The following is a 42,676-nucleotide window of genomic DNA, read 5'->3' as shown; positions in this document are numbered from 1 at the left end:
GCGGCAATGCAAGTATAAGTTCAAGCCGTGGTTTCCCTACCGATTTGTCTATGGTAGGCTGGACGTCTCGGCGGCATTGGCGGCTCTATCGCCGTGGTTTCCCTACCGATTTGTCTATGGTAGGCTTCTGATCCGCAGGTATCTGATACTTCTTCAGCCGTGGTTTCCCTACCGATTTGTCTATGGTAGGCTAGCTAGAACGTAACAGATTGATGTTGCATGATTTTTCGCTGTTTTTATGGCCGAAAATCATAGCAACACCATCTGTTTCGTTCCTACTTTCTCGGTTTTTTTGGCGAGGCCGAGCATAACTTCCATCCGTCCATATTGTTTATCAGTCACTTGCAAAGCCCTTATGCTGCCTTCTCTTGGCAAAGCTGTGCGAACACGGCGTATATGTTTATCAATACTATCTTGCCCACGCCCAACACGAACATAGACGGAGTAAAGCCATCATCACGCAAAAAATTGCGGAATTGCGTCGCTTGCCGTCGTTGGAGCTTGGTGCGGACGGGGAGGTCAAAAAAAATCATGAGCCACAAGAATCGAGTCTCCTCAGCTTTCATGGGTGTTTCCCTAAAGGGGTTGGGAGGCGCAGCAGGGCCGCACTATTATGTTCAAGGGCTTTAACCAAATCCGTTGCGATGGTTTCAGTGGCGGCGAGGATGGTCATGTTGTCTTGCCCAATACGTACGGTTTGGGTGAGTATCCCTGCCATAAAGCGGCGGTCTTCTAGGGTGGCAGTGGCAGTGTCGCCCTCAGGGAGGTAATGGACGACCATATGGTCCACGCTGGGGCGGAAAGGTTCGATGAGGTCATCCACTAAGTTGAAGGCATTGGTGCGGGAGGCATGGTGAAGCCCTAATGAAGGGATAAGCCCTGCGGCAACACAGGCGCGAGCGAGAGCCGCGCGGAGGATGGCATAACCGTAATTAAGTAAGCCGTTGCGTTTATCTGTGCTATCAGCGCGGAGGAAGGTCTGGAATAAGCGGGACCAGTAAAAGCGGGCAGCTTGAGCCTCTATATTCTCTTTATCCCCCGATGTGACCAAGCCAGCCATGCTTTGTAGCTTTTTGGCATCCTTATGAGCGCGGGCAGCTAAGATAGCCGCTTGGTTATTGATTTTTGCCGTTACTAGAGCTTGCCACAGGCGTTTACGGAGCGGTTGGGAGGCCCCAATCTGTAACTGGATGATATCCGCTTGGGCATAATGGCGATGGAATGGAAGCAGCATGCCAGCAGGGTGATGTTTCTCATCAGGGATGATGCAGGCGACCCCCATGGTAGCAAAAACGGAGAGAAGCGCGCCGGAGATCGTGACTTGTGGTGTATCGAGGACGCAGCAGGCAATATCCTCTAGCGGCAGGATGATTGTATCATCATCCTGCATGATAAGGAGCTGTTGGTCCTTGAGCTTTAGTCGGGCTGGGCGGGAGATGTGCACGCAACGCCATGCCATGTCCTAGTCTCCTGCTTAATGGGGGATAGCTCGCCAAAGCGGTTGATGGCGTATTTTTGGATGAGGTCCAGCGTTTTAATGCCGATTCCTGTTTGGCAGTCGGTTTTATCGTTAGCATCACATACAGCGATAGAGGCGGTAGAGCGGTTACTCCCTGCAAAATAGCCTTCTATCACCACGCCTTTTTTAAAGAGGCGGATATAGCTGCGTGGGTATAGGCTGAATTGGAATGTGTACTCAGGGCCCATTTCAGGCCATTGCTCCTCTGGTTTACGGATGACTGCGGCATTAGGTGGGGTAGGCCATTGGGTGCGGTTCATAATTTGATGAGGGTAGATGGGGACCATGAACCATTCCGTCTTCCCCTTTTTATTGCGGCGGGTGAAGATGTCTGTGCGCACCATATCGCCACGGTCGGCAATGCCCCCACGGACGGGGACAGCCGGTTTTTTGTTAGTGGCAAGGCGCACTTTGCGTATCTCATGGCCAGCACCGGCTATGTTGCAGGGGGTGCGTGGTGGGGCATCAGCGGGTTTACCAGCCTCAATCCAATGGCGAAGTGCGGTGATAAGCCCCTCATTGCGCTCTGGATCTTTAATTTTGGCAAGGTCAGTTAGTTTGAGGGCTTCAATAGCTTTGCGCTCGTAAATGACAGGGCCGCTTTCCTCCTGCCGGAGTTGCCGGATGGTAGCGGCGTGGCCTTCACCGCGTGCGCGTTGACGCTCCGGCCGTGCAACGCGGATGGTGTGATAGGCTGCCTTTACATCCTCACGGAATGTCTCCCATGGTGGGGGAACATGGCGCAATGGGCGTGGGAGGCCCTGTTGCTCGCACTTTTGGAAGGATTTGGTCAGTTTTTGGATTTCGCCTTCACTCACGGCGGCTACAACGACAGCATCAAGGGCGTGGTGACGGTCATCAGGGAGGCGTTCGCCGTCTATTTTCTTGAGCGATTCAACGCCCCATGCGTGGCGTAGGGCTGCTGTTAAGGCTCCCGGGCGGGTGAAGACACGCCGTTTACCGCCCTTCTCGCCGCGATGGCCAGCGGGGTAGAGCAAGCGAGCGGCTTCTGCCATTAAGCGGGCGGCATAGCGCGTGTCATTAAGGTTACGGCTGCGGAAGCGTTCTTCTGTTTCCTTTCCGCCTTTAAGGAGGAAGTTGCGTTTTTTGATGCCTTTTGTTTCTTTCCGGTTCTCCACAGACGCGGTGAATCTATCCCATTCGTCTTGGCCTTTTATGCCGTGGAGCCATTCATAAGGCGTGCGGTTTTGTTTTTCTTGATTCGCTTTGGCAGAGCATAAGCTTTTATTGCTGTAGCTATCATCCCCAAAGCGTGACCATGGCAGGATGTGATCTATCTGTACGCTATTATCGTCAGAGATAAGCTGGTGGGGGGATATAGGTTCATCCGTATAGCAGCATCGGCCGCCTTGCTCTTTCCACAGACGGTAGCGGAGCAATGTCTCAGAGGGGACGTCTTTGATGGAAAGGAGTTCGCGTATTTCCTCGCGCTCTTTTTCGCGTTTCTTGGTCGTGGCCTCAATATTTTTTTCAATCTCGCGGCGTTTTTCAAGGCTGTTGCCAACATCACGCGCAAGTTCAATGCAGATGGCACCGGGTAAGCCCCAGCGGTTACGCATCGCCCAAAGTTGCTTCATGCCTTCTGTGACGGCCTTTTTGGCAATAGGATTGGTGATGTTGTCCCGTACTTCCTCCATCAAGGCTTTAAACTTGGCTTTTGTATCGATTGTATCATGCTGGCGCAAAGCGGTGGCGGTATGATCATAGCCGACTTTTGTGCAGGCTTTATCGTAGGTTAGCCCTTGCTCCAGATAGGGGATGAGCGCGCGGGCTGCTTTGTCGGAGAGAGATGAGGCCTCTTTAAATTGCGCGAATTTTCCATCCTCCACTGCTTTGCAGAGAAGCGTGTAGGCCTCTTGAGGAAGGCCCTCGATCGTTTTTAATTTTTCGGCGATTGTTTTTGCAAGTTCATGGAAGCTAATGATCCAAGCCGCTTGGTCGAGTATGGCCGGGTAGGGCCGTAACTGTTCCCAAAGAGAATCCCCTAAAACGGAGCGAAACGCCTTTGTACCAGTCAAGCTGCCCCCCGTGCGGCAGGCGATATCCTCTGTCTCATTTGTGGGTAAAATGGTTGTAAAGCGTTGGTCATCGCGTAAAGAGAGAAGTTCACGAAGTCTTGTCACGCTCAATTTGGCTGTTGTCCCAGCTTTCTCATAAGCAAGGCGGAGTTCTTCTGTTGTTAAGCGGCGTTCCTCTGGGCCGTCTGTGAGGCGGAGATTAACAAGGCGACTGAGGAGGCGAAAACGCTCAAAAGAGGGTGAGAAGCGGGAGGAGCGTTTTTCACCGGGTTCAAAAGGGCAATCGCCCACAAGGGTACTGCTATCCTGCATAGGTTTTTGGCGGAAGGCGATGTCTATAAACGCCTTTTCTAGCTCTGGTGTGGCGAAGTGGTTACCGCGGCGTTGTTGTTCTTTAAAGAGGACGGTGACTTCATGGAGGAGATCATCACGGCTCATAGTGCGGTCAAAGAAGCCATCTCGGTTGCGGCGTCTTTGGGTATAGTCTGGGTCGCGGGCGAACATTTGGCCAATAGTGCGATATTGGGCAGAGCGTTCTTTGGTTTTCTCAATCGCGGCAAGCATTTTGCCATCTTCGGCCGAAGCATTGCTTTTGGCGCGTTTAGCGGCGGATTTAAAGCCGCGCCGTTTGGCAATATGGCCTAAAGCAGTGGCGAACTCCTCTGCGGTGAGGGGACGTTCAAGCCCTTGGGCACGCATCTCCCATGGGTCGACTCCGGTGCGGCGTAGCGCATCGGGATGGGCATCGTTGAGTAAGTGATGCTCTGCAAAGAGACGGCGTATCTCGGCCATGCGATTGCGGCGGCGGCGGATGACACGGCGTAACAGGCGGTTTGTGCGTCTAATTTGGTTGGTGGGGGTGCGCTCTTTATCGGTTTCTGGGACGTCGAAGCACCAGCTGCCGAGGGCTTCAATGTAGTTTATTTGTGGCTGTTGATTTAAGACAGCCCACCCGCAAGAGCCAATGCCGAGGTCAATACCAAAGAGGAGGGAGTCTTTAATGGGGGGTGTCATGTAATATCTTCCTTTCATTATTATTGACAGAGTTCAGCATGTTTGTAAAAGGAATCTAGACAAATCGGTTGGGAAACCACGGTAACATGGTTTTTCATGTGTAGGATTACCTCTCCCTATGTATTTAGGGGGAGGGATTCCTTTTTTTATGTCTGGCTACTAGGTAGCAATTACATTCCATTACAAAATAGGTCGGTAGAGGACGATGCCCCGTCTTTCCTTTAGGTAGTCCGCTAGAGGTGTATCGACAACATAGCGATGCTCCGGTAGGGAGGAGGCATTACGAAAGAGTAGTTCGTGTCCTCGCCAAATGGCTAACCCAATATGGAAGACATCTAACCCGGGTAAGGGGCTGTAAATACCAATAACATCACCGCTTTTTATATGCGTTTTTATGGTATGGTGATGTAAATTATCTAATAATGGCTTTGTTGGTAGATAGGTAATTAACCGTTTTTTAAGTGGAATCCCCGGTAGGTAACGGTCTTCTGGTGCCGTATTGGCAGGAGAAGTAGGTGGGAGCTTGAGGTTGAGTGTCTTGGAGATATGCTGGGCATAGGGAAAATGCGGGCTGAGGTCGCGACACAGAATAGGCGTGCCATATAGCCAATCACTATAAAAATGCCGGCGTTCGGTAAAGGTAACATGATGATGGCGGTAGCGCGTAGCGATGAGAGCATGGATGAATTGCTCCACTGTGAAGCTGCGGCTAGCGGCGAGGATGATTTCCACAAAGGTCATGCAATTCACCCCTCGCCATGAGAGGATGAGCTCTTCCTGCGTGGTGGCTGAGCCAATGAGTGGCTGGGCGAGATAGGGCGTCCCTTTCATAAATTGGGACATCAGAACGATGCGCTCTTGGCGGGAGCGATGGGGGGCAATAGCAATTAATTGGCTAATTTGTTGGCGGGTTGCTTCCGAGAGGGCTGTAAGGGGTGGCGCATCTGAGGGGGGAATATGGTGGTGGGGCTGAGCGTGATGATGCCTTTGTTTGGCAGATGCTGTCTGGCATAGCCCCAAGCCTCCCGCACCTATAGTGGTGAGGAAGGCTCGTCTTTTTATAAGAATGGTACGCGCTTTGTTGTTAGACAAGATAACGCGCGCTTTGTTCTGCCATAAGGAAGTGAATCCCAATATCGTTACCTTCTTGGAGGTCGCGATAAATCTGCTGCGTGGGGCATTCCCCATCGTGGAAGGTTTCTTTCACATGGGTGATGATGACACGCAACCCACGGATATGATGGCGGCCACCGCAAATATGGCCTAACTCACGCAGTGATGCGAGGAGGTCTTTAGGGCGTAATTGGCCACAAAGTGCATCATCAGGCTGACTATCGGGATAGGTCGCGCCCATAATGATGGTGTTGAGTGTGTTGTTCTGCACTAAGGGGGCGATAGCCTCCCATAATTTATGGAGGTTACGCGGGCCATCAGCTTGGTCGGCTTGTGTATCGCCGAGATAGAGAATTGCCTGCCCTTCATGCTGGATGAGGAAGGCTGTGGATGTTGTGCTGGCATGGCTAAGGGGCCATGCTGTGATGGTTAGGCCTGTTCCTTGTACAATTTGTGCCTGCCCCGGCTCCATATTATGGTAACTATATTTCCCAATGCGGGGTTCTGGCCCTTTATCGCCCATGGCCCCCCATACGCGATTATTAAAAAGATGCTCCGCTAAAATCGCGTTTGTTTGGGAGAGCGCATAAAGCGGCTTTGCCGTATCTTCTGGTGAGGTGAAGACTAACCCGGCGACATGGTCTAAATGGCTATGGCTGATGAGATAAGCCCGCACTGTTTGCTTCAGGACATGGCCAGCCCGGCTAAGGGCAGAGTTGGGCATGATGGGGATGTCATTTAGTACCCCTTTTGCCTCGGCCCGTTTTAGCCCGTTCCCGAGCGTACCAGCATCACATAACACGGCCTCATTCGTCCCAAGAGGGCGGATGAGGTAGGATGAAAGGTTGCCATCAGCAACGCCACTACGAACCCCCAGCGCGATGACCTCAAAAGTAGGGCAAGCCCCTGCGAAGGTAACAGGCGTACCTTGTGAGGCGGGCTGGTTCTTTTGTAGCCGTGTACGAAGGGTCTTTAAATGGTGCAAAGGCATGGTCTTCTCCCTCTTATCAGCAAGGTGCGTGATGGCGTTATAGTCAGCTAGCCCTTATGGTTATCGTAACGGGAAAGTCCCCGTAATGATGAAATCTCCCTTACGATACTCCTGCTATGGCGATGGGGAAAGAGGGGAGGAAAGGAGAGATGATGCGCTTTTCATGGTCAATGATGGTACGAGCAGGCTTATTGGGGCTTTTGGCCAGTGGGGTGGGGTTAGTCCCTGCAAGAGCTGAGACGGCGATAGAGGCTACGATGCCCGCGCAATGTGATAATCAGCGTTTTGTGCAGGATCAGGCCCATTATAATCAGCAATTTGCCCATAAGCAGATTCCTTACGGGCAGCATTTGGACATGCCAGAGCATATTTGTGGGACGGTCGTGCATGTTTATCGAGCGCGCCAAAGCCGCAGCGGGCAGCATGGTTATTTTCTGATGTCTGTAGCGGGGGGGACTCCTTTGCGCATCGTCTCAAATCTTGATGAAATGCGCGCCCCTGCATGGCCATGGGTGAAAGTGGGGGATCATGTCGAGGTTCAAGGGCGGTATTATTATGATGGGCCCAGTCGGCAAGGGTTGGACTGGACCCACCATGGCACAAGCCGCCAGTGGCCATGGCCGGGGTTTGTAAGTGTAAATGGCCAGCGTTACCAATAACGCTTTCCCGTGCCCCGGCAGGCTTTTAGAGCCTAAGCCGGGGTGAGGGTTTTTGTTGGAGTGCCTTTGGCTGATTGGCCTTTTGTTGGGGCGTTAGTAGGAGGTGTAGATGATGTGGCGGCAGAAAGGGTGAAGGTAAGCTCTCCCTCACGCGCACCGATTTTGACACTCCCGCCATTGGCTAAGGTGCCAAAGAGGATTTCTTCCGATAGAGGTTTTTTGATTTTCTCTTGTATTAAGCGGCTAAGTGGGCGAGCCCCATTTGTACGGTCATATCCATGCTCAACAAGCCACGCCTTTGCTGCTGGGGTGAGTTGGAGGGTAATATTTTTAGCCGCTAATAGGTTGCTAAGCTGCTGAACAAACTTCTCTACTACATGGGTGACAACATCCGGGCTGAGCGGTGCAAAGGGGATGATGGCATCTAAGCGGTTGCGGAACTCTGGCGAGAAGAGTCGTTTTATAGCGTCTTCATCATCGCCTGTACGCGCTGTGCGGGCAAAGCCGATAGCCTCTTTGGAGAGGTCACTCGCCCCAGCATTACTGGTCATGATGAGGATAACATTACGGAAATCGACCGTTTTGCCCGTGTTGTCGGTTAATTTCCCATGGTCCATGACCTGCAAGAGAAGGTTAAAGAGGTCTGGATGGGCCTTCTCAATTTCATCAAGCAGTAAGACAGCATGGGGGTTTTGGTCGATGGCACTTGTTAAAAGCCCGCCTTGTTCAAAGCCGACATAACCGGGTGGGGTACCAATTAGCCGGGAAATGGAGTGTGCCTCCATATATTCCGACATATCAAAGCGAATCAGCTTAATATCGAGCGATTTTGCTAATTGCCGTGCGGCTTCTGTTTTGCCGACCCCTGTCGGGCCGGAGAAAAGATAGCTGCCGATGGTTTTTTCCGTATCGCGCAAGCCTGCACGAGACAGCATGACCGCTGAGGAGAGAGCCTCCAGAGCAGGCTCTTGCCCATAAACGGCACGGCGTAGCTCCTCTGGTAAATGGCGCAAGACGGTACGATCATCAGTGGAGAGATGACGGGGAGGGATATGGGCAATACGGGCAATCGTAGCCTCAATATCCTTCACTCCGATTGTACGGCGTTTGCGGCTATTGGGAAGCAGGCGGCAGGCCGCCCCGGCTTCATCAAGGACATCAATGGCTTTGTCGGGGAGCTTACGGTCGTGAATGTACCGCGCAGAGAGTGTTACAGCACTGCGAATGGCGGGGTCGGTAAAGCGGATATCGTGATGGTCCTCATAACGGTCCTTTAATCCACGGAGGATGCGGATTGTATCGGCTTGAGAAGGCTCGGCAACATCAATCTTTTGGAAACGCCGGGTTAAGGCGTGGTCTTTCTCAAAATGCTGGCGATATTCTTGGTAAGTGGTGGAGCCAATGCAATGCAATTTCCCTGCTGCTAAAGCGGGTTTGAGTAGATTAGACGCATCCATAGAGCCATTTGTGGTAGCTCCCGCCCCAACAAGCATGTGGATTTCATCAATAAAGAGCAGATTATTAGGATTTTCCTCTAGCTCATTAATAATAGCTTTGAGGCGTTCTTCAAAATCACCGCGATAGCGTGTCCCAGCGAGTAAGGCTCCGAGGTCTAGGCTATAGAGGCGTGCTTCGGCGAGGATGGCGGGTACTTGTCCGCGTATGATTTTTTGAGCCAAACCCTCGGCAATAGCCGTTTTACCTACACCCGGATCCCCAACCAGGAGGGGGTTATTCTTGGTACGGCGGCAGAGGATTTGGATGACGCGATTAACCTCCTCCTCACGCCCAATAAGAGGGTCGATTTTATTATGGTAGGCGCGCTCATTGAGGTTAGTGCAATATGTGCGCAGGGCTTCTTTGGTGTCCCCTTCTGTGCCGTTTTCAGCAGAGGCGGCGTTGTTTTTGCGTGAGTGCCGTGCCTTTTTGTGGTGATGCTCCTCGTGTTGTGATGAGGCTTGGTTCTCTTGTTGGAGGGCACGAATAGCGTCCAGCCGGGTAAGACCTTGCTGTTGGAGGAAGAAGATGGCATGGCTTTCTTTCTCCGCAAACATAGCGATTAAGATATGTCCGCCTGTCATGGTGGGGTAGCCTGAACTTTGGATATAAACCGCTGCGCGTTGAATCACACGCTGAAATGCTGTTGTCGGTTGGGGGGCGTCCTCTAGGTCGGGGCGAATAACAGCGCGTTGTTCACTAAGGAGGAATCGCTCTAACGCCTGGCGGAGATGGGTGATGTCTGTCTGACATGCTAAGAAGATTATTTCTGCATCAGGATCATCACAAAGAGCGAGGAGGAGATGTTCCAGCGTGATGAATTCATGCTGGTTCTGCCCGGCAATGATGAGGGCGCGCTGAAGCGTCTGTTCGAGTGTGGTTGACAACATAATGCGCTCCTTGTGACACATATCCATGTCAGAATGATGAATTGCGGGACAGAAAGTTATCGAACATCAACCGCAATTAGAGGTGGCAATGCGTTTACGCTTTCTCAAGGGTGCATTGCAGAGGATGTTGGTTTTGCTGGGCTAGGTCCATGACTTGCCCGATTTTGGTTTCAGCAATCTCATAGGTGAAGATGCCACAAACCCCACTACCACGATTATGAACCTCCAGCATAATATGGCGGGCTTCATCAGGTGATTTGGCAAAATAACGCTCTAAGATAAATATAACGAAGTCCATTGGCGTATAATCATCGTTAAGGAGCAGAACTTTATACATAGAGGGATAAGTAAGTTCTGTTTTTTGGTTGGTAAGTGCATCTTCTTGCACTGCACAAACAGGCACGTCTGGGTTGGCATCGTCTATAGGAGGGTGCGATGTTGCTCCGTAGGGCCTGCGCTGCATGGGGTGTCTCCTAATAATTCGCGAGGGCTGGCTATTACTTTAGCAGGAAAAAGTAAGAATCCTATGGGATGATAGCGTACAGCACAGCTGCATTGCATTGGCGCGATTCGTCACAAGGGGCTGTTTGCTAGGTCTTTTAGCGGAGAGAGAGGGGAGATCCTTTATAAGAACGTAACATAGATGTGATGAAGTGCTGGTCAATGATTAAAGAATCTTTAAATGTTGAACATCTGTGTGGAAATTAGCTAGACAGGCTACAAAAGAAGGTTCTAAAAAATGCCTTATTCTGCGTCTTCTGCCCTGTTTCTGTAAGGATAATTTGTCCTGATGCACTCGCTCTTTCGCCGTACTTTGTTATCGTTTGCTGTGGGCTTGGTAACGTTCGCTGGTACAGCGCGAGCGCAGTTTGCAGGCCATGTGTCTTCCATTGTCCTAAATGCGCGGACAGGAGCTGTGCTTTCGGAGGAAGATGCGGATCTTCAGCGTTATCCCGCATCTCTTACAAAAATGATGACATTATATCTCACCTTCCAAGCGTTGGAGCGTGGGACCATTACGTTGGATGATGAGATGCCTGTCTCCATCCATGCCTCTGTACAAGCACCTTCCAAATTAGGGCTAAGGCCGGGTACGCATCTTACAGTGGAGCAAGCGATTCTCGCTTTGGTGACAAAGTCCGCTAATGATGCCGCTTGTGTGCTGGGCGAGTATCTTGGTAGTGGGGATGAAACACGCTTTGCGGCGCATATGACCTTCCAAGCGCGTCGTTTGGGGATGGCCCATACGACCTTCCGCAATGCGTCTGGTTTGCCAGACCCTGATCAAGTGACGACAGCACGGGATTTAGGCGTGCTTGCTCGCTCTCTGTTGCGGGATTATCCGCAATATTATCATTATTTCGGTGTGCGGCAATTTGCTTTCCGCCGTCATATGATTCCAAATCATGACCCGCTTTTGGGTGTGTATCAGGGGGCGGATGGTTTCAAGACAGGCTATACCGATCTTGCTGGCCATAATCTTGTAAGCTCCGCCCAACAAGGGGAGACGCGTTTAATCGCTGTTGAGATGGGGGCTTCTAGCAATACTAGCCGTAATGAGACGATGATTTCTTTGTTGAATGATGGCTTCTCCAAAGCGGGTCAGACGCCGTTGCCTCTCCTCCAGAAGCCGGGGGCTTATGCTGTGGCATGGCGTGGGGAGCATCGTGCTGTGCGCGGTCGGCATTTGCATCGTGATGTTATGTTAGTAAGTTATCATGCTCATGCAGCCTCGCGCGGGTTGCATCATGCGTGGGCCTCCCATCGTGGGCATCATCGCTCCTAATCTCGTGGTGATGAGGATGATTGCCAGAGGGGTGCATGGGTAAGGGGCTTTTTAAGTAAGTATAAGGACTATCAAACGGTATGGCTTCTCAAGATGGGCGTAATATCCAGCATTATACGGCAGAGGATTTTAAGCACCTCAAAGCGGCGGGGCAGTTAGCCGCGGCAACGCTGGATATGATTACCGAGCATGTCCGCCCCGGTATTACAACGGGTGAGTTGGATAAAATCATCCATGATTATACGTTAGCTCATGGGGCCACACCGGCTCCTTTGAATTATCATGGCTTTCCTAAGTCATGCTGTATTTCGCTGAACCATGTTGTCTGTCATGGCATCCCTGGTGAGCGGCGTTTGCAGGAAGGTGATGTACTTAATATTGATGTCACTTCCATCTTAAACGGGTGGTATGGTGATACATCGCGCATGTATGTGGTGGGCAAGCCCCCGCGCAAAGCAGAGAAATTGATCGACTTGACCTATCAAGCCCTTATGCTGGGGATAGAGCAGGTCCGCCCCGGTGCAACGCTGGGGGATATTGGTTATGCCATTCAAAGCTTTGCGGAGAAGCATCGCCTTGGTGTCGTGCGGGATTTTTGTGGGCATGGCATTGGGCGTAGTTTCCATGAAGCCCCGAGTGTTCTCCATTACGGGCGGCCCGGTCAGGGCACGGTTTTGGAGGCAGGTATGGTCTTCACCATTGAGCCTATGTTGAATCTCGGTAAGCCGGATGTGAAAGTCCTCGCTGATGAATGGACAGCTGTGACGCGGGATCGCTCTTTGTCCGCTCAATTTGAGCATCAGCTTGGTGTGACAGAAGATGGGTACGAGATTTTTACTCTCTCACCGCGTGGTTACACAAAGCCGCCTTACGCTGTTTAAGGGGGTAGAGGGGGTATGATGGCGTGGCGTAAGAGAGCAATGCGGCTGGTTATCGGGGCATTGTGCGTTGGCATGGTGCCTTTTTGCCAAGCAGAGCCGCTTAGTGCCGACCATGACCCCCTTGCTTATGGGCCAGATACAACCCGCCCCGGCCTTTTGGTTAGAGGGGAGCGGGGGATGGTGGTCTCCGCTCAGCATTTAGCCTCAGAGGCAGGAGCGCGTATTTTGCGTGAAGGCGGTAATGCAGCAGATGCGGCGGTGGCTGTTGGTTATGCGTTAGCCGTCGTTTATCCCGCAGCGGGAAATCTGGGTGGGGGTGGGTTTATGACCCTTCGCCCCTCGCATGGCCCAGCTGTGTTTATCGACTTCCGCGAACATGCCCCTTTGCGGGCACAGCCTGATATGTATGTAGATGCTGCAGGGCATGTGAAGCCGGGCCTCTCTACCATTGGTTGGCAAGCTGTGGCGGTACCGGGGACGGTTGCCGGGTTGGAGGCTGTGCGTAAACGCTGGGGGCGGTTAAGCCGTGCGCAGGATATGGCCCCAGCCATTGCTCTCGCACGAGATGGCTTTGTGCTGGAGGAAGGCGATGTGGAGCTTTTGCATACATCGACAGATTATTTCCGCCAAGATGAGTATGCGCGCAGTATTTTCCTTCGCCCTGATGGGTCAGAGCTTGCTGTAGGGGACCGGCTTATCCAGCCCGGTTTAGCGCGCTCTTTAGCGTTAATTGCTCAACAAGGTGACCGCGCATTTTATCACGGACCGATTGCGGCGGAGATTTTGCGTGTGGCTCGCTTAGGGGGTGGCTTGCTTACAGAGGCGGACTTCCACGCCTATAAGCCGCGTTTTATGGAGCCCATACGGTGTGCTTATCGGGGCTATCAGATTGAGACTGCCCCGCCCCCAAGTGGGGGTGGTGTTGCGCTATGTGAGATTCTGAACATCCTCTCTGGCTATAATATGACCCAGTTGGGGTTACATAGCGCGCAAGCTGTGCGTTACGAGATTGAGGCGATGCGCCATGCTTATTCTGACAGGCGTGACCTTGGCGACCCCGCTTTTGTGCAAAATCCGGTCTCTTATTTAACAGACCCCGCCTATGCGGCACAGATTCGCGCAGCTTTACCAGCGCATCATGCTATTTCATCCGATGCTTTGTTTGTCGGTCAGCCCGGCCCTAGCCATGTGGCCCATGCTGGGGTGGAGCCAGCGGAGGAGAAGCATGAGACAACGCATTTCTCCACTATTGATGCCCAAGGTATGGCGGTCTCCACAACCTATACGCTCAATGGTTGGTTTGGGGCTGGCGTTATGGGCGGGCGGACCGGCATTTGGATGAATGATGAGATGGATGATTTTTCCATCAAGCCTGGTGAGCCGAATATGTTTGGCCTTGTTGGGTCTGCGGCTAATGCGATTGCCCCGGGTAAGACGCCTCTTTCCTCCATGTCGCCTACGATTATTAGCCGTGAGGGCAAGGTGGTTATGGTCACTGGTAGCCCCGGCGGGTCGCGTATTCCGACCATTGTGCTTTCAAGCTTATTGGGGGTGGTGGATTACGGGTTGGATTTGGCCCAAGCGGTTGATCTCCCACGCCTGCATGAGCAATGGAAGCCAGATAGTGTGGAGATGGAGAGCGGCGCGCTTAGCCCCGAGGTGCAAAAGACGTTGGAGCATATGGGGTATCATTTCATCGCGCATCGCCCATGGGGGATTACAGAGGCAATTCTGGTGGGTGGGCCACGTTTGGGTATGCAGCCTTCTGCTAAGGCGGTCGGGCCGTTTTACGGGGTGGCGGACCCGCGCCATCCCGGTGGTGGGGCTGTCGCTCCGTAAAGGGCTTGCCATCCCCCCCACCTTTCATGCTAGAAGCCGCGTGGGAGATCGGCCCTGGGCGGTTGACTTGCGAACCCGGTCAGGCCCGGAAGGGAGCAGCCGTAGTGAGATCGTATCGGGTCGGGTGTCCGGTCTTCCACCTGTTAGGCTTTGGAGGTACAAAGTCTGCAGGCTTAGAGAAATGCCCTCCGCGTGGTCTTTTCCAGAACATGAGAGCTGTGGGAGGCCAGAACAGCCGTGACGGATGATGATGCTTTGCCCCTTCCCCCGGAAGAAGGTGGTGCAGGCTTTTTTGGTGATGCTGCCCCGCTGGAGGCTGCTCCCTCGGCAGGGGAGGGTACGCCTTATCGTGTTTTAGCGCGTAAATATCGCCCCCAAACATTTGATGACCTCATCGGCCAAGAGAGTTTAGTCCGTATTTTACGGCGGGCTTTTGCTGTGGGGCGTGTGGCACATGCCTTTATGCTGACAGGGGTGCGCGGTGTGGGTAAGACCACAACCGCTCGGATTATTGCCCGCGCGCTTAATTGTGTCGGGCCAGATGGTAAAGGCGGCCCAACAGCGGAGCCATGCGGAGTTTGCCCTAATTGTAAGGCTATTTTGGCGGACCGTCACCCCGATGTGCTGGAGATGGACGCAGCCTCTCGCACAGGTGTGGATGATGTGCGCGAGATTATTGAGGCCTCCCGCTTCCGCCCTATGCAAGCGCGGACGAAGGTCTTTGTTATTGACGAAGTGCATATGCTCTCGCGCAATGCGTTTAACGCGTTGCTTAAAACGCTAGAGGAACCTCCCGCGCAGGTAACGTTCATTTTCGCTACGACAGAATTGCGGAAGGTTCCTGTCACGGTCTTATCGCGCTGTCAGCGTTTTGACCTCCAACGTGTACCGCAAGCTATGTTGGCTGAGCATTTTGCGCGCATTGCCCAAAAAGAAGGGGCAACGCTGGAGGAAGGGGCTTTATCGCTCATCGCGCGTGCAGCTGATGGCTCGGTGCGTGATGGGTTGTCATTGCTTGACCAAGCGATTGCCCAAGGGGCGTCCGATACTGCTGCGGTAGCGGATATGCTTGGTCTAGCAGACCGTGGCTTGGTGTTCGACCTCTTAGAGGCGGCTTTGCGTGGGCAGGTGGCTGAGGTCCTCACCATGGCAGGGCAAGCCTATGCCCGGGGGGCAGACCTTGGCGTGTTGCTGACCGATGTGCTGGATGTGCTGCATCTGCTCTCGCGCCTTAAGGCCCTGCCTAGCCTGCGCGAAGGGAACGAGCTGCCAGAGATGGAGCGTGTTCGTGGTGGGGTGATTATTGAGCATGTCGGGGCGAGCGTTTTAGGTCGTGCATGGCAATTAGTGCTGAAAGGTCTGGCAGAGGTCGATATGGCCCCCGACCGCCGTCAAGCGGCCGAAATGGTTTTGATTCGCCTCTGCCATGCAAGTTTACTGCCAACCCCTGCACATTTGGTGCGTCAGTTGCAGGAGGTTCCCGCAGCAGAGCTTCATAAAACGGCGGGAGGAGCGCACCCAAACGGGCCATCTGGTGGGGCGTCACCTCGTGGGGCGGCAGGGCCAGCGGAGCATATGGGGCAACAGCAGCTTCCCTCAAGCCGTGCCGTGGCAACGCCTTCTTCTACAGCGTCTCATCAGGGGCAGAATGTACCTTCTGGCCCCGTAGTGCGGGGGAGTGCGATGGCGCAGCCACAGTCTGCTATGGAGGCAGAGGCGCAAACCAGCCCCGCCCCGCAGCCTTTGCGCTTAGCAACCGAGAATGGGAGCACCGTTGCTGCACCAATCATGCCTCAACCGACCTTAGGTGAGGCGGAAGGGAGTATTCCCCCCATGCCGCGTAGCTGGCGGGAAATGGTGGCGTTGGTAGGCCAGCAAAAAGAGGCGCATCTTCATGGTGTGTTGCGTCATTTGGGGCATTTGGTAGAGTTTGCCCCGCCCCGCGTTGTGTTGCGCATTGCTGATGAGGATAAGGAGCGTAAAAGGCAGGCTTTTCGGACGCTTATCGCGCTGTTAGAGCGGCTTTATCCCGGCCGGTGGGAGGTTCTGCCCTCCGAGGCGGCGGGGGAGCCGACATTAGATGAGCAGGGGGCGGAGATTATTGCTTTGCATAAGGATAAAGCAAAGCAACATCCGCTTGTTAAAGCGATTTTACAGCGTTTTCCCAAAGCAGAAATTGGCGAGGTGCGAGATCATACGTTGGATGATTATGGCCTCCCACCAGAGATGATTGTTCCATTAGGGGAGGATGTCCCCCCTGGTTTTGAGTTCGCCCCACCGGATGCCGATTATGCCGATGAGGATGAGTTTGAATAAGCAGCCCTTTTTTGGAGGAGTGATGTTATGAAGAATCTGGCTGGTATGATGAAGCAGGCCACCCAAATGCAAGCCCGCATGAAGGAAGCCCAAGCGAAGTTGGAACGCTTGGAGATCGAGGGTACGGCAGGTAATGGCCTTGTTCGTTTGAGCATGACGGGGAAAGGCGTGTTGAAAGCCATTACTATCGACCCCAAATTGGCAGACCCAGAGGATATGGAAACATTGCAGGATTTAATCCTGGCCGCTTTTGCTGATGCACGCACAAAGGTTGAAGCTACCAGTGCTGAGGAGATGAAGCAGGTGACAGGTGGGTTGCAGTTACCACCGGGCATGGACTTGCCCTTCTAAAAAGTGAGGACCATCATAGACCGTGCGTATAAGCCCTGAGATTGACGCTCTTATCACTCGTCTTGCCCGCTTACCCGGCCTTGGCCCACGCTCGGCACGGCGGGCGGCCTTAGCCCTTTTGCAAGCCCCAGAGACACGTTTACAGCCCTTGATGGGGGCGATGCAGCAGGCCGCGCAGACGATTCAAACCTGCCCAGAATGTGGCAATTTGGATAGCTGTAGCCCCTGCTCTCTTTGTGCGGACCCGCAGCGTGATGGGTCTGTCATTTGTGTGGTGGAGAGTGTGGGTGATTTATGGGCGTTGGAGCGTGCAGGGATGCATCGCGGGCGGTATCAGGTGTTAGGTGGGGTTCTTTCTGCTCTTTCAGGCTGCGGGCCGGAGGATTTAAACCTTGAGGGCTTGATGAAGCATGTGGAGCAAGGCGCGGTGAAGGAGGTTATCCTTGCCCTAGGGGCCACGGTGGAAGGGGCAACAACGGCTCATTGGCTGCAAGAAAAGCTCGCCCCTTACCCGGTGATTGTGAGCCGGTTGGGTCATGGCGTCCCGATGGGCGGGGCGTTAGATGTGTTAGATGAAGGCACATTGGCTGCGGCTATGTCCTCACGCAAGGCGTTATAGGATGGTGGGTCTCTCGCCCCACATGCCGCGTGTGGCGTTAGTGACGGGTGGAGCGCGGCGTCTTGGCCGGGCAATGGTGGAGATGCTGGCAGCGGAAGGATTTGCCGTTGCTATCCATTATCGTAACAGCCGGGATGAGGCCGAAGGCCTATTGCGCCAGATTGGCGGGCGGGGCTGTGTGGTGCAGGCAGACCTTGCCGATGAGGCCGCCTTATTGCCGATGATGGAGCATGTTATCGCCCAGCTTGGCACGCTGGGGGTGCTCATCAATAATGCATCAGTGTTTGAGCGGGATGAGTTTGGCAGTGTGACGCGTCAGAGTTGGGATGCACATATGGAGCCAAATCTCCGTGCGCCTTTTGTGCTCTCCCAAGCCATGGCGGAGGCCCTGCCAGAGGGGGCTGAAGGTCTGATTGTGAATATGTTGGACCAACGCGTATGGAATCTCACGCCGCATTTTGTCAGCTATACAGTAGCGCGCTCTGCTTTATGGAGCTTGACGCGTACGATGGCTTTGGGGTTGGCCCCACGCGTGCGGGTAAATGCGATTGGCCCCGGCCCGGTCTTGCCGGCTGCTGGGCAGTCTTTGGAGCATTTTGAGGCGATGTGCCAGCGTACACCGCTGCATCGTGGGGCAGATGTTGAGGAAATTGCGGCGATTGCCCGCATGTTCCTCATGCTGCCATCTGTTACGGGGCAGATGCTCGCCCCTGATGGGGGACAACATTTAAACTGGTCGCCCCCGGCGTTGTAACAGGCGTTAGAGCCGCGCGGTTATAGCGTTCTATCAGATACGCCAAAGGCTTGCCGTCTGCTTTGCGGCGAAGAATGGCGCGATTTTCTATGATGATAAGCGGCGGGAGGCTCCCCATAGGGCGACTCAGACGTTGGCGATAGAAATGCCCTTCCCCCACAGCGCGGCCAAAGGGTGTATGACCATCGGCTAAAAGTGTGCGTGCTTGTGGGGTGAGGCGGTCTGGTAGGTAAAGATTCCACGCTTCGGAAAGTGCCGTACCTTCACAGAGGAGGAGTACATGGCGGGTGGTTAAGTGGCCATCAGAAGGGGCGTTGAGGGCATGACGTGCCTCATTATGGAGGGAAGCCGGAGCGTCTGCGCCTAATAAGCGTGCCGTTATGGGGATAGGGCAGCGTTGTTGTAACACAGCCGTGGCACTATCGCGTTGGTTTAGCTCTTGGGTGAGGGTGGCTATTGCGGTGGGCTGTGCCATGATGGGGAGCGGAATGGCAGCGCAGCCTAGAAAATGGGCAATAGAAAAAAGCCGCACCCAAGGGAGGATACGGCTTTTGCCGGGGAGGTGCGCAAGGGCCTCCCCTTTAGGGGGGCATGACCCCGGATGAGCATGAGAGCGTGATTTAGGAGTCGTCACGCTCATCTTTATCGGTTGAGACCTCAATATCTTTGCTGATGTCATCGTCATCATCCAAATCATCATCCTCGCCTGTATCGAGGTCCACATCATCCTCGTGGTCCTCTTGGGAGAGGTTTTTGTCTTTCTCGTCTGCGAGCTCGTCCTCTTTCTTCAAGCGGGAGAGGTGGCTTGGCTGGGTTGTGCCGCATTTAGGGCAGACAACTGGCATGTTGTTGAGGTCATAAAAGCGCGCATTACAATCGACGCAAGTTCGTTTCAGACCGAGTTCTGGTTTTGCCATAATCTTGGAAGCCCGTATTGCCACAAAAGAGAAGTGTTTGGCCCATGCCACCGAAATGCCCGCCTGTCAAATCATTCATGATAAGGAAGGGGACAGACTTTTCCCTTTAGATGCTGTAACCTCGCAGAATCAAACGCTCTAAACCGAGATAATGTGACGTAAAATTATGACAGCACAACGCCCTTTGATAGTTTCCTCTGCTCCTGCTGGCTTAGCGGGGCGGGTCCGTGTGCCGGGGGATAAATCCATCAGCCATCGTGCCTTGATGTTCGCAGCCCTTGCAGAAGGACGGACGCACATTACCGGCTTATTGGAGGGAGAAGATGTTCTCCGCACGGCTGAGGCTATGCGCGCTTTAGGGGCCAAGGTAACACGCAAGGACACGCAATGGGTTGTGGAGGGCTGTGGCGTAGCTGGGCTTAAAGAGCCTGCCGATGTGCTGGATATGGGTAATTCTGGTACAGCAGCGCGGCTTTTGAGCGGTGTGCTGGCAACGCATCCTTTTATGAGCATCATGACAGGTGATGCCTCATTGCGCAGTCGGCCTATGGGGCGTGTGAGCGTGCCTTTGGCCGAGACAGGGGCGCGATTCGTCACCCGTGCGGGGCAGAAGCTGCCTATGGCTGTGGAGGGGACTGGTAAAGGCAAGCCATTGCATTATCGCTTGCCAGTGGCCTCGGCCCAAGTGAAGTCCGCTATCCTGCTCGCAGGGTTGAATTGCGAAGGAGAAACCGTGGTGGAGGAGCCCGCCCCGACGCGCGATCATACCGAGAATATGCTCCGTCATTTCGGCACAGAGGTGAAGGTGGAGGAGCTACCAGAGGCAGGGCGGCGCATCACGCTAAAAGGTCCAGCGCGTTTGGTGGCTCAGGATGTGTTGGTACCGGGGGATCCATCATCAGCGGCTTTCCCCGTTGTGGCGGCGTTGCTTGTGCCGGGGTCGTCCATTGTTATAGAGGCTGTGGGGCAGAATCCGTTACGTACAGGCCTCTTTAAAACCCTCAAGGAGATGGGGGCCTCACTAGAGATACGCGATGAGCGCATTGAGGGCGGGGAAGTCATTGGGGACCTTCATGTGCGCGCTGGGCGGCTAAAGGGTGTTGATGTACCTGCCATACGCGTGCCCTCCATGATTGATGAATATCCGATTCTCGCTGTGGCCTGTGCTTTTGCGGAGGGGACATCACGCTTGCGCGGCCTTGCCGAATTGCGGGTGAAGGAGAGTGACCGCCTCGCTTCCACCGTAGCGTTGCTAGAGGCAAATGGCGCAAAGGTGCAGGTGGAAGGTGATGATGTGATTATTGAGGGCCAAGCCCGCCTCCCCGGTGGTGGGCATGTGCAAACCCATATGGACCATCGTTTAGCGATGAGTGCTACCGTGTTAGGGCTTGCGGCAGAAAAACCCGTCCATATTGATGATACAGCGTTTATCGAGACGAGCTTCCCCGGTTTTGTGGCCTTGATGAATCACCTTGGTGCGGGGCTTACGGCATGAGCAAGCATGGCATGAAATACCCTATCATCGCGATTGATGGGCCTGCGGCGGCGGGGAAGGGGACATTAGCGCGGCAATTAGCGGAGGTACTGGCTTTGCCTTACCTTGATACCGGGTTGCTATACCGCGCTGTGGCTCGCCGTGTGCTAAACCAAGGTGGTGACCCCGCCCATGACGGGCCAGAGCAAGCTCGCCAGCTTATGCCAGAGGATATGCGCCGCGATGATTTACGCACGCCAGAGGTGGATCGTGCAGCCTCTCTCGTGGCAAAGGAGCCAGAGGTCCGCGCAGCGTTGCTAGAGCGGCAACGTCTCTTTGCCCGTGCGCGTGGCGCGGTTGTGGATGGGCGGGATATTGGTACGGTCGTCTTCCCCCAAGCTACGGCGAAGTTTTTTATTACGGCCTCGCCAGAGGTCCGCGCCCAGCGGCGTTACATCCAGCGTTATGGCCAGTCTTGTACCGATTCGGCAGCGTTAGCGGCGGAAGTGGCCGCCATTAATGCGCGCGATGGGCAGGATGCCTCACGTCAAACGGCTCCGCTTCGTCCTGCGGAGGATGCTGTGCAGATTTTGACTGATGGGCTTGATGCCGCTGCCGTGTTAGAGAAAGTATGCCAGATTTTGCAGGAGAAAGGGATTATTCGGGTGTGATTTCACACTTCGTTATTGACAGTCCCCCCTCCAAGCGTGTTGTGGTGGTAGCGTAATATTACACAACCCGTAATGTTACGGCCTTATATGCCTAAAACGGGAATATAAGGTATTGTGATGATGATAACTTCCACTCCGGGTTGTGGGGTTGGGAGGAGACGCTGTTTCTTGAGGCTTCGATAGTCGGGGGAATAGCGCATAGCTGAGTGTCGGGCATAGGCTGCGACGCTCTGGAATGCTGGAAATACATGGCTTCTGCCACTCAGAATACACCGGAACACGGTAAAGAAGATTTTGCAGCCCTGTTGGAAGAGACATTGGGCAGCGACAGTGCGTTTGATGGCACTGTTGTCCGCGGTCGCGTTATCCGCCTGACGGATGACCATGTGATTGTGGATGTTGGCCTCAAGAGTGAAGGCCGCGTGGCTCTGCGTGAGTTTGGCCCGCCGGGTGCAACACCGGACATTAAGCCGGGCGATGAGTTTGAGCTGTTCATTGAACGCTACGAGGATCGCGATGGCTCCATCGTTCTTTCACGCGAGAAGGCTCGCCGTGAAGAAGCATGGACTGCACTAGAAGGCGCATTCGCTCATAATCAGCGTGTTAATGGCACGATTTATGGTCGCGTGAAGGGTGGTTTCACGGTGGATCTAGGCGGGGCGATGGCCTTCTTGCCGGGTAGCCAGGTGGATATCCGCCCCGTGCGTGATGTCGGGCCGTTGATGGGCCAGCCGCAGCCTTTCCAGATTCTGAAGATGGATCGTGCGCGTGGTAACATTGTCGTCTCCCGCCGCGCTGTGCTGGAGGAGACCCGTGCCGAGCAGCGTTCTGAGTTGATTCAGGGCCTGAAGGAAGGGATGATCCTTGATGGCGTGGTCAAGAACATCACCGATTACGGTGCGTTCGTTGATCTCGGCGGTGTGGATGGTCTGCTGCATGTGACAGATATTGCGTGGAAGCGCATTAATCATCCGTCCGAAGCGTTGCAGATTGGCCAGCCCGTTCGCGTGCAGGTGATCCGCTTTAACTCCGATACACAGCGTATCTCCTTGGGGATGAAGCAGCTTGAGGCTGACCCATGGGAGAATGTGGCTGTTAAGTATCCTGTCAATGCGCGCTTTACAGGCCGCGTGACCAACATCACCGATTACGGTGCATTTGTTGAGCTGGAGCCGGGCGTTGAAGGTCTGGTTCATGTCTCTGAGATGTCCTGGACGAAGAAGAACGTCCATCCGGGCAAGATCGTGGCTACCTCTCAGGAGGTTGAGGTCATGGTGCTGGATGTCGATAGCGCAAAACGCCGTATCTCTCTGGGGCTGAAGCAAGTTCAGCGCAATCCTTGGGAGCAGTTCGCTGAGGAGCATAAAGTTGGCTCCATCATCGAAGGTGAGATCCGCAACATCACAGAGTTCGGCCTGTTCATTGGTCTGTCTGCCGATATTGATGGCATGGTCCATATGTCCGACCTCTCTTGGGATGAGTCCGGCGAGGAGGTCATGAAGCGTTACGACAAGGGCCAAGTCGTTCAGGCTAAGGTTCTTGACGTTGATGCTGAGAAAGAGCGTATCTCTCTCGGTATTAAACAGCTTCAGGAAGACCCTGCTGCCGATGTGCTGGAGCGCATTAATAAAGGTGATGTCGTAACCTGTGTTGTGACTGCTGTGCAGAGCAACGGGATCGAGGTCAAGGTTGATGATGTGCTGACAGGCTTCATCCGCCGTGGTGAGCTGGCCCGCGATAAGAGCGAGCAGCGTCCAGAGCGTTTTGCCGTTGGTGAGAAGGTCGATGCCAAGGTTGTTGGCCTAGACCGTGCTTCTCGTAAGCTGGCATTGACGATTCGCGGTCGTGAGGTTGAGGAAGATAAACAAGCCATTGATGAGTATGGTTCTTCTGATTCCGGGGCGTCTTTGGGTGATATTCTGGGTGCGGCTATTCGTCGTCGTAGCTCAGAGGACTGAGGCGTCTAACCTAAAGCAGGGAGGGGGCTTGCGTCTTTCCCCTGTCTAAGGCGATAAGGGGGTGGCCGGTTGTGGTCACCCTCTTGTTGTTTCATCCTAATAAGAGTGATAAATCGCCGCTTAGTAATGAAATGAGATGGGCATTCGCTGCATGATGCAATATTTTTGGAGCGCGGAGTTATAAATGGCGGTTATCTACAATACGAATTATACACATAATCCGAATGCCTATTTGACCCTTGCTATTCAGCGTGCGGCAGAGGATCTGTTCGGCAAAGAGAATATCTTTGTTGCTGATAATATGAGCCTTGCTGGGGTTGCGGCCTCTGGTCAGCATGACACGTTGCTTTGTATTGATGGTCAGCGGCTTAATCAGGCTTTGATTCGCCGTGTGCGTCCTGCCTTTAAGACTGTAATTTTATGGACGTTTGAAGATCCCTTTATGAGGGAGTTTAACGCCCAAGCAGCTTCGTTATTTGATTATATCTTTACTAATGATCCTTCTTGCGTAGAGGCTTATCAGGGTAAGGGGCATTATCTCCCGCTTGCGGCAAGCCAGAGTCTGCATGAGCGCAAAGTGCGGGCATTGCCTGATTGCGATTATGATTTGTTTTTTGCTGGAACAATGTGGCCTAACCGCGTACGGACCTTGCGGCGTGTTTTGGCGAGCTTTCCGGATGTTCGGTTAAAGTTAGTATGTCCCGGTAACGAGTTTTTACCCCCTCTGCCAGAGGATATTGCAGCCCTTGCTTTGCAACGGCCTGTAAGTCATGAAGCGTTTATTGACTTTGCTAATGTAAGTGCTGTCGCGCTGACGATGTTCCGTGATTATGCAAGTCATGGTGATGTCAGCCAAGCGACAGCACCCGGCCCTCGTTATTTTGAGCTGGGATTAGCGGGTACGGCGCAAGTGGTCGAAGTTGCGCCGGGGATGGATGCTAATTGCTTTAAAAGTGTAGAAGGGGTTCATCTCGCTCATAATGATGATGAGGTTGTCGAGAACATCGCACGGCTCCTCAATAATGCGGCCTTGCGGAAACGCTCTGCCGTTAGTGCTCAGGAAGCTGTTTTAAAACAGCATCTTTATGAGCATCGCTTGCAAAAAATCCAAGAGATTACAAAGGCGGAGTTCAAGCGGACTTTTCCAGCGGATGTTCTGTCCAGCCCCCGGCGTAGCCGTTTGCGTGTGTTGATGTGTACGCATTCCACAATTCATGAGCAAGTGTGGGGTGGGGTAGAGGTTTATCAGCGGGAGTTGTGCGCAGCTCTTGGGCGTGAGGTTGAGTTTTATTTCTGGTTAAGGCGGGGGGCGTTTTGTCGTCTTCTCTCTGCTAATGGGCATGAGCTAGAACGCTTTGATATTGCTGAGCATGACTGGCAAGATATTGTGTGCGATGCGCAGGAGGAGACGGCGTTCTCCAGCGTGTTGAGTCAATATAACATTGATGTTGTTCATTTCCAGCATCTTGGCCACCATGCGTTGTCATTGCCGTTAATTGCAAAAGCCAATGGGACGGGGGTGCTATTCTCCGCGCATGATTTTTGGCTTGTTTCCTCGCGTTATAACTTACTGAATCAAGATATGCGCTATGTTGAGGGGGAGTTTTACTCCGTCCTTGCAATGGATGTAATGCTCAAAATAGCTGAGGGGGTGGAATATGGCGGGGAGCAAACGCGCCGCGCCTTTATCGACCGGATGTTGCATCATGTTGATGCCATCATATTTGGGACAAACCATTCGCGTGACTTCATGCACCGGGTTTATCCTGTGCTGGATAAGAAGATTAGCTTGGTAAATGGGATTCCCAGCCCAGATGTGACGGTTCCAGTTGTTCCGAATAAATATGAGCCATTAGACCGCCGCCCTCTCGGTGTGGCGATTGTGGGTAATTTTGTACGAACAAAAGGGGCTGATACTGTCCTTGCCCTTATTGAGGCTGCCCATCCAGAGCATTTCCATTTTCATATCTTAGGGTACATTCACCCTGATTATCAGCCTGTGTTGGATGCGATGGAACGGCCTAATGTGACCGTTCATGGCCGGTATGATGTAGGTAGTACGGATGTGATGAAGCAGGCTGACGTTGCTTTGTTCTTGTCCATATGGCCGGAGACTTATTGCATTTCCCTCTCTGAGGCTTGGCAATATGGGCTTGTGCCTATTGTTACTGACGTTGGTGCGTTGCATGACCGCGTAACTGATGGGGTGAATGGTTATAAAATCCCCATTAGTCGGCCTGATATTGCTTTGGAACGATTGGAGCTTTTACGGTCTTCGGAAGAGATTCGTCATAAGATGATGAAGGCTATTGGACCAGAGCTTTGGACGCATGAGGGTGATTATGCGGCGGGCTTGCTCAAGCTGTACCATGATCTTGCACCGCGGCGTGTCTTGGGTGTTTCGGAGTTAATGCTTGATGCAGGGCAGATCCATCTCTTGCCTATCCCATCATGGAAGCACCAAGCCCCGCCGCGGCATATTTTTGATCCACCACTTATTCGTGACCTCTCAGTAAGCTTGCCTGCACAGATTACGGATTGGTTCGCCATCCAAGGGGCGCAATGTTACTTGGATGATATTTGCCATCATGTGTTGGTTGAGGGTGCAGAGAAGACCTTTAAACCTGCTGATGAGTTTCATGTGCGTGGCTGGCTCTTCTTGCCTGATGTCAGTACCTCTGGGCAGGTCTATGTCGTGTTGATTAGTGAAGATGACCCTAGCTCGTTAATTTTCATGAAGGCAGAGCGCGAGATTCGGACGGATATTTCGGAGCTTTTCGGCAGCGAAGTGCCGCGGCGTTCTGGTTTTTCAGCGAAGGTAGCGTTGCGTGGGAAATGGTGTGAGGGACGTTACCGCATCGGCATTATCAATGTGATTAATGGTCGCGGAGCCTTCCAGCTTTTATCTTATGGGATAGAGGTGGAAGAAGGCCGGGTGCAGAAGATTCTCGCTGAAAAACCGGAGAATAGCGTCATTCTGGCTGATTTCTTCCGTGTGACAAATGGGGATACTGTGCTGCGTGGTGTGCCCTTAGCCCGCTTCCCACGGGGGCGGTTATTTGCTCAAGAACGTGGCGAGCAGCTTTATTTCTTAGATCGCTTCGAGGTCCTTGGCGTAGGGGATAAAGAGGCTGTAGCCGCCACGCCAGAGGAGGAGCGTGGGGCTTTAGCCTTGCGGGGTTGGAGCTTCCTTAATGGCTTTGGCCGTTCTGGCATGCTTTATGCAGCGATGGTGAGTGATGAGAGCGATAAAGTGGTTCTTTTCGCTTTGGAGCGGTTTGCGCGAGATGATGTGCGTATGGTTCACGGGGATGCACCGCTTTGCTCCGGTTTTGAGGGGATATTGCACCCTTGGAAAGGCCAATTACATGCGCTGACGGGGACATGGCGTTGTGCGTTGGTCAATATCATTGGGGAGGTGTTTAGCATGGTGGTGACGGACCACGTCGTGCATATGGCGGACGGGCGGTGTCAGTCTGTCCAACGTAAAGAGCCAAAGGTCCAGCATGTTGAGCGGGTGCGGGCTTTGGTGTCAGAGCTTGCTGACCAACAGCCGAGTTTATGACAGCTATGCTTCCGCCCCTAGAGACCATTCCCCAAGAGGGGCGTATCCCATGTTGGAGGAGGTTTGAGAGCGACTGGTATAGGTTACGCTACCCCGATGTGGCTGAGCTTATGGCTCAGCATGGCTATGATGATGTGCAGCGTTTTTATGAGGAAATAGGCTGCCATCGGGGCCATTCTCCTAATCGGTATTTTGATGAGATGTGGTACAGGCAGGCTTACCCGGAGGTTCGCCGTGGTCTGTTGGAGCGGCGTTGGCCATCCGGGTTTGCTCACTATTGTGCTGGTGGCTATAAGCAGTGCTCCCCACATTGGTTGTTTGATGAAGCTGCCTATCGCCGCCGTTATGTCGCGTTAACGGGTCATTACCTTGCCGAGCAGGGCTTTTATAACGGGTATGATCATTACCTCTCTTATGGGGAGCAGCATGGCTTTAAGGCGGGGCCGTTTTGTGATGTCCGTCTCTTGCGGGCTATGGCGCGCCGTTATGAGGCATGGTTTGGCCCAGAAGGGTTATTAGCCTCATGGCTGGTTTTACCCTCTCATATTGCTGATGCCGCTCCAGCTTCATGGTATTTTGATGCCCCTTGGTATCTACAAACCTACCCAGAGGTGCAAGAGGCGATTGCAGCGGGGGAGTATAGTAATGCGTTGCATCATTATCTCACAAACCCCACACCGGAAGCGTTTAATCCCTCCCCGTGGTTTGATGAGGCTTATTACCGCGAGACATCGCCCGATATTCTGCCCTCTTTAGGGGGGGATGGTTTGCGTAATGGCTACGAGCATTTTGTGCGTTTTGGCGCGCATGAGGGGCGCAGCCCTGCAAAAGGGGTGGACCTTCATCGCTATAAGCAATGCCCGCTTGTATGGTTTGATTGCGATGGTGGGGTCTTTGAGAGCCCCTTTGCTCGTTTTGTGGCGGAGAAACATGGTCATGCTACACCGGCGGGGATAGATGACCCCGCAGTGTTGGAGGACCAAACACGTCAGCTTTTTCGTGATGATGCTGCGCTAGCATTGCCTCTCCTAGCACGTCAGAAGTTGGATTTCCGTGTGTGGGGGATGCCGGAGGTCAGCGTCATCATGGTGGTGCATGACCAGATAGACCTTACACTTCAGGCTCTTGCCTCTTTGCGGGGGAATTATGATGGGGCGATAGAGCTTATCCTTGTGGATTCTGGCTCTTGTGATGAAACAACGGGCTTAGAGACGCTTGTGGAAGGGGCTATCATTCTGCGCCACAAGGTCAATATTGGGTATTTGTTGGGGTGTAATGAAGCCTTGGCTCATGTCACAGCCCCGGCGGTTTTATATCTTAATAATGATGTTCGTTTGTACCCAGATGCGTTGCATCACGCTCTGAGGCGGCTTTATCGTGCGGAGACAACGGGGGCTGTGGCAGCGCGGCTTGTGCGGACGAATATGCAGCTGCAAGAGGCAGGGTCTATCATTTGGCGGGATGGTGCGACATATGGGTACCGCAGGCAGGATGACCCGAATATCCCAGAGGCTAGCTTTACGCGGGATGTTGATTATGGCTCGGCAGCGTTTTTGCTGGTTAAGGCGGGGTTGCTGCGCCGTTTAGGGGGGTATGATACGCGCTATTGGCCTGCTTATTTTGAGGATACGGATTTATGCGTTCGTCTCCAAAAAATTGGGGCGCGGATTGTGTATGAGCCATTGGCGATGGTTGAGCATTTGGAGTTTGGGAGTTCTGGCCAGAGTGGGTCGCATAGTTTGATCCAACGGCATTGGAAGGTCTTTGCCCAGCAACATCTGGAGTTCTTGCGTCATCAACAGCCTCGGCATATTCGTAATGCTCTTTTAGGGCGGGAGCGGCGCAGGCCGGATCGGCAGCGTGTGCTTTTGATAGAGGATCGAATCCCCTTGCGGGGGCTTGGCTCAGGTTATGTGCGTTCTAATGATATCGTGCGTGCGTTAGTAGCGTTGGATTATCATGTGACGGTCTTCCCCGTAATGCGCGAGCAACTGCCCGCCTTTTTGCTTTATCGGGACTTCCCAGAGGAGGTAGAGCTAGCCTTTGATCATGATATGTCCACCTTGCCAGCTTTCTTGGAGGAGCGTGCGGGTTATTATGATTTGCTGTGGGTGGGGCGGACTCATAATATGGCGCGCCTATTGCCAGTATTAAATGAAGCGAGCCGGTTTTTACCTCATTGTGGCTCTGTGTTGGATACAGAGGTTGTAGCGGCCCCAAGAACATTGTTGCAACAGGCGGTGACGGGCCTTTTGCCTGATGGAACGCCTGCGGCACCTGTTAAGGGTGAGGAGTATGAGCGAGCTTTGGATGCTCTCTTAACGGAGGAATTGCAAAGTGCCCATTACTGCCAGCAAATTATTGCCGTTACAGAGCATGATGCGGAGCTGATTCGCCGTGCAGGTTATGGCAATGTGATGGTGCTTGGCCATAGCATGGAGGTTGCGCCAACGCCACGGCCCTATGCGGAGCGGCGGGATATTCTCTTTTTAGGGGCGTTCCATAGTGAGCAGTCGCCTAATTATGATAGTATGACGTGGTTTGTAGAGGAGGTTTTGCCGCATCTAAAGGCTTTGCCAGAGGATGTGTGTTTGCATATAGCAGGCTATGTTCACCCCTCTGTTGATATGACGGCGTTAGGGCAGCATCCGCGTGTGGAAATTATAGGCCCTGTGGAGGACTTAACTGCCCTTTTTGACACATACCGGGTTTTTGTTGCACCAACCCGCTTTGCGGGGGGGCTGCCGTTTAAAGTGCAGGAAGCGGCTGCACGGGGGTTGCCGATGGTAGTGACGGACTTGCTGCGGGAGGAGGTCGGCTGGCAAACGGAGGAAAGCCTTTTGAGTGTTCCTGCTGATGAGCCTATGGCCTTCGCAGTGGCGGTAGAACGGCTATATAATGATGAGGCATTATGGCAGCGGCTTCGTCATTCTGCTTTAAAGGCTGTTCAGAAGGATACAGACCCGGAGCATTTCCGGCAGGCGTTACAACATATTGTGCAAGCCTCCTTGGGCTAATAGGGCAGAGAGAGCGAGAAAGTAGGAATTGCAATGAGCGCAGCGAAGAAACGGACCACAAATAAGGCAGCTCAAGCATCTGGTTCTGCCGAGACGCAAGGGCGTAAAGTGTTGCTCTGTAGTGGCGGACGCTATGAAAGCCATGCGAATGCTCAGGTGCGCGCGACCATCATGGATGGGTTGGAGGATTGCTTTGGCAAGGGGAATGTTGTTGCGGTTAATGTCGTCACAGCAGCCTCGGCTATCCGCGCTTTGGAGCCTACGTTGGTGTTTGCGATGGGCTCTTACTTGCCGGAGAGTACCTATTATGGGGAGATTGCGCGGGAGGCACGCCATGTAGGGGCGGTAACGGCCTTTTGGGCAACAGAGGACCCATACGAGCAGGATGCGAGCTATCAAATCGGGTATGATTTTGACGTCATCTTCTCGTGCGACCGCTGGGGGCATAATTTTTATCAGCGTGATAGGGTCTTTCATTTGCCTTTAGGGGCGTGCCCTAAGCTGCATTATGTCCCGCTGGAGCGGAATACGGACAAGACGATTGATGTGCTATTTTGTGGTGTGGCGTTTAGCTCACGCAAAGAGGTGATTCGTAATTTGATGCCTCTACTGCAACAGTTGAATATCCGTATCATCGGGCCGGGCTGGGGCGAGATGGGGATTGGCTTTTCTGATGCACGAATTGAAAAGCAACAGCTTATTGAGCTTTATAGCCGCTCCCGCCTTGTGTTGAATCTAGGGCGGTCTCTGCATTTTGAGAATAAACGCTTCGTCATTGCCCCTTCCACACCAGGGCCGCGGACCTTTGAGGCTGCAGCGGCAGGGGCCTTCCAAGTCTTTCATGAGGAGACTTATGAATTACGCCGCTATTATGATGCAGATGAGATTCCCGTTTTCTCCAACCGGGATGATTTTGAACGGATTATAAGCCGGTATTTGCGTGATGATGATTTACGTTTTGAGATGGCTAAAAAAGCGCAGGAGCGCACGATGAAGGAGCATCTCTACGGCCATCGCATCCGCCAAGCGGTGGAATATCTTAAAGCGGAGAAGCTGCTTTAAGCTGTTTTGCGCTAAAGGGAGTAGCGATGGAAAGGGCACCCGCTGGGGGTGCCCTTTTTGTTATGGGGTTGTTATGGGGCTGCTTAGTGCTGCGGCTTTGTGTGTGGGGCTGGCCCCATGATGATACGCGCCATATCCGCCGGGCGGACCCATTTAGCAAAAGCTTTCTGCACATCTGCGGCACTGAGTTCATATACAGCTTTCGCAGCTTGGTCAGGGCTATCAAGTGGGAGGCCGAGGTCAATGAGGGAGAGCCATTGCCCAGCAAGGGAGCTAAAGCTGGCGCGGCTCATAGGGAAGCTACGCAGCAAGCTAGCCTTGGCGAGGTCTAGCACATCGGCCGAGACGGGTGTTGTCCGCAAGCTTTCAAGGTCTTTTAGTGCAAGAGCTTGGGCGGCGGAGACTTTAGCGGGGTCTGCTCCAAAGGTGATGGAGATGGTACTGCGCGTACGGCTATAATTAAGCTGGCTACCCACACTATAAACATACCCCGTGCGGACGCGGAGGTCCTGCATTAAGCGGGAGGAGAAGCCATCCCCAAGGATGGTATTGCCAACGGCAAGAGCGTGACGGTCTGGGTTGGTGATAGTCAGGCCCAATGTTTCAGTCAATGTAACATGGTCTTGGGAGCGACCCGGGTCCGCTACCACGGCTTGGCTTGCCCGGCTGAGGGGAACAGCTGGGAGGTCTAGCTTAGGGGTGGGGCCTTCGGCCTTCCAGTCCCCAAAAGCGGCCATGATTTTTTGGCGTGCTTCCTCTGGGGGGATGTCGCCAATAATGACGATGGTTGTAAGGTCTGGCCGGTAGGCTTGTTTATAGTAGGTTTTGACATCTTCAAGGCTAAGAGCGCGGATGCTCTCTGGTGTGGCCTCGCGGAGTGTGGGGTCCGTAGCGGGGACGAGGGCCTTACGCACCGCACGGCCAAAATGATAGGCCGGGGATTGGAGTGTCCCTTTCTGGCTACGGGCTTCTTGCTCCCGTGTGATGCGGAAGGCGTCCTCTGGGAAGGCAGGGTGAAGCTCATGTTCCGCAAGGAGGGATAGCCCTGCTGGGAAGGATTCCGTCAATGTGCTGAGGGTGAAGCTGCTCCCAGCATTTTCCTCAGCTGAGATGTCGTCCAACGCACGGGCAAGGGCCAAGCGGTCATGCTGTGTGCTGCCATAGAGGAAGAGTTGGTCGGTTAGAGAGGCAACGCCATCCTTCCCCTGCGGCTGTTGTAAGGAGGGTGTCTGGCGGATTGTGCCGTAAAGCTCAATGGTGTGGCTAACATGCTCAGGCTGAACAATCAGCCGCAGCCCATTTGGTAGGATTGTCGCATAAGGTTGGGGTGAGGCTGGGGGGAGGCTCAGCCGTGCGAGGGCTTGCTCGGCCCAATCAGGGAGGGTGACATGCTCTTTGGGAGGATTAGTGAAGGATTCTGCCCCGCCAAAGCCTTTATCGGCCAAGGGCTTGCCGGAATTGCTCGGGGTGAGTGTGGCACTAATAGCATGGTCAGGCTTTAGCCATTCCTGCGCGAGGGCATCAATCTCGGCCTTTGTAACGGTTTGGAAGGCGCGTATCATATCGCGTGGGTTGTGTAGATGTTGGATGGCAACAGCTTGTGACCAGCTTTCAGCCTGCCCGCTAATGCTGTTGGCATTAAACTCCAATGCGGCAATTTCGCGCCGCCGGGCAGCCTCGATGAGGTCTGCGGGGAGGCCCGTTGTGCGGTAATGCTCCATAATTGCGGCCATTTGGGCCCGGAGGGGGGCTGGGTCACCCCCTTGGGGGAAGGCGGCATAGACGGTGGCAATGCCGCCTTGGGCGTCTGGGTCGTATAAAAAGCCAGTCTCTAACGCTTTGCCTTGGGGAACGAGGGCAAAAAGGTCGCCTCGCTGGCTGGAGAGTACATCAGCCAGCAAGGTGGCAGCAGCAAAGCGCGGGTCACGCTGGCCGGGCATTTGCCAGGCGCGTGTGACTAACCCCACAGGGAGGTCGGTCGGCAAGGCAAGCTCATGCGGGGTGACGGGCTTGGGGGTAAATTGTGGGCGCGCAGGCAGAGGGCGCGCGGCCAAAGCCCCAAAGGCCTTCTCAACAAGGGCTAAGGTGTGGGTTGGTTCAACATCCCCCGTGATGATGAGGACGGCATTATTGGGAGCATACCAATCTTTATAAAATTGCCGTAATTGCTCAACCGTTGTGGCATCGAAGGAAGGACGGCTGCCAAGGGCATCAGCCTCATAAGGTGTGCCTTTATAGAGCAAGCCGCGCACTTGCGACATATAGCGATAAATGGGGCTGGAAAGGTCGCGTGAGACTTCTTGCTCAATCGCGCCGCGCTCATGGGCCCATTCATCTTTGCTGAGGGTGAGGCCTTCCATTCGCCCTGCCTCAATGCGGAGGAGAATGTCTAAATCACTTGCAGGGGCTGTGAAGTAATATTGGGTGACATCCGAGGTTGTATCGGCATTATCATTATTGCCTAACCGTGCGCTGAGGGTAGCAAGCTGGTCCCGGCTTAAGGTTTGGGAGCCATTGAACATCATATGCTCTAGCGCATGGGCCGTACCGGGGAAGCCAGCCGGCGCATTGACCGAGCCGACCTCATAATTCATCATGGTTTGCACGACAGGGGCGAGGTGGTTCTGGATGATGATAACCCGCAAGCCATTTTTGAGAGTCGCGCGGGTGACCCCGGCTTCATCCTGCTGTGTGGTCTGCGGTGCGGTGGGGGCCGGTTGCGCAAAGGCCGCATAAGCTGGGAGGCCGCCTGCTAGGAGAGAGGCTGCTAATAAAGCAGAGCGGAAGAGTGTAGGCCGGGGCATGAGGTATATATCCTTTGATGGCAAGGAGAGGCGGCTTATCGTTAAGAGGAGGGGTTTATTATCCTCCATCTCTATAAGGGATTATGCTAGGCAATGCTGGCATGGAATGGAAGAGGGCGGAATGAAAGCAGATTTTCTAAAAGCGATTGATGATTTTATTTTGGATAGGCTGTTTCAACCTCTGGTGGACCGTCTGCCAGAGGAAACATCCGCTTGGAATATCGGCATCAGTTTTGAGCTTGGGTCTGTTCTTTTACAAGTTGTCTGCCTTTTAGCTCCGTTACTCCTCTACGGGGCAACGCTGGGTGAAAGTGTGGAAGCTATTTTGGTGCTGCTTTGTAGCATCATGTTGTTTATTGGCTTCCAGCGGTTCCAGACCTTAGTAAGGCCGAATATGATGAACCCTCTAAGGCCGATGATGTATAGCTTGCGTGTGGTGTGTCTTGGGTTTTTGCTCTACGAGACCATCTCGCTATTTGTGGGGGCAGCCAAGCCACAAATGTGGTTATGGGACCGCTTGGGCTTATTATCGCAGCTGACTTTCGTTGTGGGGCTGTATTTTATGGCATGCCAAATGCCCCCGCCCGGTGCGCGTCAGGCGCGTAAACGCCGCACAGTGATAAAGGGAGTTGTGTCTGATGGGGTGCAGTAAGATGCTGAAACAGCAAAGTCGTTTATGGTTATGTGGGGTTGCGGCTTTCATGTGTGTAAGTTCTATGGCCATGGCAAAGCCTGCCCATAAGGGGGAGAATCATTTGCTCATCCCCCTCCCAGCGGATGAAACAGTCGGGCGGCAGGATGTGACCTATAATTGCACTGTGGATAATGAGAAGGCCGGGGATGATGTCCGCTCTTTACGGACTTCCCTGCCAGCAAAGCCGTTTACGGTCACATATTATAGTGCGGATATCATGGCCCTTGCCATATTGCCTGTGGATGGACGGGTGATGGTGTTTGCCAATGTTGTCGCTGGTGATGGCGCGAAATATGTCGCAGACCGCTATAGCTGGTGGTCCAAAGGCGATGAGGTCACGTTCGCTCGGGAGGATAAAGAGGGTACGGCTTTTACCTGCCATGTTGTGCCTTCTGGTAAAAGCGATAAGCCAACATCAAGCCATTAAGGCTATTATAGGATGGGTCCATTAAAAAAGGCTCTTTCCCATTAAAGGGAAGAGCCTTTTTGCTGTGGGGGAGGGTTGATGACACCCCTCCCTCAGCTTACTGCCTGCGTTAACCGCGCAGGATCTCGGCAGCTTTGACCATGTTAGCAATGGCCGGGCGGACCTCTGCCCAATTACGGGTCTTGAGGCCGCAATCAGGGTTCACCCAAAGTTGACGGCGGGAGACCTTCTTCTCCGCAGCACGGAGTAGCTCGACCATTTCCTCTACAGAGGGGACGCGGGGGGAGTGAATATCATACACACCCGGTCCAATCTCAGAGGGGTATTTATGGTGAGTAAAGGCCTCTAGCAGCTCCATTTTGGACCGTGCTGTCTCGATGGAGATAACGTCAGTATCCATAGCGGCGATGGCTTCGATAATGTCGTTAAACTCGGAGTAGCACATATGGGTGTGAATCTGCGTCTTATCCTGCACACCGCTGGCAGTGATGCGGAAGCTCTCCACAGCCCAATCCAGATAATGTTGCCAGTCTTTACGGCGGAGGGGGAGGCCTTCGCGCAGGGCGGCTTCGTCAATCTGGATGACGCCACAACCGGCTTTTTCTAGGTCTTGCACTTCATCACGGATGGCAAAGGCAATCTGACGGCATGTCTCAGAGCGTGGTTGGTCATCACGTACAAAGGACCAGTTGAGGATGGTGACAGGGCCCGTCAACATGCCCTTGACCGGCTTTTTGGAGCAAGATTGGGCATATTGCCACCAATCTAGCGTCATTGCGGCGGGGCGGGATACATCACCAAAGATGATGGGCGGGCGCACATAGCGGGAGCCGTAAGATTGTACCCATGCATGTTTGGTAAAGACAAAGCCGGAGAGCTTCTCACCAAAATATTGCACCATGTCGTTGCGCTCAAACTCACCATGAACGAGCACATCCAACCCAACCTCTTCCTGCCATTTGATGGCGGATTCTGTCTCCTTCTTGAGGAAGGCTACATAATCTTGTGTAGAGAGTTCCTTCTTCGCATGGCGGGCACGGGCTTGGCGTACCTCTTTGGTCTGCGGGAAGGAGCCGATGGTCGTTGTGGGGAAGAGAGGCAGCTTGAGGGCGTCTTCCTGCGCTTTTTGGCGTGTAGGGAAGGGGGATTGACGCTGGGTTAGCTTTGCATCTTTTTGAGCAGCACGTTTTTTGACTTCCTGATTATGGATGCGTGTGGAGGCCTTACGGCTCTGCACGGCAGCATCGGAGGCATCTAAGATGGCTTTTACGCTCTCATGCCCCTGATTAAGGGCTTTGGCAATCGTAGCCAGCTCGGCAATTTTCTGCACAGCAAAGGCGAGCCAGTTTTTAACCTCTGCATCCAGCTGTGTTTCACGCTCTAGGTCGATGGGCGTATGGAGCAAGGAGCAAGACGGTGCAACGATGATGTCCCGTTTCTCCGCAATCGGGGCAATTTGTGCGATAATTTTGGAGAGGTCTGCCTTCCAGATGTTACGGCCATCAATCACACCGAGGGAGAGCAGCAAGTCCGGCCGTGCTTTTGCGACAACGTCATTAAGTTGCTGTGGAGCGCGGACGAGGTCGATATGTAAGCCTTGGACAGGCAGGGAGAGGGCAGTCTCTAGGTTATCGCCTAACCCACCGAAATAGGTTGTGAGGAAGAGCTTGATGCCGGGTACTGCTTTATTCAGGCTCTGATAAGCATGAGCAAAGGCTTTACGGGCGGCATCATCAAGGTCCAGCACTAAAGTTGGCTCATCAATCTGGACCCATTCTGCCCCGGCTTGGTGCAATGCTTGGAGGACCTCATGATAAACAGGCAGCAAAGCTGGGAGTAAGTCTAGCTTATTAAAGGCAGCCCCATGCGCTTTACCGAGGAGCAAGAAGCTAACGGGGCCAAGCAGAACAGGGCGTGTCTCAATCCCTTGGGCCTTGGCCTCTTTATAATCATCAATAATTTTGGTGGAGGAGAGGCGGAAGCTTTGCCCCGCTTTAAACTCTGGCACCAGAAAATGATAATTAGTGTCGAACCATTTTGTCATTTCCGCCGCAGGAACATCGGTTGCGTGTTGATGCTGGCAGGAACAATCATGGGATTGGTCATGAGCGGGATGCTCGCCAGAGACCTGACGACCACGGGCCATGGCAAAATAGGTGGTGAGGTCCACCTTGCCGCCTTTATGGCCGTAAATCTCCGGTACAGCTCCAACAAGTGCGCTGGTATCTAATACATGGTCATAAAGGGAGAAGTCGTTAGAGGGGATAATATCCGCTCCTTGCTCCTTCTGGCGGGTCCAATTTTCTTTACGGAGGGCTGCGGCGGTTTCGAGCAGTTCAGCCTCGCTGCTGTTACCAGCCCAGAAGCTCTCAAGGGCTTTTTTTAGCTCACGGCGACCACCGATACGGGGAAAGCCCAATGTGGCGACACGTACGGTCATGACATACCTCCTGGCGTTTTGGTGGAGGGAAGCCCCACCAGTAAGAATGAGACTGCTCGTGTAAGACAGCCATGGAAGATTACGTCCAACCGCTTTTTTGCTTTCAACGCGGCGGGGTGATCTCTCTTCGGCCATTAGAAGTGGCAGGGCTTTTTTAATGTGTCAATATGTATTGCATATATAATGAAATCGTTATATATGCTCTCACATGGATCGTGCTCTTATCATCTTTCAGGCTCTTGCAGAGCCAACACGTTTGCGAATCTTACGTTTATTGCGTGAGATGGAGTTGTCTGTCGGTGAGCTGGCTCAAGTTTTGGGCCAGAGCCAGCCGCGTGTCTCTCGCCATGTTAAAGTACTGGCGGAGGCGGAGTTGGTGGAACGCCGTAAGGAAGGGAGCTGGGTTTTTCTCGCCTTAGGAGATGAGAATGACCTAGAGCCCATCTTTGCCGCGTTGGACCATTGGCGGCGTTATCATGAGGAAGAAGATGACGAGATAGGCCGGGCTGACCGTCAACGTCTCCAAGCTGTGCGGAATGTCCGTATGGGTGAGGCAGAAGATTGGTTTGAGGTCCATGCCGCGGAATGGGATGCGATTCGCTCCCTTCATGTCTCGGAAGATTCGGTCGAGTCGGCCATTATGGAGCTTGTCGGACCGGGGCCATTGGGGCGCGTGGTGGATATTGGGACAGGTACGGGGCGCATGTTGGAGCTTCTCGCCCCACGTTGTGAGAGTGCCATTGGGTTTGACCGTAGCCCTTCTATGCTCCGGCTAGCGCGTGTGAAATTGGAAGATGATCGCACGGCTGATGGTGAGGAGATTAAGTTACGGCAGGGGAATTTTTATGCTCTGCCGTTAGCCGCAGGCTCGGCTGACCTGACGATTTTGCATCAGGCCTTGCGTTATGCGCAGCATCCGGCGGCTGTGATTGCCGAATCGGCGCGGATTTTAAGCCCTGGTGGGCGTTTGCTGGTGGTGGATTTCGCCCTGCATGACCGTGAGGAGCTCCGTACGCGGGATGCGCATATGTATCTCGGTTTTAGTGATGAGCGCATGCAGCAATGGTTTAAAGCGGCTGGGTTGGAGTTAGACCCGCCTCTCTCTTTGGATGGTGAGTTGACGGTTAAGCTTTGGATGGGCCGCCTGCCGTTACATCAGGATTCGAAAACGCCATAACGTACATTTATTTTAGAAGGAACGGACATCATGGCTGAGGTCTCATTCGAATTTTTTCCCGCTAAGACGGACGAGAAAGCCGCGGCTTTATTGCGGGTAGCGCAGCGTCTTGCTGCCTATGAGCCACGCTTTATGTCCGTTACATACGGGGCGGGTGGGTCCTCGCGGGAGCGTACGTTAGAGGCGTTACGACAGATGGTAGAGGCATTGCCTATCCCATTGGCGGGGCATCTTACATGCGTTAATGCCGCTAAAGGTGAGGTGGATGATGTCGCCCGTGCTTATTGGGACCTAGGGGTAAAGCATATTGTGGCGTTGCGGGGTGATGCCCCGGTTGCCAAAGGTGAGGCCCCAACGCCTTATCGCCCGCACTCAGAGGGGTATCATTATGCAGCAGACCTTGTAGCGGGGCTGAAGAAGATTGCCCCTTTTGAGATCTCTGTTGCGGCATACCCAGAGACGCACCCCGAGGCGCAATCGGCGCAGTCTGATATTGAGCATCTTAAAGAGAAGTTTGATGCAGGGGCCGATAGGGCGATTACGCAATTCTTTTTTGACCCAGAATGTTTTTTGCGCTTCCGGGATCGTGCGGTGAAGGCGGGGATTAATAAACCCATCGTACCGGGGATTTTGCCTATTGGTAAGGCGGCACAAGCATGGCGTTTTGCCAAAATGTGCGGGGCTTCTGTCCCGGAGGAGTTAAAAACGCTCTTTGAGGGGGTGGATGACCTCCCCCCTATTCGCACGCGCTTGAGTGCCGTGGTGGTGGATCGCCTCTGCCAGCGTTTGCGCGCGGAAGGGGTGGAGCATTTCCATTTTTATACGCTCAATCAAAGTGTCCCTACCTCTACCTTATGCACTTTATTAGGGCGGCAGCGGTCGCATCCACTTGTGGAGTTTGCAAGCTGATAGAAACTAAAAAACCCGGCCTTATAAAGGACCGGGTTTTTTATGGAGCAAGTACAAAGCCTACTTTGTATCCCGCTGTTTGCTTGGGGCCAGAATCATAATCATCTGACGATTTTCCAAGCGAGGGGTTTGCTCAGCTTTAGCAATATCATCCACAGACTCGCGGATGCGGTGCATCATCTTAGAGCCAAGCTCCTGATGAGCAACCTCACGGCCTTTAAAGCGGAGAGAGACCTTAACCTTATCGCCTTCTTCTAAGAAGGAACGGACAGCCTTCGCCTTGGTCTGGAAGTCATGCTCGCCGGTACCGGGGCGGACCTTGACCTCTTTAATCTCAATGACCTTTTGCTTTTTGCGGGCCTCGTTACGCTTCTTTTGCTGTTCATATTTGAACTTGCCGTAATCGAGAATCTTCGCCACCGGAGGCTCGGCCGTAGGGCTGATTTCCAGCAGGTCTAACCCTTCAGAAAAAGCACGGGAAAGAGCCTCTCTTGTTGACATAATGCCAACCATCTCGCCTGCGGCATCAATAACGCGCACCTGCGGCACTCGGATCTCTTCATTAACGCGCGGCCCTTCGCGATTAGGGGCGGCGGGAAACGGCGGTCTAGCTATGGTCATCTCCTGTCGATGTTAGGGCCTCATCCGATACAAAACGGTGAGGGGTCTCAAACTTTCTGTTTAGATTCATACCCCCCGTGCGGGTACGGCGCAAGGGGGGAGGATGGACTGCGTATCAGGCTGTTTTCTGCTGCATAGCGCGGAGGAGGTCCGGCGGTGTTGCCTCCTCCTGCAAGGCGGGGAGGATCTCCTCAAAAGGGAGGACCTTTTGGGCTTGCTCCCCAAGGCGGCGGAGGCTGACTGTACCTTCCTCTGCCTCACGGCGGCCAACAACGAGGATGACTGGTACACGGGCAAGGCTATGCTCACGCACCTTCGCATTGATTTTCTCATTGCGAATATCAGCCTCCGCATGCAAGCCCGCTTTTTGCAGACGTGCGGTAATCTCTTGGGCATAATCAGCGGCATCCGTCACGATGCTCGCTACCACAACTTGCGTTGGGGCCAGCCAGAGGGGGAACTTCCCGGCATATTGCTCAATGAGGATACCAAGGAAGCGTTCAAAACTCCCCAAGATAGCGCGATGGAGCATAACGGGCCGGTGGCGGGCACTATCTTCACCAATATAAGAGGCATCTAGCCGCTCTGGCAGAACATAATCGACCTGCAATGTCCCACATTGCCAGTCGCGCCCGATGGCATCAGTCAGCACGAACTCCAATTTCGGCCCGTAAAAGGCACCTTCGCCGGGGTTTAACTCATACTCTACCCCAACCATTTCGCAGGCACGTTTTAAGGCTCCTTCGGCACGGTCCCAGACCTCATCAGAGCCAGCACGGGCTTCAGGTCGGTCGGAAAACTTGACGCGGAAGCTCTCAAAGCCAAAATCTTGATAGACCTCGCCTAGCATAGTGACGAAGCGGGCCGTTTCTTCAGCGATTTGGTCATCCGTGCAGAAGATATGCGCATCATCCTGCGTAAAGCCGCGCACACGCATAATCCCATGCAGCGAGCCGGAGGGTTCATAGCGATGACAGGCCCCGAACTCAGCCATACGCAGCGGCAGCTCTCGGTAAGAGCGCAAACCATGGCGGAAAATCTGCACATGGCAAGGGCAGTTCATCGGTTTGAGGGCGAGGGTCTTATCCTCATCCTCCACTGTGGCGATGAACATATGCTCACGATATTTATCCCAATGGCCGGAGGCTTCCCACAAGGTGCGGTCCACAAGTTGAGGGGTGCGGACTTCTTGATAGCCGTTTCGGTTCTGGGCGCGGCGCATATAATCTTGCACCGCTGTGTAGAGCCGCCAACCTTTTTGATGCCAGAAAATCTGCCCTACGGCTTCTTCTTGAATATGGAACAGGTCCATATCCCGGCCAATGCGGCGATGGTCGCGTTTTTCGGCCTCTTCTAGGCGTTCTAGATAGGCTTTAAGCTCCTTTTTATCGCGCCATGCTGTGCCATAGATGCGCGTAAGCATGGGGTTGCGATGGTCCCCCCGCCAATAAGCCCCGGCTACCCGCATGAGCTTAAAGGCATTGCCAACATCCCCTGTCGTGCGGAGATGCGGCCCACGGCAGAGGTCTAACCATTCCCCTTGGCGGTAAATGGAAATCTCCTCACTCTCTGGCAGGTCGCGAATCAATTCGGCCTTAAAGCTCTCACCGCGTTCCTCAAAGAAGGCAATGGCCTCGTTACGGTCCCATACCTCTCGTGTGAAGGCATCTCCACGGGCGATAATCTCGGCCATTTTGGTTTCGATGGCGTCAAAATCGGCAGGGGTGAAGGGCTTGTCGCGGAAGAAGTCGTAATAAAAGCCGTCTTTAATGCTTGGCCCGATGGTCACTTGCGTCCCCGGCCAGAGGGCTTGCACAGCCTCGGCCATGACATGGGCAGCATCATGGCGAATCATCGGGAGGGCATCTTCATCTTTGCGGGTGATGAAACGAACAGTGCTATCCTGCGTGATGGTAAAGCCTATATCCACAGCCTTGCCGTCAACCTCCATCGCGATGGCCGCACGGGCTAAACCTGGACCAATGGAGTCGGCGATAGTTGTCCCTGTCACTGCCCCATCGAAGGTGCGAATGCTTCCATCGGGTAGGGTAATGGCGGGCATGAAAGGACTCCTTGGTCAGTCATCATCAAGAGGGATTCTTCAGCTCATGATAAGCGAAAAGGGATTCGTTGAACATAGCGGATGGCAAAATGGCCTTTAAAGTTATGTCTCTGCAAGCTCTAATATGAGATAGTGTGCCGCTGGATCATTTTTTTGCGTAATGTGCTCTGCGTGCTTGCATGAGGGGGAGGCCCCAATCGTGTAGCAAGGTCATCACACGCTCTGGCTGTATATGAGCAAGCGTATCTGCTTGCATCACGCGGTTTTGCCCTACTGTGAGGCCGTGGGGGGCGCAACGGCGGGGGTCACTCTCGGCAGAAAAGAGGGTTAAGGTGGGGCAATCCATCATAGCGGCCATATGTAGTGGCCCAGTATCATTGCCACAACAAAGCAAAGCGCGATGGAGCAGCCCTGCTAAAGCAGGCAATGTGGTTTTGCCGGTAAAGTCCCGCGCTGTGGGAACATGGTGGCAGATATGCGCGGCAAGGGGAGCGTCTGTTGCACTCCCTACAATGAGGGGGACATACCCCCATGCGGCGATAGTGTGGGCTAAATCTGCAAAATAGGTGAGGGGCCATCGCTTGGCGGGTCTATGTGGTGCAGCACCGGG

At 53.6% G+C, this 42,676-nt stretch carries 33 protein-coding genes and 1 other RNA gene (1 of these 34 running past the window's edge); 19 read left to right on the top strand and 15 right to left on the bottom strand.

Annotated elements, in window-relative coordinates:
• Window positions 1-249 precede the first annotated feature (249 nt).
• The 6 genes from NQF89_RS06680 to NQF89_RS06655 all read right to left on the bottom strand — a co-directional run bounded on the left by NQF89_RS06680 (window position 250) and on the right by NQF89_RS06655 (window position 6,676).
• Window positions 250-396 (bottom strand): CRISPR-associated endonuclease Cas2, encoded by a 147-nt coding sequence (locus tag NQF89_RS06680; RefSeq protein WP_266137822.1) that lies wholly within the window; start codon window positions 394-396, stop codon window positions 250-252.
• Entirely contained in the window at window positions 354-566 is a 213-nt protein-coding gene (locus tag NQF89_RS06675) for a CRISPR-associated endonuclease Cas2 (protein ID WP_266137818.1), read from the bottom strand. The genes NQF89_RS06680 and NQF89_RS06675 overlap by 43 nt, the downstream gene beginning before the upstream one ends.
• Complete coding sequence (cas1, locus tag NQF89_RS06670; protein WP_266137817.1) at window positions 563-1,459, bottom strand: type II CRISPR-associated endonuclease Cas1; 897 nt, start codon at window positions 1,457-1,459, stop codon at window positions 563-565. The genes NQF89_RS06675 and cas1 overlap by 4 nt, the downstream gene beginning before the upstream one ends.
• The gene (gene cas9 / locus NQF89_RS06665) at window positions 1,417-4,572 is read right to left on the bottom strand and encodes a type II CRISPR RNA-guided endonuclease Cas9 (protein ID WP_266137816.1); all 3,156 of its coding nucleotides are present in this window, start codon (window positions 4,570-4,572) and stop codon (window positions 1,417-1,419) included. Before cas9 ends, cas1 begins: the two co-directional genes overlap by 43 nt.
• 180 nt (window positions 4,573-4,752) lie before the next feature.
• Entirely contained in the window at window positions 4,753-5,664 is a 912-nt protein-coding gene (locus tag NQF89_RS06660; RefSeq protein WP_266137815.1) for an N-acetylmuramoyl-L-alanine amidase-like domain-containing protein, read from the bottom strand.
• Complete coding sequence (locus NQF89_RS06655; RefSeq protein WP_266137814.1) at window positions 5,657-6,676, bottom strand: MBL fold metallo-hydrolase; 1,020 nt, start codon at window positions 6,674-6,676, stop codon at window positions 5,657-5,659. The genes NQF89_RS06660 and NQF89_RS06655 overlap by 8 nt, the downstream gene beginning before the upstream one ends.
• Window positions 6,677-6,825: 149 nt before the next feature.
• Between NQF89_RS06655 and NQF89_RS06650 the strand changes: the two genes are divergently transcribed.
• Entirely contained in the window at window positions 6,826-7,335 is a 510-nt protein-coding gene (locus NQF89_RS06650; protein WP_196424629.1) for a DUF3465 domain-containing protein, read from the top strand.
• 32 nt (window positions 7,336-7,367) lie between these two features.
• On the opposite strand, the gene clpA is transcribed toward NQF89_RS06650, so the two are convergent.
• The gene (gene clpA, locus NQF89_RS06645) at window positions 7,368-9,722 is read right to left on the bottom strand and encodes an ATP-dependent Clp protease ATP-binding subunit ClpA (RefSeq protein WP_266137813.1); all 2,355 of its coding nucleotides are present in this window, start codon (window positions 9,720-9,722) and stop codon (window positions 7,368-7,370) included.
• Window positions 9,723-9,816: 94 nt separating this feature from the next.
• A complete protein-coding gene (gene clpS / locus NQF89_RS06640; protein ID WP_155579662.1) occupies window positions 9,817-10,185 on the bottom strand; it encodes an ATP-dependent Clp protease adapter ClpS in 369 nt (122 codons plus the stop codon).
• A gap of 327 nt (window positions 10,186-10,512) precedes the next feature.
• Between clpS and NQF89_RS06635 the strand changes: the two genes are divergently transcribed.
• The 8 genes from NQF89_RS06635 to NQF89_RS06600 all read left to right on the top strand — a co-directional run bounded on the left by NQF89_RS06635 (window position 10,513) and on the right by NQF89_RS06600 (window position 18,268).
• The gene (locus tag NQF89_RS06635; protein WP_155579661.1) at window positions 10,513-11,508 is read left to right on the top strand and encodes a D-alanyl-D-alanine carboxypeptidase family protein; all 996 of its coding nucleotides are present in this window, start codon (window positions 10,513-10,515) and stop codon (window positions 11,506-11,508) included.
• 80 nt (window positions 11,509-11,588) lie between these two features.
• Window positions 11,589-12,389: a type I methionyl aminopeptidase gene (gene map / locus NQF89_RS06630; protein ID WP_099027019.1), complete on the top strand. Its 801-nt coding sequence runs from the start codon at window positions 11,589-11,591 to the stop codon at window positions 12,387-12,389.
• A 15-nt stretch (window positions 12,390-12,404) separates the two neighbouring features.
• On the top strand, window positions 12,405-14,228 hold the full coding sequence (gene ggt / locus NQF89_RS06625) for a gamma-glutamyltransferase (RefSeq protein ID WP_266137812.1): 1,824 nt from the start codon (window positions 12,405-12,407) through the stop codon (window positions 14,226-14,228).
• A 43-nt stretch (window positions 14,229-14,271) separates the two neighbouring features.
• Window positions 14,272-14,368, top strand: an RNA gene (ffs, locus tag NQF89_RS06620) — signal recognition particle sRNA small type.
• A 97-nt stretch (window positions 14,369-14,465) separates the two neighbouring features.
• Entirely contained in the window at window positions 14,466-16,544 is a 2,079-nt protein-coding gene (locus NQF89_RS06615) for a DNA polymerase III subunit gamma/tau (RefSeq protein ID WP_266137811.1), read from the top strand.
• A gap of 27 nt (window positions 16,545-16,571) precedes the next feature.
• Window positions 16,572-16,895, top strand: coding sequence for a YbaB/EbfC family nucleoid-associated protein (locus NQF89_RS06610; protein WP_099027016.1), 324 nt, complete (start codon window positions 16,572-16,574; stop codon window positions 16,893-16,895).
• Window positions 16,896-16,917: 22 nt separating this feature from the next.
• Window positions 16,918-17,514, top strand: a complete 597-nt coding sequence (gene recR, locus NQF89_RS06605) for a recombination mediator RecR (protein WP_099027015.1) — start codon at window positions 16,918-16,920, stop codon at window positions 17,512-17,514.
• A gap of 1 nt (window position 17,515) precedes the next feature.
• The gene (locus NQF89_RS06600) at window positions 17,516-18,268 is read left to right on the top strand and encodes an SDR family oxidoreductase (RefSeq protein WP_266137810.1); all 753 of its coding nucleotides are present in this window, start codon (window positions 17,516-17,518) and stop codon (window positions 18,266-18,268) included.
• On the opposite strand, the gene NQF89_RS06595 is transcribed toward NQF89_RS06600, so the two are convergent.
• Window positions 18,204-18,902, bottom strand: a complete 699-nt coding sequence (locus NQF89_RS06595) for a hypothetical protein (protein WP_099027013.1) — start codon at window positions 18,900-18,902, stop codon at window positions 18,204-18,206. The genes NQF89_RS06600 and NQF89_RS06595 overlap by 65 nt on opposite strands.
• Window positions 18,889-19,185 carry an FYDLN acid domain-containing protein gene (locus NQF89_RS06590; RefSeq protein WP_155573835.1) on the bottom strand — a complete coding sequence of 99 codons (297 nt, stop codon included), beginning with the start codon at window positions 19,183-19,185 and terminating at the stop codon, window positions 18,889-18,891. The genes NQF89_RS06595 and NQF89_RS06590 overlap by 14 nt, the downstream gene beginning before the upstream one ends.
• A 166-nt stretch (window positions 19,186-19,351) precedes the next feature.
• Here NQF89_RS06590 and aroA point away from each other — a divergent pair, with 166 nt between their 5' ends.
• The 6 genes from aroA (at window position 19,352) to NQF89_RS06560 (ending at window position 30,932) form a co-directional block, all read left to right on the top strand.
• The gene (aroA, locus tag NQF89_RS06585) at window positions 19,352-20,680 is read left to right on the top strand and encodes a 3-phosphoshikimate 1-carboxyvinyltransferase (protein WP_099027012.1); all 1,329 of its coding nucleotides are present in this window, start codon (window positions 19,352-19,354) and stop codon (window positions 20,678-20,680) included.
• Window positions 20,677-21,330, top strand: a complete 654-nt coding sequence (cmk, locus tag NQF89_RS06580) for a (d)CMP kinase (protein ID WP_196424786.1) — start codon at window positions 20,677-20,679, stop codon at window positions 21,328-21,330. Before aroA ends, cmk begins: the two co-directional genes overlap by 4 nt.
• Window positions 21,331-21,578: 248 nt before the next feature.
• Window positions 21,579-23,288, top strand: coding sequence for a 30S ribosomal protein S1 (gene rpsA, locus NQF89_RS06575; protein ID WP_155573834.1), 1,710 nt, complete (start codon window positions 21,579-21,581; stop codon window positions 23,286-23,288).
• Between the two features lie 184 nt (window positions 23,289-23,472).
• Entirely contained in the window at window positions 23,473-26,853 is a 3,381-nt protein-coding gene (locus tag NQF89_RS06570; RefSeq protein WP_266137809.1) for a glycosyltransferase family protein, read from the top strand.
• Window positions 26,850-29,870: a glycosyltransferase gene (locus NQF89_RS06565; RefSeq protein WP_266137808.1), complete on the top strand. Its 3,021-nt coding sequence runs from the start codon at window positions 26,850-26,852 to the stop codon at window positions 29,868-29,870. The genes NQF89_RS06570 and NQF89_RS06565 overlap by 4 nt, the downstream gene beginning before the upstream one ends.
• A 33-nt stretch (window positions 29,871-29,903) precedes the next feature.
• Window positions 29,904-30,932 (top strand): CgeB family protein, encoded by a 1,029-nt coding sequence (locus NQF89_RS06560; RefSeq protein ID WP_155573832.1) that lies wholly within the window; start codon window positions 29,904-29,906, stop codon window positions 30,930-30,932.
• 83 nt (window positions 30,933-31,015) lie between these two features.
• Here the strand turns inward: NQF89_RS06560 and NQF89_RS06555 are convergent, their stop codons facing one another.
• Window positions 31,016-33,736, bottom strand: a complete 2,721-nt coding sequence (locus NQF89_RS06555; RefSeq protein WP_266137807.1) for a M16 family metallopeptidase — start codon at window positions 33,734-33,736, stop codon at window positions 31,016-31,018.
• Between the two features lie 121 nt (window positions 33,737-33,857).
• Here NQF89_RS06555 and NQF89_RS06550 point away from each other — a divergent pair, with 121 nt between their 5' ends.
• Complete coding sequence (locus NQF89_RS06550) at window positions 33,858-34,388, top strand: hypothetical protein (protein ID WP_143813650.1); 531 nt, start codon at window positions 33,858-33,860, stop codon at window positions 34,386-34,388.
• Window positions 34,375-34,857: an MliC family protein gene (locus NQF89_RS06545; protein WP_155573830.1), complete on the top strand. Its 483-nt coding sequence runs from the start codon at window positions 34,375-34,377 to the stop codon at window positions 34,855-34,857. The genes NQF89_RS06550 and NQF89_RS06545 overlap by 14 nt, the downstream gene beginning before the upstream one ends.
• 109 nt (window positions 34,858-34,966) lie before the next feature.
• Here NQF89_RS06545 and metE read toward each other — a convergent pair whose 3' ends face one another.
• Window positions 34,967-37,297, bottom strand: a complete 2,331-nt coding sequence (metE, locus tag NQF89_RS06540; RefSeq protein ID WP_266137806.1) for a 5-methyltetrahydropteroyltriglutamate--homocysteine S-methyltransferase — start codon at window positions 37,295-37,297, stop codon at window positions 34,967-34,969.
• A 208-nt stretch (window positions 37,298-37,505) separates the two neighbouring features.
• Between metE and NQF89_RS06535 the strand changes: the two genes are divergently transcribed.
• Window positions 37,506-38,474 carry an ArsR/SmtB family transcription factor gene (locus tag NQF89_RS06535; RefSeq protein WP_266137805.1) on the top strand — a complete coding sequence of 323 codons (969 nt, stop codon included), beginning with the start codon at window positions 37,506-37,508 and terminating at the stop codon, window positions 38,472-38,474.
• Between the two features lie 30 nt (window positions 38,475-38,504).
• Window positions 38,505-39,383 carry a methylenetetrahydrofolate reductase [NAD(P)H] gene (gene metF, locus NQF89_RS06530; protein ID WP_266137804.1) on the top strand — a complete coding sequence of 293 codons (879 nt, stop codon included), beginning with the start codon at window positions 38,505-38,507 and terminating at the stop codon, window positions 39,381-39,383.
• Window positions 39,384-39,443: 60 nt separating this feature from the next.
• Here metF and infC read toward each other — a convergent pair whose 3' ends face one another.
• The 3 genes from infC to NQF89_RS06515 all read right to left on the bottom strand — a co-directional run.
• Window positions 39,444-40,004 carry a translation initiation factor IF-3 gene (infC, locus tag NQF89_RS06525; RefSeq protein ID WP_155573826.1) on the bottom strand — a complete coding sequence of 187 codons (561 nt, stop codon included), beginning with the start codon at window positions 40,002-40,004 and terminating at the stop codon, window positions 39,444-39,446.
• A gap of 115 nt (window positions 40,005-40,119) precedes the next feature.
• Window positions 40,120-42,066 carry a threonine--tRNA ligase gene (gene thrS, locus NQF89_RS06520; RefSeq protein WP_266137803.1) on the bottom strand — a complete coding sequence of 649 codons (1,947 nt, stop codon included), beginning with the start codon at window positions 42,064-42,066 and terminating at the stop codon, window positions 40,120-40,122.
• Window positions 42,067-42,211: 145 nt separating this feature from the next.
• Window positions 42,212-42,676 carry the end of a glycosyltransferase family 9 protein gene (locus NQF89_RS06515; protein WP_266137802.1) on the bottom strand. It continues 501 nt past the right edge of the window, so only the last 465 of its 966 coding nucleotides appear in the window; its start codon lies beyond the right edge, outside the window; its stop codon occupies window positions 42,212-42,214.

Source organism: Bombella pollinis (assembly GCF_026385485.1).
GTDB classification, from domain to species: domain Bacteria; phylum Pseudomonadota; class Alphaproteobacteria; order Acetobacterales; family Acetobacteraceae; genus Bombella; species Bombella pollinis.
This window is presented reverse-complemented; position numbering and strand designations above follow the sequence as displayed.

Coding starts and splice junctions, on each gene's coding strand:
- map (WP_099027019.1), top strand. CDS start 11,589: ATGGCTTCTCAAGATGGGCGTAATATCCAGCATTATACGGCAGAGGAT.
- cas1 (WP_266137817.1), bottom strand. CDS start 1,459: ATGGCATGGCGTTGCGTGCACATCTCCCGCCCAGCCCGACTAAAGCTC.
- aroA (WP_099027012.1), top strand. CDS start 19,352: ATGACAGCACAACGCCCTTTGATAGTTTCCTCTGCTCCTGCTGGCTTA.
- NQF89_RS06655 (WP_266137814.1), bottom strand. CDS start 6,676: ATGCCTTTGCACCATTTAAAGACCCTTCGTACACGGCTACAAAAGAAC.
- NQF89_RS06560 (WP_155573832.1), top strand. CDS start 29,904: ATGAGCGCAGCGAAGAAACGGACCACAAATAAGGCAGCTCAAGCATCT.
- NQF89_RS06550 (WP_143813650.1), top strand. CDS start 33,858: ATGAAAGCAGATTTTCTAAAAGCGATTGATGATTTTATTTTGGATAGG.
- NQF89_RS06600 (WP_266137810.1), top strand. CDS start 17,516: ATGGTGGGTCTCTCGCCCCACATGCCGCGTGTGGCGTTAGTGACGGGT.
- infC (WP_155573826.1), bottom strand. CDS start 40,004: ATGACCATAGCTAGACCGCCGTTTCCCGCCGCCCCTAATCGCGAAGGG.
- NQF89_RS06565 (WP_266137808.1), top strand. CDS start 26,850: ATGACAGCTATGCTTCCGCCCCTAGAGACCATTCCCCAAGAGGGGCGT.
- NQF89_RS06610 (WP_099027016.1), top strand. CDS start 16,572: ATGAAGAATCTGGCTGGTATGATGAAGCAGGCCACCCAAATGCAAGCC.
- clpS (WP_155579662.1), bottom strand. CDS start 10,185: ATGCAGCGCAGGCCCTACGGAGCAACATCGCACCCTCCTATAGACGAT.
- cas9 (WP_266137816.1), bottom strand. CDS start 4,572: ATGACACCCCCCATTAAAGACTCCCTCCTCTTTGGTATTGACCTCGGC.
- cmk (WP_196424786.1), top strand. CDS start 20,677: ATGAGCAAGCATGGCATGAAATACCCTATCATCGCGATTGATGGGCCT.
- NQF89_RS06555 (WP_266137807.1), bottom strand. CDS start 33,736: ATGCCCCGGCCTACACTCTTCCGCTCTGCTTTATTAGCAGCCTCTCTC.
- NQF89_RS06590 (WP_155573835.1), bottom strand. CDS start 19,185: ATGGCAAAACCAGAACTCGGTCTGAAACGAACTTGCGTCGATTGTAAT.
- NQF89_RS06650 (WP_196424629.1), top strand. CDS start 6,826: ATGATGCGCTTTTCATGGTCAATGATGGTACGAGCAGGCTTATTGGGG.
- NQF89_RS06675 (WP_266137818.1), bottom strand. CDS start 566: ATGAAAGCTGAGGAGACTCGATTCTTGTGGCTCATGATTTTTTTTGAC.
- clpA (WP_266137813.1), bottom strand. CDS start 9,722: ATGTTGTCAACCACACTCGAACAGACGCTTCAGCGCGCCCTCATCATT.
- NQF89_RS06545 (WP_155573830.1), top strand. CDS start 34,375: ATGGGGTGCAGTAAGATGCTGAAACAGCAAAGTCGTTTATGGTTATGT.
- NQF89_RS06570 (WP_266137809.1), top strand. CDS start 23,473: ATGGCGGTTATCTACAATACGAATTATACACATAATCCGAATGCCTAT.
- NQF89_RS06535 (WP_266137805.1), top strand. CDS start 37,506: ATGGATCGTGCTCTTATCATCTTTCAGGCTCTTGCAGAGCCAACACGT.
- metE (WP_266137806.1), bottom strand. CDS start 37,297: ATGACCGTACGTGTCGCCACATTGGGCTTTCCCCGTATCGGTGGTCGC.
- ggt (WP_266137812.1), top strand. CDS start 12,405: ATGATGGCGTGGCGTAAGAGAGCAATGCGGCTGGTTATCGGGGCATTG.
- NQF89_RS06635 (WP_155579661.1), top strand. CDS start 10,513: ATGCACTCGCTCTTTCGCCGTACTTTGTTATCGTTTGCTGTGGGCTTG.
- thrS (WP_266137803.1), bottom strand. CDS start 42,066: ATGCCCGCCATTACCCTACCCGATGGAAGCATTCGCACCTTCGATGGG.
- metF (WP_266137804.1), top strand. CDS start 38,505: ATGGCTGAGGTCTCATTCGAATTTTTTCCCGCTAAGACGGACGAGAAA.
- rpsA (WP_155573834.1), top strand. CDS start 21,579: ATGGCTTCTGCCACTCAGAATACACCGGAACACGGTAAAGAAGATTTT.